The sequence below is a fragment of the Pseudomonas sp. DP-17 genome, from assembly GCF_022380625.1.
Taxonomy (GTDB): Bacteria; Pseudomonadota; Gammaproteobacteria; order Pseudomonadales; family Pseudomonadaceae; genus Pseudomonas; species Pseudomonas nitroreducens_A.
This window is the reverse complement of record NZ_JAKSXG010000016.1, coordinates 1-56,327: the sequence shown is the minus strand read 5'-3', so window position 1 is coordinate 56,327 and position 56,327 is coordinate 1. Positions and strand designations below refer to the sequence as shown.

The 56,327-nt window shown below is 64.2% G+C and carries 54 protein-coding genes, 1 other RNA gene and 1 riboswitch (1 of these 56 running past the window's edge); of the genes, 41 read left to right on the top strand and 14 right to left on the bottom strand.

Annotation, left to right across the window (positions count from 1 at the left end; all coding sequences use genetic code 11):
- From MJ122_RS25500 to MJ122_RS25485, 4 genes are all read left to right on the top strand, one after another.
- A protein-coding gene (locus tag MJ122_RS25500; protein WP_138521295.1) for a cytochrome bc complex cytochrome b subunit crosses the window boundary here: on the top strand, nt 1–96 show its final stretch. It extends 1,116 nt beyond the left edge of the window; 96 of the gene's 1,212 nt are visible here — the last part of the coding sequence; the start codon falls outside the window, past its left edge; it ends in the stop codon at nt 94–96.
- A complete protein-coding gene (locus MJ122_RS25495; RefSeq protein ID WP_239746512.1) occupies nt 96–878 on the top strand; it encodes a cytochrome c1 in 783 nt (260 codons plus the stop codon). The genes MJ122_RS25500 and MJ122_RS25495 overlap by 1 nt, the downstream gene beginning before the upstream one ends.
- A 93-nt stretch (nt 879–971) precedes the next feature.
- On the top strand, nt 972–1,589 hold the full coding sequence (locus MJ122_RS25490; RefSeq protein WP_239746511.1) for a glutathione S-transferase N-terminal domain-containing protein: 618 nt from the start codon (nt 972–974) through the stop codon (nt 1,587–1,589).
- An 11-nt stretch (nt 1,590–1,600) separates the two neighbouring features.
- Complete coding sequence (locus MJ122_RS25485) at nt 1,601–2,005, top strand: ClpXP protease specificity-enhancing factor (protein ID WP_207883732.1); 405 nt, start codon at nt 1,601–1,603, stop codon at nt 2,003–2,005.
- 53 nt (nt 2,006–2,058) lie between these two features.
- On the opposite strand, the gene MJ122_RS25480 is transcribed toward MJ122_RS25485, so the two are convergent.
- The 4 genes from MJ122_RS25480 to MJ122_RS25465 are packed head-to-tail and all read right to left on the bottom strand — an operon-like array spanning nt 2,059 to nt 5,444.
- A complete protein-coding gene (locus MJ122_RS25480; protein ID WP_239746509.1) occupies nt 2,059–2,637 on the bottom strand; it encodes a BON domain-containing protein in 579 nt (192 codons plus the stop codon).
- Entirely contained in the window at nt 2,634–3,227 is a 594-nt protein-coding gene (locus MJ122_RS25475; RefSeq protein WP_017518113.1) for a phosphoheptose isomerase, read from the bottom strand. Before MJ122_RS25475 ends, MJ122_RS25480 begins: the two co-directional genes overlap by 4 nt.
- 28 nt (nt 3,228–3,255) lie before the next feature.
- On the bottom strand, nt 3,256–3,633 hold the full coding sequence (locus MJ122_RS25470) for a YraN family protein (RefSeq protein WP_239746507.1): 378 nt from the start codon (nt 3,631–3,633) through the stop codon (nt 3,256–3,258).
- Nucleotides 3,630–5,444, bottom strand: coding sequence for a penicillin-binding protein activator (locus MJ122_RS25465; RefSeq protein ID WP_239746504.1), 1,815 nt, complete (start codon nt 5,442–5,444; stop codon nt 3,630–3,632). Before MJ122_RS25465 ends, MJ122_RS25470 begins: the two co-directional genes overlap by 4 nt.
- A gap of 126 nt (nt 5,445–5,570) precedes the next feature.
- Here MJ122_RS25465 and rsmI point away from each other — a divergent pair, with 126 nt between their 5' ends.
- The 18 genes from rsmI to lpxC all read left to right on the top strand — a co-directional run bounded on the left by rsmI (nt 5,571) and on the right by lpxC (nt 24,881).
- Nucleotides 5,571–6,419, top strand: a complete 849-nt coding sequence (gene rsmI, locus MJ122_RS25460; protein WP_239746639.1) for a 16S rRNA (cytidine(1402)-2'-O)-methyltransferase — start codon at nt 5,571–5,573, stop codon at nt 6,417–6,419.
- Nucleotides 6,420–6,459: 40 nt separating this feature from the next.
- An RNA gene (gene rnpB / locus MJ122_RS25455) (RNase P RNA component class A) lies at nt 6,460–6,816 on the top strand.
- A 307-nt stretch (nt 6,817–7,123) separates the two neighbouring features.
- The gene (gene mraZ / locus MJ122_RS25450; RefSeq protein WP_026078936.1) at nt 7,124–7,579 is read left to right on the top strand and encodes a division/cell wall cluster transcriptional repressor MraZ; all 456 of its coding nucleotides are present in this window, start codon (nt 7,124–7,126) and stop codon (nt 7,577–7,579) included.
- An 8-nt stretch (nt 7,580–7,587) separates the two neighbouring features.
- Entirely contained in the window at nt 7,588–8,529 is a 942-nt protein-coding gene (gene rsmH / locus MJ122_RS25445) for a 16S rRNA (cytosine(1402)-N(4))-methyltransferase RsmH (RefSeq protein ID WP_026078935.1), read from the top strand.
- Nucleotides 8,526–8,819 (top strand): cell division protein FtsL, encoded by a 294-nt coding sequence (gene ftsL / locus MJ122_RS25440; RefSeq protein WP_017518107.1) that lies wholly within the window; start codon nt 8,526–8,528, stop codon nt 8,817–8,819. Before rsmH ends, ftsL begins: the two co-directional genes overlap by 4 nt.
- Complete coding sequence (locus tag MJ122_RS25435; RefSeq protein ID WP_088421242.1) at nt 8,816–10,567, top strand: penicillin-binding protein 2; 1,752 nt, start codon at nt 8,816–8,818, stop codon at nt 10,565–10,567. Before ftsL ends, MJ122_RS25435 begins: the two co-directional genes overlap by 4 nt.
- Nucleotides 10,567–12,030: a UDP-N-acetylmuramoyl-L-alanyl-D-glutamate--2,6-diaminopimelate ligase gene (locus tag MJ122_RS25430; RefSeq protein WP_239746502.1), complete on the top strand. Its 1,464-nt coding sequence runs from the start codon at nt 10,567–10,569 to the stop codon at nt 12,028–12,030. Before MJ122_RS25435 ends, MJ122_RS25430 begins: the two co-directional genes overlap by 1 nt.
- A complete protein-coding gene (gene murF, locus MJ122_RS25425; RefSeq protein ID WP_239746500.1) occupies nt 12,023–13,387 on the top strand; it encodes a UDP-N-acetylmuramoyl-tripeptide--D-alanyl-D-alanine ligase in 1,365 nt (454 codons plus the stop codon). Before MJ122_RS25430 ends, murF begins: the two co-directional genes overlap by 8 nt.
- Nucleotides 13,388–14,470 (top strand): phospho-N-acetylmuramoyl-pentapeptide-transferase, encoded by a 1,083-nt coding sequence (gene mraY / locus MJ122_RS25420; RefSeq protein ID WP_017518103.1) that lies wholly within the window; start codon nt 13,388–13,390, stop codon nt 14,468–14,470. It begins immediately after the preceding gene.
- Nucleotides 14,471–14,483: 13 nt separating this feature from the next.
- Nucleotides 14,484–15,830 (top strand): UDP-N-acetylmuramoyl-L-alanine--D-glutamate ligase, encoded by a 1,347-nt coding sequence (gene murD, locus MJ122_RS25415; protein WP_017518102.1) that lies wholly within the window; start codon nt 14,484–14,486, stop codon nt 15,828–15,830.
- The gene (gene ftsW / locus MJ122_RS25410; protein ID WP_017518101.1) at nt 15,830–17,029 is read left to right on the top strand and encodes a putative lipid II flippase FtsW; all 1,200 of its coding nucleotides are present in this window, start codon (nt 15,830–15,832) and stop codon (nt 17,027–17,029) included. Before murD ends, ftsW begins: the two co-directional genes overlap by 1 nt.
- Nucleotides 17,019–18,092, top strand: coding sequence for an undecaprenyldiphospho-muramoylpentapeptide beta-N-acetylglucosaminyltransferase (murG, locus tag MJ122_RS25405; protein WP_239746498.1), 1,074 nt, complete (start codon nt 17,019–17,021; stop codon nt 18,090–18,092). The genes ftsW and murG overlap by 11 nt, the downstream gene beginning before the upstream one ends.
- Nucleotides 18,085–19,539: a UDP-N-acetylmuramate--L-alanine ligase gene (gene murC / locus MJ122_RS25400; RefSeq protein ID WP_088421247.1), complete on the top strand. Its 1,455-nt coding sequence runs from the start codon at nt 18,085–18,087 to the stop codon at nt 19,537–19,539. The genes murG and murC overlap by 8 nt, the downstream gene beginning before the upstream one ends.
- Nucleotides 19,536–20,483, top strand: a complete 948-nt coding sequence (locus tag MJ122_RS25395) for a D-alanine--D-alanine ligase (RefSeq protein WP_088421248.1) — start codon at nt 19,536–19,538, stop codon at nt 20,481–20,483. The genes murC and MJ122_RS25395 overlap by 4 nt, the downstream gene beginning before the upstream one ends.
- Nucleotides 20,484–20,486: 3 nt before the next feature.
- Nucleotides 20,487–21,350 carry a cell division protein FtsQ/DivIB gene (locus tag MJ122_RS25390; RefSeq protein WP_017518097.1) on the top strand — a complete coding sequence of 288 codons (864 nt, stop codon included), beginning with the start codon at nt 20,487–20,489 and terminating at the stop codon, nt 21,348–21,350.
- 21 nt (nt 21,351–21,371) lie between these two features.
- On the top strand, nt 21,372–22,619 hold the full coding sequence (gene ftsA, locus MJ122_RS25385) for a cell division protein FtsA (RefSeq protein ID WP_017518096.1): 1,248 nt from the start codon (nt 21,372–21,374) through the stop codon (nt 22,617–22,619).
- A gap of 53 nt (nt 22,620–22,672) precedes the next feature.
- A complete protein-coding gene (ftsZ, locus tag MJ122_RS25380) occupies nt 22,673–23,857 on the top strand; it encodes a cell division protein FtsZ (protein ID WP_017518095.1) in 1,185 nt (394 codons plus the stop codon).
- A gap of 112 nt (nt 23,858–23,969) precedes the next feature.
- A complete protein-coding gene (lpxC, locus tag MJ122_RS25375; RefSeq protein WP_015475884.1) occupies nt 23,970–24,881 on the top strand; it encodes a UDP-3-O-acyl-N-acetylglucosamine deacetylase in 912 nt (303 codons plus the stop codon).
- A 68-nt stretch (nt 24,882–24,949) separates the two neighbouring features.
- Here lpxC and MJ122_RS25370 read toward each other — a convergent pair whose 3' ends face one another.
- Nucleotides 24,950–25,417: a DUF721 domain-containing protein gene (locus tag MJ122_RS25370; RefSeq protein WP_088421250.1), complete on the bottom strand. Its 468-nt coding sequence runs from the start codon at nt 25,415–25,417 to the stop codon at nt 24,950–24,952.
- 290 nt (nt 25,418–25,707) lie between these two features.
- On the opposite strand from MJ122_RS25370, the gene secA reads away from it, so the two are divergent.
- The 4 genes from secA to MJ122_RS25350 all read left to right on the top strand — a co-directional run bounded on the left by secA (nt 25,708) and on the right by MJ122_RS25350 (nt 31,584).
- Complete coding sequence (gene secA / locus MJ122_RS25365; protein ID WP_239746496.1) at nt 25,708–28,458, top strand: preprotein translocase subunit SecA; 2,751 nt, start codon at nt 25,708–25,710, stop codon at nt 28,456–28,458.
- 108 nt (nt 28,459–28,566) lie between these two features.
- Nucleotides 28,567–29,784 carry a bifunctional glutamate N-acetyltransferase/amino-acid acetyltransferase ArgJ gene (gene argJ / locus MJ122_RS25360; RefSeq protein ID WP_088421252.1) on the top strand — a complete coding sequence of 406 codons (1,218 nt, stop codon included), beginning with the start codon at nt 28,567–28,569 and terminating at the stop codon, nt 29,782–29,784.
- A gap of 148 nt (nt 29,785–29,932) precedes the next feature.
- Nucleotides 29,933–30,562 (top strand): glutathione S-transferase family protein, encoded by a 630-nt coding sequence (locus MJ122_RS25355; RefSeq protein WP_088421253.1) that lies wholly within the window; start codon nt 29,933–29,935, stop codon nt 30,560–30,562.
- Nucleotides 30,563–30,633: 71 nt separating this feature from the next.
- The gene (locus MJ122_RS25350; RefSeq protein ID WP_239746494.1) at nt 30,634–31,584 is read left to right on the top strand and encodes a Nudix family hydrolase; all 951 of its coding nucleotides are present in this window, start codon (nt 30,634–30,636) and stop codon (nt 31,582–31,584) included.
- A 139-nt stretch (nt 31,585–31,723) separates the two neighbouring features.
- On the opposite strand, the gene MJ122_RS25345 is transcribed toward MJ122_RS25350, so the two are convergent.
- The 4 genes from MJ122_RS25345 to MJ122_RS25330 are packed head-to-tail and all read right to left on the bottom strand — an operon-like array spanning nt 31,724 to nt 36,326.
- Nucleotides 31,724–32,296: a cob(I)yrinic acid a,c-diamide adenosyltransferase gene (locus MJ122_RS25345; protein WP_088421255.1), complete on the bottom strand. Its 573-nt coding sequence runs from the start codon at nt 32,294–32,296 to the stop codon at nt 31,724–31,726.
- A 3-nt stretch (nt 32,297–32,299) separates the two neighbouring features.
- Nucleotides 32,300–34,351: an ATP-binding protein gene (locus tag MJ122_RS25340; RefSeq protein ID WP_017518088.1), complete on the bottom strand. Its 2,052-nt coding sequence runs from the start codon at nt 34,349–34,351 to the stop codon at nt 32,300–32,302.
- A gap of 60 nt (nt 34,352–34,411) precedes the next feature.
- Entirely contained in the window at nt 34,412–35,323 is a 912-nt protein-coding gene (locus tag MJ122_RS25335) for a putative 2-dehydropantoate 2-reductase (protein ID WP_239746492.1), read from the bottom strand.
- A gap of 37 nt (nt 35,324–35,360) precedes the next feature.
- Entirely contained in the window at nt 35,361–36,326 is a 966-nt protein-coding gene (locus MJ122_RS25330; RefSeq protein ID WP_088421257.1) for a response regulator, read from the bottom strand.
- A gap of 160 nt (nt 36,327–36,486) precedes the next feature.
- Here MJ122_RS25330 and MJ122_RS25325 point away from each other — a divergent pair, with 160 nt between their 5' ends.
- Both MJ122_RS25325 and MJ122_RS25320 read left to right on the top strand, forming a co-directional pair.
- Entirely contained in the window at nt 36,487–36,966 is a 480-nt protein-coding gene (locus MJ122_RS25325; protein ID WP_017518085.1) for a YajQ family cyclic di-GMP-binding protein, read from the top strand.
- Between the two features lie 127 nt (nt 36,967–37,093).
- The gene (locus MJ122_RS25320) at nt 37,094–37,939 is read left to right on the top strand and encodes a mechanosensitive ion channel family protein (RefSeq protein WP_026078932.1); all 846 of its coding nucleotides are present in this window, start codon (nt 37,094–37,096) and stop codon (nt 37,937–37,939) included.
- 71 nt (nt 37,940–38,010) lie between these two features.
- Here the strand turns inward: MJ122_RS25320 and MJ122_RS25315 are convergent, their stop codons facing one another.
- A complete protein-coding gene (locus tag MJ122_RS25315) occupies nt 38,011–39,819 on the bottom strand; it encodes an AmpG family muropeptide MFS transporter (protein ID WP_239746490.1) in 1,809 nt (602 codons plus the stop codon).
- 42 nt (nt 39,820–39,861) lie between these two features.
- Complete coding sequence (locus tag MJ122_RS25310) at nt 39,862–40,236, bottom strand: MGMT family protein (protein ID WP_239746488.1); 375 nt, start codon at nt 40,234–40,236, stop codon at nt 39,862–39,864.
- A gap of 193 nt (nt 40,237–40,429) precedes the next feature.
- On the opposite strand from MJ122_RS25310, the gene MJ122_RS25305 reads away from it, so the two are divergent.
- On the top strand, nt 40,430–41,431 hold the full coding sequence (locus tag MJ122_RS25305; RefSeq protein WP_088421261.1) for a DUF481 domain-containing protein: 1,002 nt from the start codon (nt 40,430–40,432) through the stop codon (nt 41,429–41,431).
- A gap of 58 nt (nt 41,432–41,489) precedes the next feature.
- Here the strand turns inward: MJ122_RS25305 and MJ122_RS25300 are convergent, their stop codons facing one another.
- A complete protein-coding gene (locus MJ122_RS25300; protein WP_017518080.1) occupies nt 41,490–42,248 on the bottom strand; it encodes an SDR family oxidoreductase in 759 nt (252 codons plus the stop codon).
- Nucleotides 42,249–42,354: 106 nt separating this feature from the next.
- On the opposite strand from MJ122_RS25300, the gene MJ122_RS25295 reads away from it, so the two are divergent.
- From MJ122_RS25295 to MJ122_RS25240, 12 genes are all read left to right on the top strand, one after another.
- Nucleotides 42,355–43,092 (top strand): HugZ family protein, encoded by a 738-nt coding sequence (locus MJ122_RS25295; protein WP_088421262.1) that lies wholly within the window; start codon nt 42,355–42,357, stop codon nt 43,090–43,092.
- Between the two features lie 86 nt (nt 43,093–43,178).
- Nucleotides 43,179–43,646, top strand: a complete 468-nt coding sequence (locus MJ122_RS25290; protein WP_088421263.1) for an FxsA family protein — start codon at nt 43,179–43,181, stop codon at nt 43,644–43,646.
- A 238-nt stretch (nt 43,647–43,884) separates the two neighbouring features.
- Nucleotides 43,885–44,178, top strand: a complete 294-nt coding sequence (locus MJ122_RS25285; protein WP_009617968.1) for a co-chaperone GroES — start codon at nt 43,885–43,887, stop codon at nt 44,176–44,178.
- A gap of 49 nt (nt 44,179–44,227) precedes the next feature.
- Nucleotides 44,228–45,868: a chaperonin GroEL gene (gene groL / locus MJ122_RS25280; protein WP_017518077.1), complete on the top strand. Its 1,641-nt coding sequence runs from the start codon at nt 44,228–44,230 to the stop codon at nt 45,866–45,868.
- A gap of 73 nt (nt 45,869–45,941) precedes the next feature.
- A riboswitch (Fluoride riboswitch) is annotated at nt 45,942–46,004 on the top strand.
- Between the two features lie 65 nt (nt 46,005–46,069).
- On the top strand, nt 46,070–46,453 hold the full coding sequence (gene crcB, locus MJ122_RS25275; RefSeq protein ID WP_088421265.1) for a fluoride efflux transporter CrcB: 384 nt from the start codon (nt 46,070–46,072) through the stop codon (nt 46,451–46,453).
- Between the two features lie 134 nt (nt 46,454–46,587).
- Nucleotides 46,588–47,271, top strand: coding sequence for a response regulator transcription factor (locus MJ122_RS25270; protein ID WP_017518075.1), 684 nt, complete (start codon nt 46,588–46,590; stop codon nt 47,269–47,271).
- Nucleotides 47,261–48,535 carry a HAMP domain-containing sensor histidine kinase gene (locus tag MJ122_RS25265; protein ID WP_239746486.1) on the top strand — a complete coding sequence of 425 codons (1,275 nt, stop codon included), beginning with the start codon at nt 47,261–47,263 and terminating at the stop codon, nt 48,533–48,535. Before MJ122_RS25270 ends, MJ122_RS25265 begins: the two co-directional genes overlap by 11 nt.
- An 81-nt stretch (nt 48,536–48,616) precedes the next feature.
- Nucleotides 48,617–49,288 (top strand): class I SAM-dependent methyltransferase, encoded by a 672-nt coding sequence (locus MJ122_RS25260; protein WP_088421267.1) that lies wholly within the window; start codon nt 48,617–48,619, stop codon nt 49,286–49,288.
- Between the two features lie 3 nt (nt 49,289–49,291).
- On the top strand, nt 49,292–49,996 hold the full coding sequence (locus MJ122_RS25255) for a lipopolysaccharide kinase InaA family protein (RefSeq protein WP_017518072.1): 705 nt from the start codon (nt 49,292–49,294) through the stop codon (nt 49,994–49,996).
- The gene (locus MJ122_RS25250; RefSeq protein WP_088421268.1) at nt 49,993–50,217 is read left to right on the top strand and encodes a hypothetical protein; all 225 of its coding nucleotides are present in this window, start codon (nt 49,993–49,995) and stop codon (nt 50,215–50,217) included. Before MJ122_RS25255 ends, MJ122_RS25250 begins: the two co-directional genes overlap by 4 nt.
- Nucleotides 50,218–50,306: 89 nt before the next feature.
- Nucleotides 50,307–51,506 (top strand): nicotinate phosphoribosyltransferase, encoded by a 1,200-nt coding sequence (gene pncB, locus MJ122_RS25245; RefSeq protein ID WP_239746484.1) that lies wholly within the window; start codon nt 50,307–50,309, stop codon nt 51,504–51,506.
- Between the two features lie 78 nt (nt 51,507–51,584).
- Nucleotides 51,585–53,069 carry a helicase HerA-like domain-containing protein gene (locus tag MJ122_RS25240; protein WP_239746482.1) on the top strand — a complete coding sequence of 495 codons (1,485 nt, stop codon included), beginning with the start codon at nt 51,585–51,587 and terminating at the stop codon, nt 53,067–53,069.
- A 108-nt stretch (nt 53,070–53,177) separates the two neighbouring features.
- Here MJ122_RS25240 and MJ122_RS25235 read toward each other — a convergent pair whose 3' ends face one another.
- On the bottom strand, nt 53,178–55,067 hold the full coding sequence (locus MJ122_RS25235; protein ID WP_239746480.1) for a methyl-accepting chemotaxis protein: 1,890 nt from the start codon (nt 55,065–55,067) through the stop codon (nt 53,178–53,180).
- A 384-nt stretch (nt 55,068–55,451) separates the two neighbouring features.
- The coding region (locus MJ122_RS25230; protein WP_239746479.1) for a methyl-accepting chemotaxis protein at nt 55,452–56,327 on the bottom strand (876 nt) is incomplete at its 5' end.

The window sequence follows — 56,327 nt, the reverse complement described above, 5'->3', positions numbered from 1 at the left end:
CTGTGCACCATTCTGTATTTCGCCTTCTTCATCCTGATGCCGTTCTACACCCGGATGGAGAAAACCAAACCGGTTCCGGAAAGGGTGACTGGCTGATGAAAAAGCAATTCGCTGCATTTGTTCTGGCTCTGCTGCCTGTCTTCGGTTTCGCCGCCGAAGGCCATGGCCCTGCTCTGGACAAGGTCGATATCGACCTGACCGACAAGGCCGCCATGCAGGATGGCGCACGTACCTTTGCCAACTACTGCATGGGCTGTCACAGCGCCAAGTTCCAGCGTTATGAGCGTGTCGGCCGTGATCTGGGTATTCCGGAAGATCTGATGATGAGCCATCTGGTGTTCACCGGTGCGAAGATCGGCGACCACATGGACATCGGCATGAAACCGGCTGACGCCAAGGTATGGTTCGGTGCTGCTCCGCCGGACCTCACCCTGGTGGCGCGTGTTCGTGGCGCCGACTGGCTGTACACCTACCTGCGTTCGTTCTACGAAGATCCCAAGCGTCCGTGGGGTGTGAACAACAAGGTCTTCCCGAACGTCGGCATGCCGAACGTGCTGGTCAGCCTGCAAGGCCGCCAGGTCATCGGTTGCAAGCAGGTTCAGGTCGTCGAGGATGGCAAGAAGCAGTACGATCCGCTGACCGGTACCCCGCTGACCCACGAAGCCTGCGACCAGCTGACCATCGTGCCGAAGTCCGGCCAGCTGACCGAAGCCCAGTTCGACGAGAAGGTGAAGAACCTGGTGACCTTCCTGGCTTATTCGGCTGACCCGAACAAGCTGGATTCTCACCGTATCGGCACCTACGTCCTGCTGTTCCTGGCCTTCTTCTTCGTATTCGCCTACCTGCTCAAGCGTGAATACTGGAAGGACGTGCACTAAGCACCACCTGTCGTAGTAACAAGCGCGCGCCCTACGGGGCGCGCGTGCGTTTTTCTACCTCCCACAAGAAGATCCTGCGAGGAGGCGCGCGGCATGGCCGCAATCAATAAGCTCACCTGCTTCTCCGACCCTTCCTGCCACTACAGCCATCGCGTGCGCCTGGTGCTGGCCGAGAAGAGCGTCGTCGCCGATATCATCGACGTCCCCGCCGGCAGCATCCCGGCCAAACTCGCCGAAGTGAACCCCTATGGCAGCCTGCCGACCCTGGTGGATCGCGATCTTTCGCTCTACGAGTCGACAGTGGTCATGGAGTACCTCGATGAGCGTTATCCACACCCGCCGCTGCTGCCGGTCTACCCGGTGGCCCGCGCCAACAGCCGCTTGCTGATGCATCGCATCCAGCGGGACTGGTGCGCTCTGGTGGATCGCATTCTCGACTCGCGGCAGAAGGACGCCGAGCGTGCCTTGGCGAGAAAGGAATTGCGTGAGAGCCTGACGGGAGTATCGCCGCTGTTCTCCGACAAGCCCTTCTTCCTCAGCGAGGAGCTCAGTCTGGTGGACTGCTGCCTGTTGCCGATCCTCTGGCGGCTGCCGGTCCTGGGCATCGAGTTGCCGCGCCCGGCCAAGCCTCTGCTGGATTACATGGAGCGGCAGTTTGCGCGGGAAACTTTCCGTGCGAGCCTGTCCTCTATCGAACGTGATATGCGCTAAGGAGCCTGATGATGAACTCCAGTCGTCCCTACCTCGTGCGAGCCCTCTATGAGTGGATCGTCGATAACGGCTGCACCCCGCATATCCTGGTCAATTCCGAGTATCCGGGCGTGCGTGTGCCGCCGGGCTATGCCAGCGACGGCCAGATCGTGCTCAACGTATCGCCCACCGCGGTTCGCCATCTGCAGATGGACAACGAAGCCGTCAGCTTCGAAGGCCGCTTCGGCGGTGTTGCCCAGAGCCTGTACATCCCGTCCCAGGCGGTGATGGCCATCTACGCTCGGGAAAACGGCCAGGGCATGGTCTTCGACCTGGAGCCGCCGGTGCCGACCGATGATGAGGACTTGCCGGACGATGGCCCGTCCGACGAGCCGCCGCGCCCCAGTGGCCGGCCAAGTCTCAAGGTGGTGAAGTAATAAAAAAGGCGACCCGAGGGTCGCCTTTTTCATGCCTGCAATAAATGGCTCGCTCAGTCGATGTACTCGAACAGGCGGACGATCTTCTGCACGCCATCCACGCCCTGTACCACCTGGGTGGCCAGGTCGCCTTCGCGGCGGGTGACCAGGCCCAGCATGTAGACGATGCCGTTCTCGGTCAGGACCTTGATGCGAGTGGAGGGGACATTCGCGTCAGCGAGCATCTGGCTCTTGATCTTGGTGGTCAGCCAGGTGTCGTTGCTGCGCGCGGCCAGGGAGGAGGGCTGCAGGATCTGCAGCTCGTTGTGCACGGTCTTGACCTTCTGCACTTCCTTGGCGGCCTGCTCGGCCTTGTTCTTCAGGTCGGCACGTGGGGTCTGGCCGGCCAGCAGTACCACGCCGTTGTAGCTGATCACCACAATGTGGGAATTGCGGTCGAGGTCCGGATCGGCCTTGGCGACGTTGACCGCCACCTTGGTTTCGATCAGCGAGTCGTCGATCTTGCTGCCAAGGGTGCGGGTGCCCTTGTCATCGTCGATCGGCTTGTCGCGGGTGGCGCTGACGAAGCTGCTGCAGCCACCCAGTGCCATGGTCACGGCCAATGCGGCTGCGATCAGAGGGGTACGGGTCATTCTTCACTCCCGAACAGTTGACGGTCGATGAGGTCGCACAGGCAATGGATGACCAGCAGGTGGACTTCCTGAATGCGTGCGGTGACCTTGGCCGGGACGCGGATCTCCACGTCCTCGGGCAGCAGCAACGATGCCATGTTGCCGCCGTCGCGGCCGGTCAGAGCTACGACAACCATTTCGCGATCATGTGCGGCCTGGATCGCCTGAATGACGTTCGCCGAGTTGCCGCTGGTGGAAATCGCCAGAAGTACGTCGCCCGGTTGGCCGAGGGCGCGGATCTGCTTGGAGAAGACTTCGTTGTAGCTGTAGTCGTTGGCGATCGAGGTGATGGTGGAGCTGTCGGTGGTCAGGGCCACTGCCGGCAGGCTCGGGCGCTCGCGCTCGAAGCGGTTCAGCAGTTCGGAGGAGAAGTGCTGCGCATCGCCGGCCGAGCCGCCGTTGCCGCAGGAGAGGATCTTGCCCTCGTTCAGCAGGGCATTGACCATGACCATGCTGGCCTGCTCGATATGCGGGATGAGCACCTCGGTGGCCTGTTGCTTGGTCTCGATGCTGGCATGGAAGAGCTGGCGGATACGGGATTGCATGTCCATCAGGTGTGACCTTTCGTCGGGCGTCTGATCAGGTGTCAAAAGCGTTGGGAATCCAATTCAAACGCCCTGCGGAGCCTGGGGTGCGAGCATCGATAGCGACGATGTCGAACCGGCAGGGGTGGTTGTTCCAGCGGGCGTTCTGTTGCAGGAAGAGTTCGGCGGAGATCGTCAGGCGCTCACGCTTGCGCCAGTCCACGCTTTCCAGTGCTCCTCCCCAGGCGGAGTGCCGGCGGGAGCGAACTTCGACGAATACTACTGTATCGCCGTCCAGCGTGACCAGATCGAGCTCGCCTCGGCGGCACGTCCAGTTCTGCGCCAGGAGGCGCAATCCATGCTGTTCCAGGTGGGCCAGGGCGGCGGCTTCGGCCTGCCGCCCGGCCTTCTGGGTAGGGCTGTTGCCGATCAAATACCGCTGTTCTCCAGCGGTTGGACCTGGCCATTCTTGAACTCGGCCCAGGGCAGGCGGCGTTCTACGCGTTGGCCGGCGCTGACGCTCAGGGTACCGGTCAGGCCGTCCACCTGCATGCTCGGCACGGCCTTGAGTTCCGGCAGGCGCGGGGCCAACTGGTAGGCGTCGGCGCCCATGGCGTACAGGCGGCCAAGGCTGCCGTTGGCGGCCGGCCATTGGGCGCTGACCTGCTGGCGCAAGGCGTTGTTCGGGTTCAGTAGCCACGGGGTTTCGCAGAAACGAATACCGTTCAGGTCCTGGTCCTGTGCCGGGTTGTTCACGCCGGTGTACAGGTTGGAGGTGGCGTAGACCGGCAGGTCGCCGGCGTACTGGAAGGCCAGGGTCGGCTTGATCTGGCGGGCCTGCTGCGGGGTGGCGGCGAGGAAGATGAAGTCGATGTCCTGGCGACGCGAGGGCTGGGTGTCGACGCTGCTGTCGAGTACGCCCTGCAGGCGCTTGGCGCGGCCTTCGCTCTGGCGCAGTTGCAGCAGGTCGGCGATCTGGCGGGCCAGTTCTACCGGCTGGTCGACATGTTCGGCGGCGATCAGGGTGCCGCCGGCGGCTTGCCAGTTGCGGGTAAAGGAGGCGAGTACGCGGTCGCCCCACTCGCCACGTGGCACCAGGGCCACGGCGCGGCGCATGCCATCGTTCCAGGCGCGGTTGGCGACTTCGCGTGCTTCATCCTCGGCAGACAGGCCGAACTGGAACAGCTGGGCCGGAGCTTCCTGGTTGCCGTCGGCGTAGTTCAGGGCCAGGGTGGTGATCGGCAGTTGTGGCTGGCTGCTCATCTGCTTGACCAGGTTCTTCTCCAGCGGGCCTACGACCAGTTGCACGCCGTCGGCCTGGGCCTGGCGATAGAACTCATCCAGCGAGCGCAACTGGCTGCTGTCGTAGAGCTTGATCGCCGGCTGCGCCTGGCCGCTCTGCTGTGCCTGGTAGTGGGCGGCCAGGAAGCCGTCCTGCAGGGCGCGGGCGACGGAGGCGAGCTGGCCTTGTTGCGGCAGCAGCAAGCCGATCTTGTTCAGTGGCTGGGCGGCCAGGGACTTCAGTTTGGTCAGGGCGTCCGGCAGTTGCTTGGCGGCCGGGTGATCCGGGTTCTGCGCGACCCAGTTGTCGATGTTCGACTGCTGTTCCTTCAGGCTCGAGGAGGCCTTGGTGATGCGCGCCAGTTCCAGCCAGCCGTTCAAGTCGCCTTCATTGCTGCTGGCCTGCATCTGATCCAGGGGCAGGCTGGAAACCAGTTTCCAGATTTCCTCGTGGTTGGCCTTGCTGGCCTCGGCGTTGAGCAGTGGATCGATGAACACCCGCTCGCGGGCGGCGCTCAGGGCCTGGCCGTCGGCAGCCAGGGCCAGCGACTTGACCATGCCGGCGCGAGCCTGCAGATCCACTGGCATTTCGCCCAGGCGCTGGAAGCTGGGGTTGTCGAACGCCTTCAGGGCCGCCTTCGCCTTGTTGCGAGCCAGTTCCAGCTGGGCGCGGAGGGTGCTGGCGAAGACCTGCTGGGCGGGCTTCAGGCTGTCCATCGGGATTTGATCGAGGATCTGCGTGGAGCGCCCGATATCTTTCTGCTTGTAGGCCAGATCGGCGGCGGAGAGGCGCAGGACAGCGGCTTCATCCGGCTTGGCGGTGGAGGCCTGCTGCAGCAACTGTTCGATGCTGGCGTCCGGCGTGCGCGGCAGTTCGCCGAGATTGGACGACGGGGAGGACGCACAGGCGGCGAGCATGCCGGCCAGGAACAGAGCGGATAGCGGGCGCAGGCGAGCGATCATATCGGGCTTCTCGTGACGCATTCAAAGAGCTGCCGATTGTACCCAAGCGACGAGGGTGAAGCGATGGCGGGTGGCGGAATCGGGATACAATGCGGCTTTTTCAGATACTTCCGGCGAGGTTGGCGCGTGACCCTTGGCACTCTGTATGTAGTGGCTACTCCCATCGGAAACCTGGACGACATCAGTGCTCGGGCGCTCAAGGTGCTGGCCGATGTATCGCTTATCGCCGCCGAAGACACTCGGCACTCGGTGCGCCTGCTGCAGCATTTCGGCATCCAGACGCCGCTGGCGGCGTGCCATGAGCACAATGAGCGAGAGCAGGGTGGTCGTTTTCTGATCAAGCTTCTGGCTGGCGAAGACGTTGCGCTGATCTCCGATGCGGGGACGCCGCTGATTTCCGACCCCGGTTACCATCTCGTGCGCCAGGCGCGCGCGGCGGGTGTCCCGGTGGTGCCCGTGCCGGGAGCCTGTGCGCTGATCGCGGCGCTGTCTGCGGCGGGGCTGCCTTCGGATCGCTTCGTTTTCGAGGGCTTCCTCCCGGCCAAGGCGGCTGGGCGGCGCGGTCGCCTTGAGGCGTTGCTGGATGAGCCGCGCACACTGATCTTCTATGAGGCGCCGCACCGCGTGCTGGAATGCATCGAGGACATGGCGGCGATCTTCGGCGACGAACGGCCCGCTTTGCTGGCGCGTGAATTGACCAAGACTTTCGAAACCCTCAAGGGGCTGCCGCTGGGCGATTTGCGCGAATTCGTGGCGGCCGACAGCAACCAGCAGCGCGGCGAGTGCGTGCTGTTGGTGGCGGGCAAGCCGGCGCCGGAAGGCGATGAAGCGGTGGATGCGCAAACGCTGCGGGTGCTCGATCTGCTGCTGGCGGAACTGCCGGTCAAGCGCGCCGCTGCGCTCGCCGCGGAGATCACCGGGGCCCGCAAGAACCAGCTCTATCAGATCGCGCTGGAGCGCCAGGGCAAGACTTGAGCTTGTCCTGGGCGTCGTCAGCCGCTAACCTTGCGAGCTGAGAGTCGATTGGACAGTCGCTGTTTCGTGGTGTTCCACCACGGGATGGAGGAAAGTCCGGGCTCCATAGGGCAGAGTGCCAGGTAACGCCTGGGAGGCGCGAGTCTACGGAAAGTGCCACAGAAAATAACCGCCTAAGCGCGCAAGCGCCGGTAAGGGTGAAAAGGTGCGGTAAGAGCGCACCGCACGGCTGGCAACAGTTCGTGGCTAGGTAAACCCCACTCGGAGCAAGATCAAATAGGAACCCATTGGCGCGGCCCGCGTTGGGTTCGGGTAGATCGCTTGAGGCATGCAGTGATGTATGTCCCAGAGGAATGGCTGTCCTCGACAGAACCCGGCTTACAGATCGACTCTCACCACTTTTCCTCCACTTCTTCCCACATGACCATTTGTCGCTGACCGGAAGAAGTGGCGAACTTAAGAAATCACTTTAAGTATGAAAGCCCAGTGTTTTGAAAACACTGGGCTTTTCTCTTTTCTGGCGCGTCAAATTCCCTCCCTCCACCTCGCAAAAGCACGCTAAATCTCGGTCCTGTAAGGATTTTTCCTCTCTGGCTCGCCTTGACGGTGGGGAGCGCGGATTTCTATAGTGTGCGGAAGTGGTACGAAGTGGGTAAAAGTGGGATCAACAGGCATGGATAGCCAACCACAGGGGAAGCGCTGACGTGTTTCGCGGAGCTAACGCCGTAAGTCTTGACGCCAAGGGGCGCCTCGCGATGCCGAGTCGGTATCGTGACGAGCTCGTTTCGCGTTGCAATGGCCAGCTCATCGTCACCATCGATGCCGTCGACACCTGCCTCACCGTTTACCCCCTCCCTGAATGGGAACTCATTGAAGCCAAGCTGCGCGAGTTGCCCTCGCTGCGCGAGGAAACGCGGCGCCTGCAGCGTTTGCTGATTGGTAATGCCGTTGACCTGGAGCTCGATAGCGCCGGGCGTTTTCTCGTTCCGCCGCGCCTGCGCGAGTACGCCGGCCTGGACAAGAAAGCGATGCTGGTCGGCCAGCTGAACAAGTTCCAGTTGTGGGACGAAGACAAGTGGAATGCGCTTGCCGAGGCCGACCTCGCAGCCATCAAAGAACCCGGCGGCCTGCCGGACGAATTGCGCGACCTTATTCTGTGAGCCTGCCTGTGACCAGTACCTTCCAACACATCACCGTTCTGCTCGAGGAGGCCGTCGAAGCGCTGGCCCCCCTGGAGGGCGGCCGCTATGTGGACGGAACCTTCGGAAGGGGAGGGCACAGCCGGGCCTTGCTTGGCAGGCTCGGCCCGGGCGGTCAGCTGCTCGGGTTCGACAAGGATCCCCAGGCGATTGCGACGGGAAAAACACTGGCGGCCGAAGACGGCCGCTTCGTCATTGTGCAAAGGTCCTTCGCCGAGATGGGTGAAGAGTTCTCCGTGCGCGGCCTGCAGGGCAGCGTGAATGGCGTTCTGCTGGACCTGGGCGTGTCCTCGCCGCAGTTGGATGACCCCGAGCGAGGCTTCAGCTTTCTCAATGACGGCCCGCTGGACATGCGCATGAACCCGGACCAAGGCGTCAGTGCCGCGCAATGGATCGCCACCGCTGCGGAAGACGAGATCGCCCGCGTGTTCAAGGATTACGGCGAAGAGCGTTTTGCCAAGCGCATGGCCCGCGCGATCGTGCAGCGTCGGGCGGAAGCGCCCTTCGAGCGTACCGCCGATCTGGCCGCCGTGATCACCGAGGCCAACCCGGCCTGGGAGAAGGGCAAGAACCCGGCTACCCGCGCTTTCCAGGGGCTGCGCATCTTCATCAACAATGAGCTGGGTGATCTGGAGCGTGGCCTTGAGGCCGCGCTGGAAGGTCTGGCCGTGGGCGGCCGCCTCGTGGTGATCAGCTTCCACTCGCTGGAAGACCGCATCGTCAAACAATTCATGCGCAAGCAAGTGAAGGGCGAGGCGGACAACCTGCCGCGCAATCTGCCGATCCAGGTCAAACCCTTCGAGCCGCGTATGAAGCTGATCGGCAAGCCGGTCTACGCCTCCGAAGCCGAGCTCAAGGCCAACCCGCGCTCGCGCAGCGCGGTCATGCGCATCGCGGAGAAGCTCAGATGAGCCGTCTCTTCTCCAAGCGTCTGCCTGCCGGCAGCTTCTTCATGCTGTTGCTGTTCATTGGCGTGCTGCTGTCGGCCATTTCGGTCTCCTACAGTGCCTACTGGAACCGCCAATTGCTCAACTCGCTGTACACCGAGCTCAACGTGCGTGACAAGGCGCAGGCCGAATACGGTCGCCTGATTCTCGAACAGAGCACCTGGACGGCCCACAGCCGCATCGAGGCCCTGGCGACCGACCAGCTGAAGATGCGCGTGCCCGATCCGACCGAAATCATCATGGTGGCGCCATGAAAGACCTGGCCGGCGCTCGTTATCCCTGGCGCTTCCGCGTCGTCATCGCCCTGCTGCTGGCGATGGTGGCGGCGATTGCCTGGCGGATCGTCGACCTGCATGTCATCGATCACGATTTCCTCAAGGGGCAGGGCGATGCCCGCAGCGTGCGGCATATCACCATTCCCGCGCACCGTGGCCTGATCACCGACCGCAACGGCGAGCCGCTGGCTGTCAGCACGCCGGTCGCCACCCTCTGGGCCAACCCGAAGGAGCTGGTACTCGAGCGCGAGAAGTGGGGCTTCCTCGCCGATGCCCTGGGCCAGCCCAAGGCGGCATTGTCCGAGCGCCTGGAAGCGAACGCCGACAAGGAGTTCATCTACCTGGTCCGTGGCCTGACCCCGGAGCAAGGCGAGGCCGTGATGGCCCAGGTAAAGACCCATCGCATCCCCGGCGTCTATTCCGTCGAGGAGTTCCGCCGCTTCTACCCGTCCGGCGAAGTCGCCGCGCAGGTGGTGGGCTTTACCGACGTCGACGATCGTGGCCGTGAAGGCGTGGAGCTGGCCTTCGACAGCTGGCTGGCCGGCGTGCCGGGCAAGCGCCAGGTGCTCAAGGATCGTCGTGGGCACCTGATCCGCGACGTGCAGGTCACCCGCAACGCCAAGGCCGGCAAGACCCTGGCCCTGTCCATCGACCTGCGCCTGCAGTATCTCGCCAACCGTGAGCTGCGTAATGCGCTGGTGGAGAACGGCGCGAAGGCCGGCAGCCTGGTGATTCTCGACGTGAAGACTGGCGAAGTGCTGGCCATGGCCAACCAGCCGACCTACAACCCGAACAACCGTCGCAACCTGCAACCGGCGATGATGCGCAACCGTGCCATGATCGACGTGTTCGAGCCGGGTTCGACCATGAAGCCGTTCTCCATGAGCGCGGCGCTGGAAACCGGCCGCTGGAAGCCCACCGACAAGGTCGAGGTCTACCCCGGCACCCTGCAGATCGGCCGCTACACCATTCGTGACGTGTCCCGTACCGAAGGTCCGGTGCTGGACCTGACCGGCATCCTGATCCGCTCCAGTAACGTGGGCATGAGCAAGGTCGCTTTCGATATCGGCGGCGAAGCCATCTACAGCCTGATGCAGAAGGTCGGTCTCGGCCAGGACACCGGCCTGGGTTTCCCCGGCGAGCGTGTCGGCAACCTGCCTAATTACCGGGAATGGCGCAAGGCGGAGACCGCCACGCTGTCCTACGGCTACGGCCTGTCCGTCACCGCCATCCAGCTGGCTCACGCATACGCTGCGCTGGCCAACAATGGCCGCAGCGTTCCGCTGACCATGGTTCGTGCCGACCGCCAGCCGGATGCCACCCAGGTCATTCCCGAACCGGTCGCCAAGACCATGCAGGGCATGCTGCAGCAGGTGATCGAGGCGCCGAACGGCGTATTCCGCGCCCAGGTTCCGGGGTATCACGTTGCCGGCAAGTCCGGTACCGCGCGCAAGACCGCGACCGGCGCCAAGGGCTACGCGGAGAACTCCTATCGCTCCCTGTTTGCCGGCTTCGCGCCGATGAGCAATCCCCGTTATGTCGCCGTCGTGGTCATCGATGAGCCCAGCAAGGCCGGTTACTTCGGTGGCCTGGTCTCCGCGCCGGTGTTCAGCAAGGTGATGTCCGGCACGCTGCGCCTGATGAACGTGCCGCCGGATAACCTTCCGACGGCGACTCCGCAGCAACAAGCCGATGCTGCGCCCGCTGCCAAAGGAGGGCGTGGCTGATGCCGATGAGCCTGAATCAACTGCTGCCACAGGCCGAAAGCGGCGAACTGATCCGTGAACTCACCCTGGACAGTCGCACCGTCAAGCCCGGCGACCTGTTCCTCGCCGTGCCGGGAGGTCGCCAGGATGGCCGCGCGCACATCGCTGCCGCGCTCGCCCAGGGCGCCGCCGCCGTCGCTTATGAAGCGGAAGGCGCTGTCGACCTGCCGCCCAGCGATGTGCCGATGATCGCCATCAAGGGCCTCGCCAAACAGCTGTCCGCTATCGCCGGACGCTTCTATGGCGAGCCAAGCCGAGGCGTCGAGCTGGTCGGCGTGACCGGCACCAATGGCAAGACCAGCGTCAGCCAATTGGTTGCCCAGGCCCTCGACCTGCTCGGCGAGCGCTGCGGCATCGTCGGCACCCTCGGCACCGGTTTCTATGGCGCGCTGGAAAGCGGTCGCCACACCACGCCTGACCCGCTCGCCGTGCAGGCGACCCTCGCACGCCTGAAGCAGGCCGGTGCCAAGGCCGTGGCGATGGAAGTGTCTTCCCACGGCCTCGAGCAGGGCCGCGTCGCGGCGCTGGGCTTCGACGTGGCGGTCTTCACCAACCTCTCCCGTGACCACCTGGACTATCACGGCTCGATGCAAGCCTACGGCGCGGCCAAAGCCAAGCTGTTCGCCTGGCAAGGCCTGCGTTGCCGGGTGATCAACCTGGACGACGATTTTGGCCGCGAGCTGGCCGCCGAGTCCCACGAGTCCCGCTTGATGGGTTACAGCCTGAGCGACCCGTCGGCTTACATCTACTGCCGCGAAGCCACCTTCAGCGATGCCGGCGTGCAAGCGCAGATCGTCACCCCGCAGGGCGAAGGCCTGCTGCGCAGCTCGCTGCTGGGCAAGTTCAACCTGAGCAACCTGCTGGCCGTGGTCGCTGCGCTGCTGGGCCTGGACTACCCGCTGGGCGACGTACTCAAGGTGCTGCCGCAACTGGAAGGCCCGATCGGCCGCATGCAGCGCCTGGGCGGTGGTGAGAAGCCGCTGGTGGTCGTGGATTACGCCCACACCCCGGACGCGCTGGAAAAAGTGCTGCTCGCCTTGCGTCCTCACGTGCATGGCCAACTGTTGTGCCTGTTCGGCTGCGGCGGCGACCGTGACAGCGGCAAGCGCCCGATCATGGCGCAGATCGCCGAGCAGCATGCCGACCGCGTGCTGGTCACCGACGACAACCCGCGCACCGAGAAGAGCGAGGCGATCATCGCCGACATCCGGGCCGGTTTCGCCAAGCCTGACGCGGTCGAGTTCGTTCCCGGTCGCGGTGAGGCCATCGCCCGACTGATCGCCTCTGCCGGCAGGGACGACGTCGTGCTGCTGGCCGGCAAGGGGCACGAGGATTACCAGGAGATCGACGGTGTTCGCCACCCGTTCTCCGATCTGGAACAAGCCGCCAAGGCGCTGGCTGCCTGGGAGGTGAAGCGTGCTTAAGCCCCTTTCGCTCAACGAAGTCGCTGCTGCGCTGCAAGGCCGTGTGGTCGGCGACGACGTCAGCTTCGACGCCGTGAGCACCGACAGCCGTGCCATCGTCCCCGGCCAACTGTTCATTGCCCTGACCGGCCCGCGTTTCGACGGCCACGACTACCTGACCGACGTCGCCGCCAAGGGCGCGGTAGCGGCTCTGGTGGAACGTGAAGTCGCTGGCGCGCCGCTGCCGCAGCTGGTGGTGAAAGATACCCGCATCGCGCTGGGCCAGCTCGGGGCGTTGAACCGCGCCGCCTTCACCGGCCGCGTCGCCGCAGTGACCGGCTCCAGTGGCAAGACCACCGTGAAGGAGATGCTCGCCAGCATCCTGCGGACCCAGGGTGAAGTCCTGGCGACCCGCGGCAACCTGAACAACGATCTGGGTGCGCCGCTGACCCTGCTGCAGCTGGCCCCGGAGCACAAAAGCGCAGTCATCGAGCTGGGCGCCAACCGTGTCGGCGAGATCGCCTATACCGTCGCGCTGACCCGCCCCCAGGTCGCCATCATCACCAACGCCGGCACCGCCCATGTCGGCGAGTTCGGCGGGCAGGACAAGATCGTCCTGGCCAAGGGCGAGATTCTCGAGGGGCTGGCCGCCGACGGCGTGGCCATCCTCAACCGCGACGACAAGGCCTTCGATATCTGGCAGGCCCGCGCTTCCGGTCGCCGTGTTTCCAGCTTCGGCCTGCACGATGCGCGCGCCGATTTCCGCGCCAGTGATGTGAAGCGCGATGCCCGCGGTTGCCCGGGTTTCACCCTGCAGGGGCCGGCTGGCGAGGCAGCCGTTCAGCTGAATCTTCTGGGTGAGCACAACGTCACGAATGCGCTGGCCGCCGCCGCCGCCGCTCACGCCCTGGGCGTGCCGCTGGTCGGGATCGTCTCCGGCCTGCAGAACCTGCAGCCGGTCAAGGGGCGCGCCGTAGCTCAGCTGGCGACGAATGGCATGCGGGTGATCGACGACAGCTACAACGCCAATCCGGCTTCAATCTGCGCGGCGATTGATATACTCGCCGGCTTTTCCGGCCGGACCGTCCTGGTCCTCGGGGACATGGGCGAGCTGGGTGCCTGGGCGGAATCTTCCCACCGCGAAGTGGGAACCTATGCCATTGGCAAAGTCACTGCGCTCTATGCCGTCGGACCGTTGATGAGCCACGCCGTGCAGGCGTTCGGTTCCGCGGGCCGGCACTTCGCCGATCAGGCCAGCCTGATCAGTGCCCTGGCCGACGAAGCTTCGACAACCACCATTCTGATCAAGGGTTCCCGCAGCGCGGCGATGGACAAAGTCGTCGCGGCGCTCTGTGGTTCCTCCGAGGAGAGTCACTAAATGCTGCTGCTGCTCGCCGAGTACCTGCAACAGTTCTACAAGGGCTTCGGCGTCTTCCAGTACCTGACCCTGCGCGGCATCCTGAGCGTGCTGACCGCGCTCGCCCTGTCGCTCTGGCTGGGCCCGTGGATGATCCGCACCCTGCAGATCCGCCAGATCGGCCAGGCCGTGCGCAACGACGGCCCGCAATCGCACCTGTCCAAGAAAGGCACGCCGACCATGGGCGGCGCGCTGATCCTCACCGCCATCGCCATCAGTACCCTGCTGTGGTCCGACTGGTCGAACCGCTACGTCTGGGTCGTGCTGGCCGTGACCCTGCTGTTCGGCGCCATCGGCTGGGTGGACGACTACCGCAAGGTGATCGAGAAGAACTCCCGCGGCCTGCCGAGCCGCTGGAAGTACTTCTGGCAATCGGTGTTCGGCCTGGGCGCGGCGGTCTTCCTCTATATGACTGCCGAGACGCCGGTCGAGACCACCCTGATCGTGCCGATGCTGAAGAACGTCGAGATCCCCCTGGGCATCTTCTTCGTGGTGCTGACCTACTTCGTGATCGTCGGTTCGAGCAACGCGGTGAACCTGACCGACGGTCTCGACGGCCTGGCCATCATGCCCACCGTGATGGTCGGTGGCGCGCTGGGGATCTTCTGCTACCTGTCGGGCAACATCAAATTCGCCGAATACCTGTTCATCCCGAGCGTTCCGGGGGCGGGCGAGTTGATCATCTTCTGCGGTGCCATCGTCGGCGCGGGCCTGGGCTTCCTCTGGTTCAACACCTATCCGGCGCAGGTCTTCATGGGGGACGTCGGTGCGCTGGCGCTCGGCGCCGCGCTGGGGACCATCGCGGTGATCGTCCGCCAGGAGATCGTGCTGTTCATCATGGGCGGGGTGTTCGTCATGGAAACCCTGTCGGTGGTGATCCAGGTCGCCTCCTTCAAGCTGACCGGCAAGCGGGTGTTCCGCATGGCGCCGATCCACCACCACTTCGAACTCAAAGGCTGGCCGGAGCCGCGCGTGATCGTGCGCTTCTGGATCATCACGGTGATTCTCGTGCTGATCGGCCTGGCCACGTTGAAACTGCGTTGAGGACTGATCGAGCATGAGCCTGATCGCTTCCGACCAATTCCGCATCGTTGTCGGCCTCGGCAAGAGCGGCATGTCCCTGGTGCGCTACCTGGCGCGCCAGGGCGTGCCCTTTGCCGTGGCCGATACGCGCGCGAATCCGCCGGAGCTGGCGACCCTGCGCGAGCAGTATCCGCAGGTCGAGGTGCGCTGCGGCGACCTCGACGCCGATTTCCTCTGCCGCGCCCAGGAACTCTACGTGAGCCCCGGCCTGTCGCTGCGCGTTCCCGCACTGGTGGAAGCGGCCGCCCGTGGCGTGCGCATGTCCGGAGACGTGGACCTGTTCGCGCGTCACGCGAAGGCACCAATCGTTGCCATCACCGGTTCGAACGCCAAGAGCACTGTCACCACCCTGGTGGGGGATATGGCCAAGGCCGCTGGCAAGCGCGTCGCCGTTGGCGGCAACCTCGGCACTCCTGCGCTGGACCTGCTCGCCGATGACGTCGAGCTGTACGTGGTTGAGCTGTCCAGCTTCCAGCTGGAAACCTGCGAGCGCCTGAACGCCGAGGTCGCCACCTGCCTGAACGTCAGCGAAGACCACATGGACCGCTATGACGGCATGGCCGATTATCACCTGGCCAAGCACCGCATCTTCCGTGGCGCCAAGCAGGTCGTGGTGAACCGTGCCGACGCCCTGAGCCGTCCGCTGATCGCCGACAACGTGCCGTGCTGGACCTTCGGCATCAACAAGCCGGACTTCAAGGCGTTCGGCCTGATCGAAGAGGACGGCGAGAAGTGGCTGGCCTTCCAGTTCGACAAGCTGATGCCGGCCCGTGAGCTGAAGATCCGTGGTGCGCACAACCAGTCCAACGCCCTGGCCGCGCTGGCGCTGGGGCATGCCGTTGGCCTGCCGTTCGAGCCGATGCTGCAGACCCTGCGTGAGTTCGCCGGTCTTGCTCACCGCTGCCAGTGGGTGCGCGAGCGCAACGGCGTGAACTACTACGACGACTCCAAGGCCACCAACGTCGGCGCCGCCCTGGCTGCCATCGAGGGCCTGGGAGCGGACATCGACGGCAAGCTGGTGCTGATCGCCGGTGGCGACGGCAAGGGCGCTGACTTCCATGACCTGCGTGATCCGGTGGCGAAGCATTGCCGCGCCGTGGTGTTGCTGGGCCGTGACGCCGAGTTGGTGAGCGCCGCCCTTGGCAACGTGGTGCCCAAGGTCCGCGTGAATACTCTCGACGAAGCCGTCGAGCACGCCGCCGACCTGGCTCTGCCGGGAGACGCCGTGCTGCTGTCGCCGGCCTGCGCGAGCCTGGACATGTTCAGGAACTACGAGGAACGCGGACGCCTGTTCGCCAAGGCCGTGGAGGAGCTCGCCTGATGTTCTCCTTCCTGCGCCCCTATCCGTCCCCGCTGATCAGCCGCAACGGCATCGACATCGACTTCCCGCTGCTCGCGGGCTGTCTGGCGCTGCTCGGCCTCGGCCTGGTGATGGTCACTTCGGCATCTTCCGAAGTCGCCGCGGCGCAGTCCGGCAACCCGCTGTACTTCTCGGTCCGCCACCTGATCTACCTCGCCATCGGCTTCGTCGCCTGCGGTGTGACCATGATGGTGCCGATGGAAACCTGGCAGCGCTGGGGCTGGAAGCTGCTGGCCGTGGCCTTTGTGCTGCTGGTGATGGTGATCACCCCCGGCATCGGCCGCGAGGTGAACGGTTCCATGCGCTGGATCGGCTTCGGCCTCTTCAACATCCAGCCCTCGGAGATCGCCAAGGTCTTCGTGGTGATCTTCATGGCTGGCTACCTGGTTCGCCGCCAGGAGGAGGTACGCGAAAGCTGGCTGGGCTTCTTCAAGCCGTTCGTGGTGCTGCTGCCGATGGCCGGCCTGCTGCTGCGCGAGCCGGACTTCGGCGCCACCGTGGTGATGATGGGCGCGGCCGCCGCGATGCTGTTCCTCGGCGGTGTGGGCCTGTTCCGCTTCGGCCTGATGGTAGCGCTGGCGGTCGGCGCCGTGGTGCTGCTGATCCAGACCCAGCCTTACCGGATGGCGCGCCTGACCAACTTCACCGATCCCTGGGCCGACCAGTTCGGCGCGGGCTACCAGCTCAGCCAGGCGTTGATCGCCTTCGGCCGCGGTGGCTGGACCGGCATGGGCCTGGGCAACAGCATCCAGAAGCAGTTCTACCTGCCCGAGGCGCACACCGACTTCGTGTTCGCGGTCCTCGCCGAAGAGCTGGGCATCGTCGGCGCGATGGCCACCGTGGCCCTGTTCGTCTTCGTCAGCCTGCGCGCGCTGTACATCGGTATCTGGGCCGAGCAGTCGAAACAGTACTTCTCCGCCTACGTCGCCTACGGGCTGGCTTTCCTGTGGATCGGCCAGTTCCTGATCAACGTGGGTGTGAACGTCGGCCTGCTGCCGACCAAGGGCCTGACCCTGCCGTTCCTCAGCTACGGCGGCAGTTCCCTGGTGATCTGCTGTGCCCAGCTGGGGATGCTGCTGCGCATCGAATGGGAGCGCCGCACCGTGATGGGCAGCGAGGAATATGAATTCAGCGAAGAGGACTTTGCCGATGAAAGGTAACGTCCTGATCATGGCGGGCGGCACCGGCGGACACGTGTTCCCGGCCTTGGCCTGCGCCCGTGAGTTCCAGGCGCGCGGCTACAGCGTGCACTGGCTGGGCACCCCGCGCGGCATCGAAAACGATCTGGTACCCAAGGCCGGCCTGCCGCTGCACCTGATCAACGTCAGCGGCCTGCGTGGTAAGGGCCTGAAGTCCCTGCTGCGCGCGCCGTTCGATCTGCTCAAGTCGCTGTTCCAGGCCCTGAGCGTGGTGCGCCAGCTCAAGCCGGTCTGCGTGCTCGGCCTGGGTGGCTACGTCACCGGCCCGGGCGGCCTGGCTGCCAAGCTGTCCGGCGTGCCGCTGGTGATCCATGAGCAGAACGCTGTCGCCGGCACCGCCAACCGCAGCCTCGCGCCGCTGGCCAAGCGGGTCTGCGAAGCCTTCCCGGATACCTTCGACAGCAGTGCCAAGCGCCTGACCACTGGCAACCCGGTGCGCGTCGAGCTGTTCCTGGAAGAGGGTGCCCGCGCGCCGTTGAGCGGCCGCCGCGTCAACCTGCTGGTGCTGGGTGGAAGCCTGGGTGCCGAGCCGCTGAACAAGCTGCTGCCCGAAGCGCTCGCGCAGGTGCCGGCCGAGAGTCGCCCGGCCATTCGCCACCAGGCCGGTCGTCAGCATGACGAAGTGACTGCGGAGCGTTACCGCGCCGCCGGTGTCGAAGCGGACGTAGCTCCCTTCATCGCCGACATGGCTGCTGCCTACGCCTGGGCCGATTTGGTGATCTGCCGCGCCGGAGCGCTGACCGTGAGCGAGCTGACCGCCGCCGGCCTGCCGTCCTTCCTGGTGCCGCTGCCCCACGCGATCGACGACCACCAGACCAAGAATGCCGAATTCCTGGTGCGCGAGGGCGCGGCCCTCCTGCTGCCACAGAAATCTACCAGCGCCGCCGAACTGGCCGCGCAGTTGTCCGAGGTATTGATGCATCCCGATTCCCTGACCCGCATGGCCGCTCGCGCACGCAGCCTGGCCAAGCCCGAGGCTACCCGCACGGTAGTCGATGCCTGCCTGGAGGTGGCCCGTGGTTAAAGAACCCACCGGCGTCACCCGCACCATGCGGCGCATCCGCCGCATCCACTTCGTCGGCATCGGTGGCGTGGGCATGTGCGGTATCGCGGAAGTGCTGCTCAACCTCGGCTACGAAGTCTCCGGCTCCGACCTCAAGGCGTCGCCGGTCACCGAGCGCCTGAAGAACTTCGGCGCGGAAATCTTCATTGGCCACCGTGCGGAGAACTCCGACGGCGCCGACGTGCTGGTGGTTTCCAGCGCGGTGAACAAGTCGAACCCGGAAGTCGCCGCCGCGCTGGATCGCCGCGTGCCGGTCGTGCCGCGCGCCGAGATGCTCGCCGAGCTGATGCGCTACCGCCACGGCATCGCAGTGGCCGGTACCCACGGCAAGACCACCACCACCAGCCTGATCGCCTCGGTGTTCGCTGCCGGCGGCCTGGACCCGACCTTCGTCATTGGCGGCCGCCTGAACGCTGCCGGCACCAACGCGCAGCTGGGTACCAGCCGCTATCTGGTGGCCGAGGCCGACGAGAGTGACGCCAGCTTCCTGCACCTGCAGCCGATGGTCTCGGTGGTCACCAACATCGACGCCGACCACATGAGCACCTACGGCGGCGACTTCAACAAGCTCAAGCGCACCTTCGTCGACTTCCTGCACAACCTGCCGTTCTACGGTCTGGCGGTGGTCTGTGTGGACGACCCGGTGGTGCGCGAGATCCTGCCGCAGGTCGCCCGTCCGACCGTGACCTATGGCCTGAGCGAGGACGCCGACGTCCGCGCCATCAACATCCGCCAGGAAGGCATGCGTACCTACTTCACCGTGCTGCGTCCCGAGCGCGAGCCGCTGGACGTTTCGGTGAACATGCCCGGCCTGCACAACGTGCTGAACTCCCTGGCGACCATCGTCATCGCCACCGACGAAGGTATCTCCGACGAGGCCATTGTCCAGGGCCTGTCCGGCTTCCAGGGCGTCGGCCGACGCTTCCAGGTCTACGGCGACCTGCAGGTGGAAGGCGGCAGCGTGATGCTGGTCGACGACTACGGCCACCACCCGCGCGAAGTCGCGGCGGTGATCAAGGCCGTGCGCGGTGGCTGGCCGGAGCGTCGTCTGGTGATGGTGTATCAACCGCACCGCTTCAGCCGCACCCGCGACCTGTACGACGACTTCGTGCAGGTGCTGGGCGAGGCCAACGTGCTGATGCTGATGGAGGTCTACCCGGCCGGCGAAGAGCCGATCCCTGGCGCCGACAGCCGTCACCTTTGCCACAGCATCCGCCAGCGCGGCCAGCTCGACCCGATCTACCTGGAGCGTGGCGGTGACCTCGCTTCGCTGCTGAAGCCGCTGTTGCGTCCCGGCGACATCCTGCTCTGCCAGGGCGCCGGCGATATCGGTGGGCTGGCTCCGCAACTGATCAAGAATCCGATGTTCGGCGCCGCCGCTGCTGGCGCCGAGGGGAAGAAACAATGAGTGACGCCCTCAAATCCGCCCTCGAGCCCCGCGCCTTCGGTCGCGTCGCCGTGCTGTACGGCGGCAAGAGCGCCGAGCGCGAGGTGTCGCTGAAATCCGGCGCCATGGTTCTGCAGGCCTTGCAGGGCGCCGGTGTGGACGCCTTCGGCATCGACGTGGGCGATGACCTGCTGGAGCGTCTGACCCGCGAGAAGATCGACCGCGCCTTCATCATCCTCCACGGTCGTGGCGGTGAAGACGGCACCATGCAGGGGCTGCTGGAAATCGCCGGCATTCCCTACACCGGCAGCGGCGTGCTCGCCTCCGCGCTGGCGATGGACAAGCTGCGCACCAAGCGCGTGTGGCTGAGCCTGGGCCTGCCTACGCCGGACCACGCTGTCCTCGCCAGCGCGGACGATTGCCGTGCCGCTGCGGCAAAGCTCGGTTTCCCGCTGATCGTCAAGCCGGCCAGCGAGGGTTCGAGCATCGGCATGGCCAAGGTGAACAGCATTGAAGAGCTGATCGCGGCCTGGGCTGCTGCTGCGAAATTCGATCCACAAGTGCTCGTCGAGCAGTGGATCAGCGGCCCTGAATACACCGTCGCGATCCTCCGTGGCCAGGTGCTGCCGCCCATTCGCCTGGGCACGCCGCACACCTTCTACGACTATGACGCGAAGTACCTGGCCAACGATACCCAGTACCAGATTCCCTGCGGCCTCGATGCCGACAAGGAACAGGAACTCAAGGACCTGACCGCTCGCGCCTGCGATGCCCTCGGCATCCAGGGGTGGGGTCGGACCGACGTGATGCAGGACGCCCAGGGGCGCTTCTGGCTGTTGGAAGTGAACACGGCACCGGGCATGACCGACCATAGCCTCGTGCCCATGGCCGCGCGCGCGGCCGGCCTGGATTTCCAGCAACTGGTGCTGGCGATCCTCGCCGACAGCGTCGAGGCAAGGGGGTAAGTCATGAACGGCGCGCAGCTTCGTCACCAGAATCCCGGAATCGGCCGTGCTCCCGCACGCAAGCCGGTGCCGCGCGGCGCCAGCCGTCTGGTGGCCAAGGAGCCGCTCAGCGCTCGCATGCCCAAGCCCAGCTTCGGCTTCCTGAAGGTGCTGCTGTGGCCCCTGGTGCTGGGCGTACTGGGCGGCGGTGCTTACTACGGCGCGCAATACGTGCTGCCCTATGCCGACCGCCCGATTGCCAAGGTCAGCGTAGAGGGCGACCTCAGCTACATCAGCCAGGCGGCGGTGCAGCAGCGGATCAGCCCCTATGTCTCGGCCAGCTTCTTCACCATCGATCTGGCCGGCATGCGCCAGGAGCTGGAACAGATGCCCTGGATCGCCCACGCCGAAGTGCGCCGCGTATGGCCCGACCAGGTGGTGGTTCGACTGGACGAGCAATTGCCCATCGCCCGCTGGGGTGACGAGGCCCTGCTGAACAACCAGGGGCAGGCTTTCGCGCCGCGTGAAGTGGCCAACTACGAGCACCTGCCGCGCCTGTCCGGCCCGCAGCGCGCCCAGCAGCAAGTGATGCAGCAGTACCAGATTCTCAGCCAGATGCTCCGCCCGCTGGGCTTCACTATCGCCAGCCTGGACATGAGTTCGCGCGGCGCCTGGACCCTGGGGACCGCGCAGGGAGTGGAGATCATGCTGGGCCGCGATCACGCGGTAGAACAGATTCGCCGGTTCGTGACCATCTACGACAAGGCGCTGAAAGACCAGATTACGAAAATCGCCCGCATCGACATGCGTTACCCCAACGGCCTGGCCGTGGCGTGGCGCGATCCGGTGCCGGAAGCGACGGTGGCACAGACCACCGCCGCGCAGTGAGTTGAGGAGACTTCAATAAACATGGCAAGCGTGCAGAGCGGCAAAATGGTCGTCGGCCTGGATATCGGCACCTCCAAGGTGGTGGCGCTGGTGGGCGAGGTGGCGGCCGATGGCAAGCTGGAAATCGTCGGCATCGGGACGCACCCGTCGCGCGGCCTGAAGAAAGGTGTGGTGGTGAACATCGAGTCCACCGTGCAATCGATCCAGCGCGCCATCGATGAAGCCCAGCAGATGGCTGGCTGCCGTATCCACTCGGCCTTCGTCGGCATCGCCGGCAACCATATCCGCAGCCTGAACTCCCACGGCATCGTGGCCATCCGCGACCGCGAAGTCAGCGGCGCGGACATCGAGCGCGTGCTGGACGCGGCCCAGGCCGTGGCCATCCCGGCCGACCAGCGTGTGCTGCACACCCTGGCCCAGGACTATGTGATCGATAACCAGGAAGGCGTGCGCGAGCCGCTGGGCATGTCCGGCGTACGCCTGGAAGCCAAGGTGCACGTCGTGACCTGCGCGGTGAACGCCGCGCAGAACATCGAGAAGTGCGTGCGCCGCTGCGGCCTGGAAGTCGATGACATCATCCTCGAGCAGCTGGCCTCGGCCTACTCCGTGCTCACCGAGGATGAAAAGGAACTGGGCGTGTGCCTGGTGGACATCGGCGGCGGCACCACCGATATCGCCATCTTCACCGAAGGCGCCATTCGCCATACGGCGGTGATCCCGATCGCTGGCGACCAGGTCACCAACGACATCGCCATGGCGTTGCGCACCCCGACTCAGTACGCTGAGGAAATCAAGATTCGCTACGCCTGTGCACTGGCCAAACTGGCCGGCCCCGGCGAAACCATCAAAGTGCCCAGCGTCGGCGATCGTCCGCCGCGGGAACTGTCGCGCCAAGCGCTTGCCGAAGTGGTCGAGCCTCGTTACGACGAGCTCTTCACCCTGGTTCAGGCAGAGCTGCGTCGCAGTGGCTATGAGGACCTGATTCCGGCCGGGATCGTCCTGACCGGTGGCACCTCCAAGATGGAAGGCGCCGTCGAGCTGGCCGAAGAAATCTTCCACATGCCGGTGCGCCTGGGCGTACCGCATAGCGTCAAGGGACTGGCCGACGTCGTGCGCAATCCAATCTATTCCACCGGTGTGGGGCTGCTCCTGTACGGACTGCAAAAGCAGTCCGACGGCATCTCCCTGTCCGGCAGCAGTTTCAGCAGCGACGAACCCAAGACACCGGTACTGGAAAAGCTTAAACGCTGGGTCCAGGGCAATTTCTGATTTACCACCGCGGTAAACGTAGGCAACACAACTAGAAAGGAAGGAGAGGGGAAATGTTTGAACTGGTAGATAACGTCCCGCAAACAGCAGTCATCAAGGTTATCGGCGTAGGTGGCGGCGGCGGCAACGCCGTGAACCACATGGCCAAGAACAACGTTGATGGCGTCGAATTCATTTGCGCCAACACCGATGCGCAGGCGCTGAAGAACATCGCCGCGCGCACCGTTCTGCAGCTCGGCCCGGGTGTGACCAAGGGCCTGGGCGCTGGCGCCAACCCTGAAGTGGGCCGCCAGGCCGCCATCGAGGACCGCGAGCGTATCGCCGAAGTCCTGGAAGGCGCCGACATGGTCTTCATCACCACCGGCATGGGGGGCGGTACCGGCACCGGTGCTGCGCCGATCATTGCCGAGGTTGCCAAGGAAATGGGCATCCTCACCGTGGCCGTGGTCACCCGTCCGTTCCCGTTCGAAGGCCGCAAGCGCATGCAGATCGCCGACGAAGGCATTCGCTCGCTGGCAGAAAGCGTTGACTCGCTGATCACCATCCCGAACGAAAAACTGCTGACCATCCTGGGCAAGGATGCGAGCCTGCTGGCCGCCTTCGCCAAGGCTGACGATGTGCTGGCCGGTGCCGTCCGCGGCATCTCCGACATCATCAAGCGCCCGGGCATGATCAACGTCGACTTCGCCGACGTGAAAACCGTCATGAGCGAAATGGGCATGGCCATGATGGGCACCGGCTGCGCCAGCGGCCCGAACCGCGCTCGCGAGGCTACCGAAGCCGCGATCCGCAACCCGCTGCTGGAAGACGTCAACCTGCAGGGCGCCCGCGGCATCCTGGTCAACATCACCGCCGGTCCGGACCTGTCCCTGGGCGAGTACTCCGACGTGGGCAACATCATCGAGCAGTTCGCTTCCGAGCACGCCACCGTGAAAGTGGGCACCGTGATCGATCCGGACATGCGCGACGAGCTGCACGTCACCGTGGTCGCCACCGGTCTGGGCGCTCGCCTGGAGAAGCCGGTCAAGGTCGTCGACAACACCGTTCAGACCCAGGCCGTCAGCACCCAGGCTCCGGTTCAGCGCGAGCAGCAGTCGGTGAACTACCGTGACCTGGACCGTCCGACCGTCATGCGCAACCAGAACCACGGCGGCGCTGCCACCGCGGCCAAGCTGAATCCGCAGGACGATCTGGACTACCTGGACATCCCGGCCTTCCTGCGTCGTCAGGCCGATTGAGTCGATTTATCAGGAGTATCAATGTGATTGGTGTTCAGCAAAGGGCGGTTCTGCTATCATCGCCGCCCATTGTTGACAACAGTTCGCAACTTGCGCGAAAGCGGCCAAAGCCATGATCAGACAACGCACCTTGAAGAACATCATCCGGGCGACCGGTGTCGGCCTGCACTCCGGGGAGAAGGTTTACCTGACCCTGAAGCCGGCTCCCGTCGATACTGGCATCGTGTTCTGCCGGGCTGACCTCGACCCTGTGGTGGAAATTCCCGCCCGGGCCTCGAACGTCGGCGAAACCACCATGTCGACCACCCTGATCAAGGGTGACGTCAAAGTGGATACCGTGGAGCATCTGCTTTCGGCCATGGCCGGCCTGGGTATCGACAACGCCTATGTCGAACTGTCCGCGTCGGAAGTACCGATCATGGACGGCAGCGCAGGTCCTTTCGTATTCCTGATCCAATCCGCTGGCCTGCAAGAGCAGGAAGCGGCCAAGAAGTTCATCCGCATCAAGCGCGAAGTAACGGTGGAAGAGGGCGACAAACGCGCCACCTTCGTTCCGTTCGACGGCTTCAAGGTGAGCTTCGAGATCGATTTCGATCACCCGGTCTTCCGTGGTCGCACCCAGAAAGCCGTGGTGGATTTCTCCAGCACTTCCTTCGTCAAGGAAGTCAGCCGCGCCCGTACCTTCGGGTTCATGCGCGACATCGAGATGCTGCGTTCCCAGAACCTGGCTCTGGGTGGCAGCGTGGAGAACGCCATCGTGGTCGACGAGTATCGAGTGCTCAACGAAGACGGTCTTCGTTATGAGGACGAGTTCGTCAAGCACAAGATCCTGGACGCCATTGGTGACCTGTACCTGCTGGGTAACAGCCTTATCGGCGAGTTCATCGGCTACAAGTCCGGTCACGCCCTGAACAACCGTCTCCTGCGTACCCTCATCGCAGACAAGGACGCTTGGGAAGTGGTGACCTTCGAGGACGCCAAGACCGCGCCGATCTCCTATATGCGACCCGCTGCGGCCGTATAAGGAAACCTCCTCCTTTCAGCTACAACTTCAAAGGCCACCCTCGGGTGGCCTTTTTTTTGTCTTCGCTTTTATTCCTGGTCTGCTTCCGGTGGTTTGCGACTGCGGCTGGCGAGGCGTTCGAGAGCGGCTTTGAGCTGCGGATTGCTGATGCCTTCGGCCGCTTCATGCAGGGTGGCCGAGGCGGATTCGCTGATGCGGTTGGTGTTCACGCGGACAGGCGCCTGGATTGCTGGTTGCACCTTGAACAGGATGCGCGTGAGTCCGGCGAACTCCTCGAACGTGGCCAGTTGCCGCAGCAGGCGGTTCTGCTGGTAACGCAGGCGCGTGGCCCAGTGCCCGTCGGTGACCACCAGCAGCAGGCTGCCTTCACGCCAGGAGGCGACGCGGCAGAAAGGGCGCGCGGCGGGCTGCAATTGCGAATCGAGCAGTTCCTGCAGGCGCGAGAGGCGCTGCGCCTGGACGAACAGCGAGTGCAGCGGCTTGGCTTCGCGCAGCAACTTGGTCATCGCCTTGGCGGGCAGGGGGCGGAAGGCCATGAGGAGCAACCGGGAGTGAATAAAGAAAGATGGTAACAGATGCGCTCAGGACCAGATGCCACCGTCCGCCCTTGAAGTTGCATGGCTGCGTCACCATATCACCCACTCGGATGCAAAGTTGTCCGCCCATGCATTGCCCCCAAGCTCGCAGAATGCGAAGCTTCGGAGGATGACTCCGGCACTTTTTTCCCGGAAGTTTCCGGGTAGAATGCCCGCTTCATTGCCGTTCCGCGCCGCGGCCAGCCAGTCGGGCAGCCCTCCAATTCTCCAGTTCGGATGACCCAGTCGATATGTTTGCGCCTTTGTTGAAAAAACTCTTTGGAAGCAAGAACGAGCGCGAAGTGAAGCGCATGGCCAAGCAGGTCCAGGCCATCAATGCACTCGAGCCCCAGATGGTCCCGCTTTCCGATGAGCAACTGAAGGCCAAGACCGAAGAGTTCAAGGCACGTGTCGCCAAGGGCGAGAGCCTCGACCAGATCCTGCCCGAAGCCTTCGCCGTTGCCCGCGAGGCCGGCAAGCGCGTCATGGGCATGCGTCACTTCGACGTCCAGCTCATCGGCGGCATGACCCTGCACGAAGGCAAGATCGCCGAGATGCGTACCGGTGAGGGCAAGACCCTCGTGGGTACCCTGGCCGTCTACCTGAACGCCCTGTCCGGCAAAGGTGTGCACGTGGTCACCGTGAACGACTACCTGGCCCGCCGCGACGCCAACTGGATGCGACCGCTGTATGAATTCCTCGGCCTGACCGTTGGCATCGTCAGCCCGTTCCAGCCGCCGGAAGAGAAGCGCGCGGCCTATGCCGCCGACATCACCTACGGCACCAACAACGAATTCGGCTTCGACTACCTGCGCGACAACATGGCGTTCAGCCTGGAAGACAAGTTCCAGCGCGAACTGAACTTCGCCGTGGTCGACGAAGTGGACTCCATCCTCATCGACGAGGCGCGGACTCCGCTGATCATTTCCGGCCAGGCCGAAGACAGCTCCGAGCTGTACATCAAGATCAACAAGTTGATCCCGCGCCTGAAGCGTCACGTCGAGGAAGTCGAAGGCCAGGTGACCCAGCAGGGCCACTACAGCATCGACGAGAAGACCCGTCAGGTCGAACTCAACGAGCAGGGTCATGCCTACGTTGAAGAGCTGCTGACCCAGAACGGCCTGCTGGCCGAGGGCGAGAGCCTCTACTCGGCGCACAACCTGAGCCTGCTGACCCACGTCTACGCCGCGCTGCGCGCCCACACCCTGTTCCACCGCAACGTGGAATACATCGTCCAGGGCGACCAGGTCCTGCTGATCGACGAACACACTGGCCGTACCATGCCGGGCCGTCGCCTCTCCGAGGGCCTGCACCAGGCCATCGAGGCCAAGGAAAACCTGCCGATCCAGGCCGAGAGCCAGACCCTGGCCTCGACCACCTTCCAGAACTACTTCCGCCTCTACACCAAGCTGGCCGGCATGACCGGCACCGCCGACACCGAGGCCTTCGAGTTCCGCCAGACCTACGGCCTGGACGTGGTGGTGATCCCGACCCACCGCCCGGTTGCCCGTAAGGACTTCAACGACCTGGTCTACCTGACCCAGGACGAGAAATACGCCGCCATCATTACCGACGTGCAGCAGTGCCAGGCGCTGGGCCGTCCGATCCTCGTGGGTACCGCCTCGGTCGAAACCTCCGAATACGTCTCGCAGCTGCTGCAGAACGCCGGCATCGAGCACAAGGTTCTGAACGCCAAGTACCACGAGAAGGAAGCCGAGATCATCGCCCAGGCCGGTCGTCCGGGCTCGGTCACCATCGCCACCAACATGGCCGGTCGTGGTACCGACATCCTGCTGGGCGGCAACTGGGAAGTGGAAGTCGCCGCGCTGGAGAACCCCACCGACGAACAGGTGGCGCAGATCAAGGCCGACTGGCAGAAGCGTCACCAGCAGGTCATCGAGGCAGGCGGCCTGCACGTGATCGCCTCCGAGCGTCACGAGTCCCGCCGTATCGACAACCAGCTGCGTGGCCGTGCCGGCCGTCAGGGCGACCCGGGCTCCAGCCGTTTCTACTTGTCCCTCGAAGACCACCTGATGCGCATCTTCGCCTCCGACCGGGTGAAGAACTTCATGAAGGCCTTGGGGATGCAGCCGGGCGAGGCGATCGAGCACCGCATGGTGACCAATGCCATCGAAAAGGCCCAGCGCAAGGTCGAAGGCCGCAACTTCGATATTCGTAAGCAACTGCTGGAGTTCGACGACGTCGCCAACGAGCAGCGCAAGGTGATCTACCACATGCGCAACACCCTGCTCGCGGCCGACAACATCGGCGAGACCATCACCGAGTTCCGTGAAGAGACCCTGAACAACACCGTCAGCGAGCACATTCCGCCGCAGTCGCTACCCGAGCAGTGGGACGTTGCCGGTCTGGAAGCTGCGCTGTACAGCGATTTCGGCCTCAAACTGCCGATCCAGCAGTGGCTGGACGACGACGAGAAGCTCTACGAAGAAACCCTGCGCGAGAAAATCCTCGCCGAGCTGGTCGCTGCCTACAACGAGAAGGAGGAGCTCGCCGGCGAAGAAGCCCTGCGCACCTTCGAGAAGCAGATGCTGCTGCGCGTGCTGGACGACCTGTGGAAGGACCACCTGTCCACCATGGATCACCTGCGTCATGGCATTCACCTGCGCGGCTACGCGCAGAAGAATCCGAAGCAGGAATACAAGCGCGAGTCCTTCAACCTGTTCCAGGAACTGCTGAACTCCATCAAGCGCGACACCATCCGCGTGCTGTCCTTCGTTCAGGTTCGCCGCGAAGACCCGGCCGAAGAAGAAGCCCGCCTGCGCCGCGAAGCCGAGGAAATGGCCAAGCGCATGCAGTTCCAGCATGCCGCTGCGCCGTCCATGGACCAGGTGACCGGCGAGCCCGAGGAAGAGGGTGAAGTACCGGCTGACAACGTGGTGCCGATGGAGCCCATCCGCAACGAACCGAAGATCGGCCGCAACGAGCCGTGCCCCTGCGGTTCGGGCAAGAAGTACAAGCACTGCCACGGTCAGGTGGAATAACTCTTCCCGACCCTGATACCAACGCCGCGACCGGCCCAGCCGCTCGCGGCGTTTTTCTCATTTGATCCACTGATTAGATGATTCACTGACTAGATAGGAGCGCGCCACATGGCTGTTGGTCTCGGCCCCATGTCCACCCTGCACCCGGTCCCCGGTTTCGAACTCGGCATCGCCTCCGCCGGCATCAAGCGACCCGGCCGCAAGGACATCGTGGTGATGCGCTGCGCCGAAGGCTCCACCGTAGCCGGAGTGTTCACCACCAACGCCTTCTGCGCCGCCCCGGTGATCCTGGCGCGCAAGCGCTTCCTGGGTCCGGTGCGCTACCTGCTGACCAACACCGGCAACGCCAATGCCGGCACCGGCGAGCCGGGCCTGGCCAATGCCTCCCGCACCTGCGCCAAGCTGGCCGAGTTGGCTGGCGTTCCGGAAAGCGCCGTGCTGCCGTACTCCACCGGGGTGATCGGCGAGCCGCTGCCGGTCGAGAAGATCGAAGCCGCACTGCCCGCCGCGCTGGCCAACCTGTCGGTGGATAACTGGGCCGACGCAGCCGCCGGCATCATGACCACCGACACGCTGCCCAAGGGCGCCAGCCGCCAGTTCCAGCACGACGGCGTAACCATCACCGTCACCGGCATCAGCAAGGGCGCCGGCATGATCAAACCGAACATGGCCACCATGCTCGGTTATATCGCCACCGACGCCAAGGTTGCCCAGGGCGTGCTGCAGGACCTGCTGCGCGATGCATCGAACAAGTCCTTCAACCGCATCACCATCGACGGGGACACCTCCACCAACGACTGCTGCATGCTGGTGGCCACCGGCCAGGCTGCGCTGCCGGAAATCACCGCCGCCTCCGGCGCGCTGTTCGCCGCGCTGAAGCAGGCCGTGCTGGATGTATCCATGGAGCTGGCGCAGGCCATCGTGCGTGACGGCGAAGGCGCCACCAAATTCGTCACCGTGCAGGTGAACGGCGGCGCGACGCACCAGGAGTGCCTGGATGTCGGGTACGCCGTCTCCCACTCGCCGCTGATCAAGACCGCGCTGTTCGCCTCCGACCCGAACTGGGGCCGTATCCTCGCCGCCGTCGGCCGTGCCGGCGTGCCTGACCTGGACGTGAGCTTGATCGACGTATTCCTGGATGACGTTGCCATCGCCAGCCGTGGTTGCCGCGCCGCCAGCTACACCGAGGACCAGGGGGCGAAGGTCATGGCCCAGGAGGAGATCACCATCCGCATCGATCTCGGCCGCGGCACCTGCAGCGAGACCATCTGGACCACCGACCTGTCCCACGAGTACGTGAAGATCAACGCTGAATACCGCACCTGATCCACGCGAAGACGCAGAGGCCCGCCCAGGCCCTGCGTCTCGTTCCGCTCGCATTCCCGATTTTCATCGATGGATGAAAATCGGGAATTTGTTTTCATGGCTGCCGCGCTCTAAGGTCTCCTGACTGACCCTCAAGAGCATCACGTCCATGTCCCTTACCCTGATCATCGGCAGCAAGAATCTCTCCTCCTGGTCCCTGCGCGGCTGGCTGGCCATGCAACTTACCGGCGCCGAGTTCGAGGAAATCCTCATTCCCCTGGGTGGCCTGGACACCGCGCGGCGTATCCGCGAGCACTCGCCCAGCGGCAAGGTGCCGGCGCTCAAGTGCGAGCACGGGCTGATCTGGGATTCCCTGGCAATTGCCGAATACCTCGCCGAGCGCTTCCCCGAAGCGCACCTCTGGCCGCGTGGCGAAGCGGCGCGAGCGCTGGCCCGTTCAGTCTGCGCCGAGATGCACAGCGGCTTCATGGCGCTGCGCTCGCATATGCCAATGGACATCCAGCGCAACCAGCCGTTGGCCGAAGTGCCCGAAGCGGTGGAGGCGGACATCGCCCGCATCGTCGAGCTCTGGGCGCTGTGCCGCGGTCGGTTCGGTCAGGACGGCCCGTTCCTGTTCGGCCACGCGAGCATCGCCGATGCCTTCTATGCACCCATTGCCACGCGCTTGCGCAGTTACTGCGTGACGCTGCCCATCGAGGCCCAGAACTACGTGGATGCGATCTACGCCTGGCCGGCCTTCCGCCCCTGGCTGGACGCGGCGATGGTCGAACGCGCCTGAATCCGGCCGTCAATGACGGTAGAATGCCCGTCTGCGCGGGCCCTGCCTGAATCGGATTGAGGAGTAGCACTGTGAAACGAGTACATGTCGCCGCCGCCGTGATTCGCGGACTCGATGGCCGGGTGCTGATCGCCCGCCGTCCGGACGACAAGCACCAGGGCGGTCTCTGGGAGTTTCCCGGTGGCAAGGTGGAAGAGGGCGAAGCGGTGCAGGTCGCCCTGGCCCGCGAGCTGAAGGAAGAACTCGGCATCGACGTCGAGCAGGCGCGCCCGCTGATCCGCGTGCAGCACGACTACAGCGACAAGCATGTACTGCTGGATGTGTGGGAAGTCTCCGCCTTCTCCGGCGCGCCCCATGGCGCCGAGGGCCAGCCGCTGGCCTGGGTCTCCCCGCGCGACCTGCCGGATTACGACTTTCCTGCCGCCAACGAGCCCATCGTGCAGGCCGCGCGCCTGCCTGATCGCTACCTGATCACGCCCGATGGGCTGGAAATCCCGCAACTGGTGCAGGGCGTTCGTGCGGCTGTCGCCAGTGGCATCCGCCTGGTCCAGCTGCGCGCGCCGAACATGTACAGCCCCGAGTACCGCGACCTCGCTGTCGACGTACAAGGCCTGTGCGCCGGCAAGGCGCAGCTGATGCTCAAGGGCCCGCTGGAATGGCTGGGCGATTTCCCGGCGGCCGGCTGGCACCTGACTTCCGAGCAACTGCGCAAGTACGCGCCCAATGGCCGGCCGTTCCCCCGCGAGCGCCTGCTGGCGGCTTCCTGCCATAGCGCCGAGGAACTGGAGCTGGCGGCGCGCATGGGGGTGGACTTCGTCACCCTGTCGCCGGTGCAGCCCACCGAGAGCCATCCGGGGGAACCGGCGCTGGGCTGGGAGACGGCGGCAGAGCTGATCGATGGCTTCAACCAGCCGGTGTTCCTGCTCGGCGGCGTCGGCTCGCAGGATGTCGAGCGTGCCTGGCAGGCCGGTGCGCAGGGCGTGGCGGGTATTCGGGCGTTCTGGCCGAAAAACGAAGGCTGACAGGCATTTTGCGTGGGGCGGCGATGGGGATCGCGTCGCTCCACGCCATCCTGCGAAATACTGCAGCGTGCTAGCTGTATGAGCGGGCCATGCCGCGATCGCGCGCAGGGAGCGCTCCTACGAGTCGATTCTCGATCGATCAGGCGGGCTTTTCCGCGGCTTGCCAGAGAATCTCTTCCACACCCTGGCGGCGGGCGATGAAGCGCGCGGCGACGAACAGCAGGTCGGACAGGCGATTCAGGTAGCGCAGGCCCGCGCCTTCCAGCGGCTCCTCGGCATTGAGCTGTTGGCAGCGGCGCTCGGCGTTGCGCGCCTGCGCGCGGCACAGATGGGCGAGGGCTACCAGACGCGAGCCACCGGGCAGGATGAAGTTCTTCAGCGGCCCGAGCTCATCGTTCCAGCGGTCGATCACCTGCTCCAGACGCTCCACTTCGGCATCGTTCAGCGCGCGGTATTCCGGCATCGCCAGCTCACCGCCCAGGTCGAACAGGCGGTGCTGGATCGGCGCCAACACACCCATCACTTCTTCCAGCGCACTGCTGCGCGCTTCGTGCAGCCCGGCGAGCAGCAGGCCGAGGTGGCTGTTCAGTTCGTCCACCGCGCCCATGGCTTCCACCCGCGGATGATGCTTGGGTACCCGGCGTCCGTCGGCCAGGCCGGTTTCTCCGGCATCGCCGGTGCGGGTGTAGATCTTCGACAGGCGATTGCCCATGGCTCAATGCTCCTTGTCGCCTTGCGCCAGTAGCGGCAAGGGCGGGGAAACTTCGGTGGTCAGCGGCAGGCGCAGGGTGAAGCAGGTGCCTTGGCCCAGCTCGGACTGTACCTCCATCTGCCCCTTGTGGTTGTTGGTGACGATGAAGTACGAGACCGACAGGCCCAGGCCCGTACCCTGGCCGACTTCCTTGGTGGTGAAGAAAGGCTCGAAGATGCGTTTGCGCACCTTCTCCGGCATGCCGCAGCCGTTGTCCTCCACCTGGATTTCCGCCCACGGCGGATTAAGCCGGGTGCGCAGGATGATGCGGCCGAATTCGCCTTCTTCTTCGTCGTCGCGCAGGTGGATGGCCTGGGCGGCGTTCTTCAACAGGTTGAGCAGGACCTGTTCGATTTCGTTGGCGATCACCGGTACCGGCCCCAGGCGCTGGTCATACTCGTGGACGATCTGCAGCGACTTGAAGTCGAAGCCGCCGGTGAGGTCGAAGTCGTTGCCGGCGATCTCCACGGCCTGTTCCAGCAGTGCCGGCAACTCGCAGGCGGCCATCTGGCGATGGCTGCGGCGGCTGAAGGAGAGCATGTGGGTGACGATCTTCGCTGCGCGGGAGCCGGCGTACTGAATGCCGTCCATCAGCTTGGGAATCTCCCGCGCCTCCAGGTAATGGTTGAGGTCGTCCAGGCGCACGCCCACCTCAGCGGCCACCTCGAGGTTCTTCGGCAGATCCGGCGACAGGCGCCGGCGGATGTTCTGCACGTTGTGCAGGATCGCGCCCAGCGGGTTGTTGATCTCATGGGCCATGCCGGCGGCGAGGCCGCCGACGGAGAGCATCTTCTCCGACTGCACCATCATCTCTTCCATCCCCAGGCGGTCGGTGATGTCGTCGATACGGATCACCGCGCCACGGCCGGTGCCGCCCATCAGCGGGTAGAAGGTCAGGGCATAGTGGCGCGGGGCGTCGGTGAGGGCCCAGGTAACCCGTTCGACGCGTTCGACCTTGTGCTGCTCGGCGGCGCGGGTGAGCTGCGGCAGGAAGGGCTTGAGCGAGGGGAAGGCGAGGAACACCGGCTGGTTCACCGCGTCGTCCAGGCTGGTACCGGAAAGCTGGCTGGCTTCCTGGTTCCACTGGGTGACGTAGAGTTGCTCGTCCACCGCGATCAGCGCCGAGGGCATGGAGTCGATGATGCTGTTGAGGTAGTGCTGGAAACCGGTGAGCTTCTTCTCGATCTTGCCGCGCACCTGGACTTCCAGCTCCAGCTTGCGGTTCGAGCGACGGGTTTCCTCGGCCAGCGACTGGGCCTGCTCGACGGCCTCCTGGGCATCGTCGCGGGCGCGCTTCAGCTGCTGCTCGCGGGCCTCGATACGGGTCAGCATGGTGTTGAACGCGTCGGCGAGGCGACCGATCTCGTCGGCATTGCCGCGCTCGGCGCGCAGGGCGTAGTTCTCCTCGCGGGTGACCTGGCGCGACAGCTCCTCCAGGCTGCGGATCGGGCGCGTGATCAGGCGGCGGATCTGCTGGGCGATGAGCAGCCAGAGCAGCACCGAAACGGAGAGGATTACCAGGCTGGCCGTCAGCGTACCGGTGTAGAAGGCGCCGGGCAGCTCGCTACTGGCCACCAGTAACAGGTAGCCACTGTTGCGGCCGGCCTGGGGCAGCTCGAACAGTGCGTTGAGGCGATATTCGTGCTGGCGCCAGCGCTCCAGGTGGTCCAGGCGCTCGGGCAGGGCCACCGGGCCGTTGCTCGGCGTCTGCGCGATGCGCTCGCCATTGCTGTCATAGAGCGCGGCGGCGCGCAGCGGCTGGTAGTCGTCGAGCTGGCGCAGCAGTACCTGGGCCTGGGTCGGCGAGGACAGCGCCGGCTCGCTGAGCGCCGGGTTGGCGATCAGCCTGCCGATGGTCTGCAGGGCCTGGGGTGCGACGCTGTCCTGGGAAATCCAGTAGGCCGCGCTGATGAAGGCCAGGTTGGCCACCAGCATCACGGTCGCCAGCAGCACCAGCAGGGCGGCGAGGATCTTCTGGCCGACCGGCAGGTCTTCCAGGCGCTGGCGCAGGTTCATGGGAGAAGGCATGGGCGCGTCAAAGAGAAAAACAGGGGAAGCGGCCAGGGTAGCCCGCCATCAGTTGTCGGGCAATCCGCGCGCCACCAGGTCGCTGCGCAGGCGCCCATGCAGGGCGCGCAGCAGCGGCAGAGCCAGGTGCAGGCGATCCCCCTCGCGACAGGCGTGGCCAAGCAGATAGGCAATCTCGCTGCGCCGTCCCTTGGCGACGTCCTGGTACATCGAGGAGAAGTTTGCCGCGGTGGCGGCAATCACCCGCTCCACGTCGCTTTGCAGCTCCCTGGCGGCGACGGGATAGCCAACGGCATGCAGCAACTGGCCCAGCTCGTCGCAAAGCCCGGCGACTTCGCTGGAATGGCCAGCCAACTCGCCGTTGCGGCACTGATGCAGCACGGTGAGCGGATTGATGGCGCAGTTCAGCGCGAGCTTGCGCCACAGACGTTCGAGGATGTCGGTGCTCCATTGCACGGGAATCCCGGCCTGACGCAGGTCGGACAGCCAGTCGGGTTCGGCACCACCTTGTTCGTCGCCCAGCCAGGTCTGGCCCTGGCCGGCGAAGACCACGCGGAAGTCGGCCTCGCGAAATGCGCCTTCGGTGCTGGATGCGTACAGGCAGCGGGCGCGCGGCAGGTGGGAGCTGACCGCCTGCTGGCTGCCCAGGCCGTTCTGCAACAGGACGAGCTCGGCGCCGGGGGCCAGCCGTGCGGCCACGCTGGCGGCGGCGGATTCGGCGTCATAGGCCTTGCAGGCGAGCAGCAGGCGCTGGATCGGGGCGCCTTGGGCGGCAGTCTCCGCCGGGATGGGGTAAAGGCTCTCGCGGCCGTTTTCCACCAGGGTGACGCCACCCAGAGCGCGGTAGGCGTTGAGGCGCTTGCGGTCGCGCAGCAGCAGGCGTACCGGCAGGCCGGCGCGGAAAAGGCGGGCGGCCCACAGGCAACCGAGGCTGCCGGCGCCGAGTACGGTCCAGGTCATGGGAAGAACTTCGCGGGTCGAGGGCTTACCGCGAAGTTTAGCGCAGGCCGGTCAACCGGCTGGCGTTGATTCGCCCACTGGCGAAGGCATCGGGCAGCAGCGCACGGCCTTGCTGCATCACTTGTTCAACCTCCAGGGGCAGCGCCTTGGCGTCGACGCCGACCAGGCTGATGCCGGCCTTGAGGGTGATGAAGCCTTCGCTGGTCTTGAACGCCTTGAGGTTCAAGCCTTCATGCAGGCGGCGGAAGCTGCTGGGCGAGCATTCCTGCAGGTCTTCGAGCAGGGTGATCAGGGCGAAGTGCTGGCTGTCGAGGCGCGCCAGGACGTCCAGCGGACGCACCAGTTGCTGCAGTCGGCGGGCGACGCCATGCAGCAGTTCGTTCTGGAACGGCTGGCCGTGCCTGTGCCCCAGTTCGGCCAGCTCCGGCAGGCCGATCAGCATGTAGCACACCGCGCCGCCACGAGACTCCACCTGGCGGATGCTGTCGGCCATCTTCTGCTTGAGGTAGCGCTGGTTGCCCAGGCCGGTGGCGCTGTCCACCAGGTTGCGCTCTTCCAGGCTGGTGATGTTCTCGGTGAGCAGGCGGTTTTCCATCAGCAGGCGCTGCAGGGTGTTGCTCAGGCGGTCCGCGGCCAGCACGCGCGGCACCAGTTGCTCGTTCATCGAGGACTTGCTGACGAAGTCGTCCACGCCTCGGTCGAAGGCCTCGGCCAGGGCGTTGTCGCCCTCCTTGCCGGTGAGCAGGATGATGTAGGTGTAGTGGTCGCCGCTCTCGTCGAGCTGGCGCACCCGGGCGGTGAGCTCCAGGCCGTCCATCTCGGGCATCAGCCAGTCGGCGAGGAGGACGCTCACCGGCTCCTTTTCCAGCAGGTCGAGCGCTTCGCTGGCACTGCTGGCGAAGCGCACGTTCTGGTAGCCGGCCTGGCTCAGCGCGCGGCCGATCATGGCACTGGAGAACTTGGCGTCGTCGACCACCAGGATGCTGAGATGGTTGGTTGGCATGAAAAGGAATGTCTCGCAAACGGGTGGGAAATGCCGACTCTCACTGTCAGAGGCCGGGCGCGGTCTTGTCTGTCAGTTATAATGACCGCGCATTTTTATCGTCAAGCCAGGCTCGATGCTGACTGTGAACCGCATCGCGCCGTCCATCTGGAGAGATGTCATGCCTTCGTTCGACGTGGTGTCCGAACTGGACAAACACGAACTGACCAACGCCCTGGATAACGCTGCCAAGGAACTGGACCGCCGTTTCGACCTGAAGGGCAAGTGCAGCTTCGAGGCCAAGGACAAGTCCATCACCCTGACCGCCGAGGCGGATTTCATGCTCGAGCAGATGCTCGACATTCTTCGCTCCAGCCTGGTCAAGCGCAAGATCGACGCGCAGTGCATGGAGGTCAAGGACTCCTTCGCCTCTGGCAAGGTGGTCAAGCAGGAAGTCGACTTCCGCGAGGGCATCGACAAGGATCTGGCGAAGAAGATCGTCGCCCTGATCAAGGACAAGAAGCTCAAGGTTCAGGCCGCCATCCAGGGCGAGCAGGTGCGCGTCACCGGCAAGAAGCGCGACGACCTGCAGGAAGCCATCGCGCTGCTGCGTGGCGAGTCCCTGGGCATGCCGCTGCAGTTCAACAACTTCCGCGACTGACCCCTTCAGCGGAACCTCGTCGCCCGGGCGACGTCGCAATTAAGAGTCGCTCGGCGAACACCCGACCGCCATGGCTTGCCATGGCGGTTTTGTTTTTAGCAATGGCAATAGACAAGGGGCCTCATCCATGGATATGAATTACGAGCACATCGTCAACAGTGCGGAGGCCTGGGCGCCTGTCGTCCTGGCTTACCTGGGCAACGCCGTGCTGGCGCTGTTGACCCTGCTGATCGGCTGGTGGGTGATCAACCTGCTGACCCGCCGCGTGGGCGGCGTCCTGTCGACCAAGCACGTGGACAAGGCGCTGCAGGGCTTCATCGGCAGCATGGTGAACATCATCCTGAAGATCCTGCTGATGGTCAGCGTGGCTTCGATGATCGGCATCCAGACCACCAGCTTCGTCGCAGCCATCGGTGCCGCCGGCCTGGCCATCGGCCTTGCGCTGCAGGGCAGCCTGTCGAACTTCGCCGGCGGCGTGCTGATTCTGCTCTTCCGCCCGTTCAAGATCGGCGACTGGATCGAGGCCCAGGGCGTGTCCGGCACCGTGGACAACATCATGATCTTCCATACCGTGCTGCGCACCGGTGACAACCGTACGGTGATCGTGCCCAACGGTGCACTGTCCAACGGCATCATCACCAATACCTCCACTCAGACGACCCGTCAGGTGACCTTCGACGTGAAGCTGGCCTTCGACGCCGACCTGGATGGCGCCCGCGCGATTCTCAAGGAGCTCGCCGAGGATTCGCGTGTGCTCAAATCCCCTGCGCCAGTGGTGGTGGTCGCGGGCCTGGGTGAAAACTCGGTGACTCTGTCGCTGCGCCTGTGGACTGCCAATTCCGACTACTGGGCAGTCACCTTCATGCTCAACGAGCAGGTGCGCCTGCGTCTGCGCGACGCCGGCATCGACCTGGCGCCGAACAAGGTGGTGCGTGTGGTCAAGGGCGAAGAGGGCTCGGTGCTCACCGATTGATCAGACCAACCGCCATGAAAAAGGCCGGCAATTGCCGGCCTTTTTCATGAGCGCTGTTTCACTGGCAAGGCTCAGTGACGTTCGGCGCTCGGGTGCTGCGCTGGCGTTTGCGCAGGAGGTTCGGCGGCGCCATTGGTCATGTCGTTCTTGCGTTGCAGCCACAGCCAGCCGATCAGCAGCAGCGTGGGCACGCCGAGCAGGGCGGTGAAGAAGAAGAACCGCTCGTAGCCCATGCCCTCGACCATGGTGCCGGAATAGCCACCGATGAAGCGCGGCAGCAGAAGCATGGTGGAGCTGAGCATGGCGTACTGGGTCGCGGAGAACTTCAGGTTGGTCAGGCTCGACAGGTAGGCGACGAAGGCCGAGGTGGCGAGGCCGCCGCTGAAGTTGTCGAGCATGATGGTCACCACCAGCATGGTGACGTGCGGCTCCAGCACCTTGAGCAGGGCGAACACGTTCTGGCCCATCAGGTGCGGATCGTCGATTGCCCCCATTTGCGCCAGCATGGCGAACAGCAGGTTGGTCGCGGCCGAGGCCGCGCCGCCGATGAAAAGGATTGGCAGGATGCTGAAGCGGGCGATCAGCACGCCGCCGGCCGCGGCGCCGACCAGCGTCATGATCACGCCGAACAGCTTGCTGACGGTGGCGATGGTGTCCTTGGTGAAGCCCATGTCGATATAGAACACGCTGGCCATGGTGCCCATGACGGTATCGGACATGCGGTACGTAGAGATCAGCCCGAGCAGCAGCAGCGCCTGCCAGCGATAGCGGCGGACAAACTCGGTAATCGGCGTCAGCACCGGCGCCATCAGCAGGCGACCAGGCGCCGAGATACAGCTCAGGGCGATCAGCAGGTACAGGATCGCCAGCCACCACTTGCCGGCCTCGGTCATGTTGATGAACGCGGTGCCGGTTACCAGCAGGATGATCAACACGATCACCGACACGGCCTGGTGGACGAAGTCGAACTGCGGCAGGCCGCGGCCATGCACGGCCAGCAGCAGCGGGCGGCGTACTTTCGACAGCAGCTCGCGTACCGGGCGGATCTGTCGGCGGCCGTGGGGTGTCATGCAGACGCCGATGAAGATTGCGTACAGCGCAGCGCGTGGCCACGCCTGGGCGGTCAGCGCAGTCAGCATGGCCGGCACGGAAATCAGCAGTACCAGCAGGGTCAGCACCGAGAGCAGTTGGTGGTTGAAGGCGAAGGCCGAACTGCCAGCCTGCGGCTGCACGTTCACCGGCGGCTCTTTCATCAGCAGCGTGGTGATCAGCCCGGGCAGGATGGCCAGGGCGCACACCGCGTAAGTCAGCGCCCAGGCCGACTGGCTGTAGTGCAGAGCGCTGGAGCCGGCCCATTCGGCGAGGAACAGCACCCCGGCGGTAGCGAACAGCACGGCGACCCGGTAGCCGGTCATATAGCAGGCAGCCAGCGCGGCCTGACGGGTGTTTTCGGCGATTTCCAGGCGGTAGGCGTCGATGGCGATGTCCTGGGTGGCGGAGGCGAAAGCCACCACCATGGCCAGGGCGATCAGCCAGTTCAGGTGCGATTGCGGGTTGCACAGGGCCATGCCGAGCAGGCCGATGGCGATCAGCCCCTGGGAAAACACCAGCCAGGAGCGGCGGCGGCCCAGGCGACCGATGAAGGGCAGGCGCCACTGGTCGAGCATGGGCGACCACACCCACTTGAAGGCGTACACCAGCCCGATCCAGCTGGCGAATCCAATGGTTTCCCGAGCGACGCCTGCTTCACGCAACCACACCGAGAGGGTGGAGAGCACCAGCATATAAGGCAGGCCGGCGGCGAAACCCAGCAGCAAAAGCGCGAGGCTGGCGGGAGACTTGTAGGCAATCCATGCCTCTCGCCAGGAGTGCTCTTTCATGGGGGGTGTTTTCCAGCAGGACGAAAAATTACGCGAACTCTACTAGGACTGCTCGCCGCTAGGCCAGCCGTGCCGACGTATGTCCACCCGATCGTTATGGATTCTGACACCCTCCGCACGCAATCGTGCGCGCTGCTCGTTACCCGAGACAGTGCCCAGCGGCAGGCTGATGCGCCCGCCCGCGGCGATCACCCGGTGCCAGGGCAGACGGGTGTCTGCGGGTAATTGTCCGAGGATACGTCCGACAAGCCGCGCGGAACGGCCCAGGCCAGCCAGGCGGGCGACATTGCCATAGGTGATGACGCAGCCTTCGGGCACTTGCGCGATGACCAGGAAAATTGCCTCGCGCCGTACCTCCAGGCTTTCCACTCCGAGGTCGGTCATTGGTGCGCTGGCAGTGGGGTTGGGCTTGGGCATCGAAGGTACCGCGATAGAGGGGCTGACGCTCAGGATATCGGCTGGCGGCGAGCTGACAAGTTGGGTTCTTTGTAAGACCCATCTGTCAGTCATTGTGAACTCCCTGCACGTGGGTCTGTCAGTCGTTGCTCTAGTGTCGGGTATCTGGATAATGCCCGGCTTTTTGCCCATTCAATCCAGTTGAATTCGACTCATGTTTTCCAGAAACCTGCTCTGTGTCGCCCTTGCATCCTGCTCCTTGTCCGCCTTCGCCGATACCGTCTGGTTGAAGAATGGTGACCGACTCACCGGCACCATCAAGTTGTATGACGGCGGCAAGCTCCTGCTCGCGACCGATTACGGCGGAGAAATCACGCTGAAGTCGGACAAGATCAAGACGCTGGAGACCGATCAGAATCTGCTGGTGAAGTACGACGAGGAGACCGGTGAGCACTCCAAGGGGCTGAAGGCGTCCGAACAGGGGAAGGTGACACTGGTCAATGGTCAGCCCCGTACGGTGGAGCTGGCGCAGATCCAGCAGATGATGCCGCCCAAGCCGATCCTCGAGGACTGGGTATGGACCGGCAACGTCGATTTTTCCCTGGATCACAAACAGGCGGAAAACGACGTCGAAGACTACGACATCGACTTCAAGACCAACGCCCGCCACGGTCGCTGGCGCCATAACCTTCAGGGCGAATACAACCGCGAAAAGAAGGATGACGCGGTCAGCACCAACAACTACTCGGCGCAGTACGCCCTGGACCGCTTCCTCGACGAGCACTGGTTCTGGCAGGGGCAGGCCCAGTACAAGCGCGACTGGATCGAAGACCTGCAGAAGAAACGCACCATCGGTACCGGTCCGGGCTACCAGTTCTGGGACAACGAATTGGGCGCGTTCTCCCTGGCCACGCTGGTCAACCGCAACGACTACGAATTCGTCGACGACGAAAAATCGCACTTCTACAGCACCAGCCTGAAGTGGGACTACAACCGCTACCTGCTGGCCAAGCAGTTCGAGCTGTTCACCAACGGCGAAGTCAGCAAGCCACTGGAGTCCAACGTGGACTACGAGCTGGAGAGCGAGGCGGGCATCCGCTACAAGCTGACCTCCTGGGCGTCCCTCAGCCTGAAAGCCGAGTGGGACAAGCTCAGCGGCAACGACGGCGACGTCAACGAGCGTCGCTACACCGTCGGCCTGGGCGTCGGCTGGTAACGCCGCCGCCACACAAAAAAGCCCCGCACATGGCGGGGCTTTTCTTTTGACGCGAAGCTTACAGGCGCAGGCCGCCGTCCAGCTCCAGCACGCGGCCGGTGTAGTAGTCGTTCTCGAGGATGTAGGCCACCGAGTGGGCGATTTCCAGCGGCTTGCCCAGGCGCTTGAGCGGGATGCCCGACGTCATCTTCTCCAGGGCCTCGGGCTTCATGCTGGCGACCATGTCGGTCTCGATGAAGCCTGGCGCCACGCCTGCCACGCGGATGCCGTAGCGTGCCAGTTCCTTCGCCCACACCACGGTATCGGCGGCGACGCCGGCCTTCGCCGCGGAATAGTTGGCCTGGCCCATGTTGCCAGCGCGGGAGATGGAGGAAATGTTGACGATCGCACCTTCGTTCTTCAGCTCGATCATCTTCGCCGCCACTTCACGGGTGCACAGGAACACGCCGGTCAGGTTGACGTCGATCACCGCCTGCCACTGAGCCAGGCTCATCTTGCTCAGCTCGCCGTCCTTGACCTTGATGGTCAGGCCGTCGCGCAGGATGCCGGCATTGTTGACCAGTCCATTGATGGCGCCGAAGTCGCTGGCGACCTGGGCCACCATATGGGTAACCTGTTCTTCATTGGCGACGTTGCAGATATAGGCGCGGGCGTCACCGCCGGCGGCCTTGCAGGCAGTCACGGCTTCGTCCAGTTTTTCGGCATTGAGGTCAACCAGCGCGACGCGCGCGCCCTTGCCGGCGAGGTACTCGCCCATGGCGCGGCCCAGGCCCTGGCAGCCACCGGTGATGATGATGACCTTGTCTTTCAATTGCATCGGAACAACCCCACGAACAGTTTCTGGTGAAAGGCCCCGCCGGCAGCTGTGAACAGAGTCATCCTGCCCGTCCGTTTACGACGGTTTCTTTGCGAGGAGTCAAAAGTTGAGCGTGAAAGCTGCCAAGCATGCCCGAGAACTGCTGCTCAAGGAATACCGCGGCGTCCTCTCCACCCACTCGAAGAAGTGGCCGGGGTTCCCCTTTGGCTCCGTCGTGCCCTACTGCCTGGATGAGGCAGGGCGTCCGCTGATCCTGATCAGCCGAATCGCCCAGCACACCCATAACCTGCAGATGGATGGCAAATGCTCGCTGCTCATCGGCGAGCGCGGCATCGACGACATCCAGGCCGCCGGACGCCTGACCTTGCTGGCCGAAGCGCTGCTGATCGAGGACGTCGACGCCATCGCGGGCGCCGCCGAGCGTTATTACCGCTATTTCCCCGGCTCGCAGGATTATCACATCGTCCACGACTTCGATTTCTGGGTGCTGGAGCCGGTGCAATGGCGCTTCATCGGCGGCTTCGGCGACATCCACTGGCTGGGTGCCAACAGCGTGCCGCTGGCCAATCCCTTCGTCGGCGAGGCGGAGAAGAGCATGGTCGAGCACATGAACAGCGATCACGCCAACGCCATCGAACACTATGTCGAGCTGGCCGGGCTGCCCGCCGGTAAGGACCCGCAACTGGCTGGAATTGATACCGAAGGTTTCCACCTGCGCATCGGTCAGGGCCTGCACTGGCTGCCTTTCCCCGCGCCCTGCAGCAATCCCGGCGCGGTGCGCCAGGCACTGGTGCAGTTGGCCAGGGCGGATGTCTGGCCGGGCGATGAAGTGATCCAGGCCTAGCAGCCCTCGGCGTTTCCCTTGAAAAGGACGCGGGGCGTCACCACCTAGCTTTCTACCCGGGCAACGACCCCGCCAAGGATTCATCGATGCGAGTTCCCCTGTTTCTGATTCTTCTGTTCCCGCTGATCGAGCTGGCCGTAATGATCAAGGTCGGCAGCGTGATCGGTGTGGGCTGGACCCTGCTGCTTATCATCGCGGGCGCCTTCATCGGTGCCGCAGTACTGCGTGTAGCCGGTGTCGCCACTGCGCTGCGTGCCCGCGAACGGCTCAATCGCGGCGAGCTGCCCGAGCAGGAAATGCTCGAGGGTCTGGTTATCGCCCTCGGCGGTGGCCTGCTGATGCTGCCGGGCTTCATCAGCGACTTCGTCGGTCTGCTCTGCCTGATCCCCTTCACCCGCCGCCTGATGCTGGGCCGTGTGCGCCAGCGTATGCAGGAGCAGGCCGAGCGCCGCCGCGCCTTTGCCGACGATCCGGCCGCCCAGCACCGCAGCGGCCCCAGCGTGATTGAAGGCGAATACCAGCGCCGCGAGGAAGACCGCGACCGTCTGCGTTGAGATCGGTGCGGTTTCGATCGCCCATGGCTCCGACCTTTCTGCAAAAATTTTTCCGTCACACCCTTGAAATGCCTTGTAGCGACCTTATGTACCGGTCACCGCAAGGTCCCTGTCAGTACGACAGGCTGCTCTTTTCGCGATTCGCCTGTCGGGTCGCAAACCGGCACCGCCGGATTCAATAAAACCTGCCGGGCATCGATCCGGCCGTTGGAAATCACAGTTTGGGAGAGTTACGACTATGAAGCTTCGTCCTCTGCATGACCGCGTCGTCATCCGTCGCAGCGAGGAAGAGACCAAGACCGCAGGCGGCATCGTGCTGCCCGGTTCCGCCGCCGAGAAGCCGAACCGCGGTGAAGTGGTTGCTGTTGGTGCCGGCCGTGTCCTGGACAACGGCGAAGTTCGCGCCCTGGCCGTGAAAGTGGGTGACAAGGTGGTCTTCGGCCCGTACTCGGGCAGCAACGCCATCAAGGTCGACGGTGAAGAACTGCTGGTGATGGGCGAGTCCGAGATCCTCGCTGTCCTGGAAGACTGATTCCCGCGTCCTATCCAACCCACTGAATTCGATTTAGAGGAAACAGAACATGGCTGCTAAAGAAGTTAAGTTCGGCGATTCCGCCCGCAAGAAAATGCTGGTCGGCGTAAACGTCCTGGCCGACGCCGTCAAAGCCACCCTGGGCCCGAAAGGCCGTAACGTCATCCTGGACAAGAGCTTCGGCGCTCCGACCATCACCAAGGACGGCGTTTCCGTTGCCAAGGAAATCGAACTCAAGGACAAGTTCGAGAACATGGGCGCCCAGCTGGTGAAAGACGTTGCCTCCAAGGCCAACGACGCTGCCGGTGACGGCACCACCACCGCTACCGTTCTGGCTCAGGCCATCGTCAACGAAGGCCTGAAGGCCGTCGCTGCCGGCATGAACCCGATGGACCTCAAGCGCGGCATCGACAAGGCCACCGTGGCCATCGTTGCCCAGCTGAAGGACCTGGCCAAGCCGTGCGCCGACACCAAGGCCATCGCCCAGGTCGGCACCATCTCCGCCAACTCCGACGACTCCATCGGCAACATCATTGCCGAAGCCATGGAAAAAGTCGGTAAAGAAGGCGTGATCACCGTTGAAGAAGGCTCGGGCCTGGAAAACGAACTGTCCGTCGTAGAAGGCATGCAGTTCGATCGCGGCTACCTGTCCCCCTACTTCATCAACAAGCCGGACACCATGGTGGCCGAGCTCGACGGCCCGCTGCTGCTGCTGGTCGACAAGAAGATCTCCAACATCCGCGAAATGCTGCCGGTCCTGGAAGCCGTTGCCAAAGCCGGCCGTCCGCTGCTGATCGTGGCTGAAGACGTCGAAGGCGAAGCCCTGGCTACCCTGGTCGTCAACAACATGCGTGGCATCGTCAAGGTCGCGGCCGTCAAGGCTCCGGGCTTCGGCGACCGCCGCAAGGCCATGCTGCAGGACATCGCCATCCTGACCGGCGGCACCGTCATCTCCGAAGAAGTCGGCCTGAGCCTGGAAGGCGCCACCCTGGAGCACCTGGGCAACGCCAAGCGCGTCGTCCTGAGCAAGGAAAACACCACCATCATCGATGGCGCTGGCGCTCAAGCCGACATCGAAGCTCGCGTCCTGCAGATCCGCAAGCAGGTCGAAGAGACTTCCTCCGACTACGACCGTGAGAAGCTGCAAGAGCGTCTGGCCAAGCTGGCTGGCGGTGTTGCCGTGATCAAGGTTGGCGCTGCCACCGAAGTCGAGATGAAAGAGAAGAAAGCCCGCGTTGAAGACGCCCTGCACGCTACTCGCGCTGCAGTGGAAGAAGGCGTGGTTCCTGGCGGCGGCGTCGCTCTGGTTCGTGCTCTGCAAGCCATCGAAGGCCTGAAGGGCGACAACGAAGACCAGAACGTCGGTATCGCTCTGCTGCGTCGCGCCGTTGAAGCTCCGCTGCGCCAGATCGTTGCCAACTCCGGCGACGAACCGAGCGTCGTGGTCGACAAGGTCAAGCAGGGTTCGGGCAACTTCGGCTACAACGCTGCTACCGGCGTGTACGGCGACATGATCGAGATGGGTATCCTCGATCCGGCCAAAGTCACCCGTTCGGCTCTGCAAGCTGCTGCTTCCATCGGCGGCCTGATGGTCACCACCGAGGCCATGGTTGCCGAAGTGGTTGATGACAAGGCTGCTCCGGCCATGCCGGACATGGGCGGCATGGGCGGCATGGGCGGCATGATGTAAGCCACCCGGCACCTGCTGTAAGAAAAAGCCCCGCCTAGGCGGGGCTTTTTCATGGGCATCGGATATGCCACCATGCTCCACAGGAGATGGCATTCCTCCTTCAACCGCCCTCGTGGCTGATGATGCCTACGCATAGACCTGGAAAGGCGCGTAGGCGCTCGCCTGCAGCCTGTCCAAACTTCTCACTTCCAGGACAGGACCATGTGGAAATCCATTCTCGCCGTTTCCCTCGGCGCTGCTCTCGGCGCACTGCTGCGCTGGGTGCTCGGGCTCAAGCTCAATACTCTCCTGCCTTCCATGCCGCCCGGCACGGTGGTTGCCAACCTGGTCGGCGGCTACATCATCGGCGCGGCCATCGCCTTCTTCGCCAACTCCCCCGGCCTGGCGCCAGAATGGCGGTTACTGATCATCACTGGCTTCTGCGGTGGCCTCACTACCTTCTCGACCTTTTCCGCGGAAGTCGTCGTGCTGCTGCAGCAAGGTCGCCTCGCCTGGGCGATGGGTACCGTCGCCACGCACCTGGCCGGCTCCCTGTTGATGACGCTGGCCGGGCTCTGGTCGGTTCAGGCGCTGATGGGACGATAGGACTGGGCAAGGACCGAAGCCCGGCGCGATGCAGTGACGAGGGATTCAGCGGAAGAGTGTGAAAATTCCGTCAAAGGCGCTTAAGTTCCATTTAAGCTGGTTACGCTAGGATGCATCGCGTTCGAGGAGAACCTATGCGCATTTTGCTGGTTGAAGACAATCGGGACATCCTGGCCAACATGGCCGACTACCTGGGGCTGAAGGGTTACACGGTGGATTGTGCCCAGGACGGCCTGTCCGGATTGCACCTGGCGGCCACTTCCCATTACGACCTGATCGTGCTGGATGTGATGCTCCCGGGCCTGGACGGCTTCACCCTGTGCCGCCGCCTGCGCGAAGACGCGCGTCGCGACACCCCGGTAATCATGCTCACCGCCCGCGACCAACTGGACGACCGCCTGCAGGGCTTCCGTTCCGGCGCCGACGATTATCTGCTCAAACCCTTTGCCCTTTCCGAGCTGGCCGCGCGCATCGAAGCAGTGCTGCGCCGCAGCCAGGGCGGTGGCCGCCGTGAGCTGCAGGTCGCCGACCTGAGCTACAACCTCGACACCCTTGAAGTGAACCGCGCCGGCAAGCCGCTCAAGCTCAACCCGATCGGCCTCAAACTGCTGGCGGTACTGATGCAGAAGAGCCCCCACGTGGTGCGCCGGGACGTGCTCGAGGAAGCCGTATGGGGCGACGACTGCCCCGACAGCGACAGCCTGCGCAGCCATGTTCACCAGTTGCGCCAGGTGATCGACAAGCCCTTTGGTTCCTCCCTGCTGCACACCGTGCATGGCGTCGGCTACAAGCTGGCGGAGGAAGCGCATGGAGTATAAGCAGAGCCTTTCCCGACGGATTGTCTTTGCCTTCGTACTCATGACCGCCGCCGTTGGCGGCCTGTTCTCGGTGGGAATCGTCGGCGTCGTCCATATCGTCGAGGAGCGCCTGATTTCCCGCGACCTGGGTGGCGAGCTGGATCGCATCATCAATGAGGACCTGGGGAACGGCCAGGCACCCAAGCTCGACCCAGGCATGCGTTTCTTCATCAGCGATGGCGTCGGTGTCTATGCCATGCCGCCGGCGCTGCGCCGTCTGGATACTGGTTTCCATGAGGTTTTCGACGGTGAGCTGTCGTTCCATGCGCTGACGCGTGATATCGACGGCCGCCGTTTCGTCCTGCTGCAGGACCAGAGCGACTTCGAGGCGCGCGAGCAGATCCTCTATGCCGCGGTCGTCACGGGCTATGTCCTCAGCCTGACGCTCTCCGGGCTGCTGGGCTGGCTGCTGTCGCGCAAGGTCATGGAGCCCGTGTCGCGCCTGGCGCGGCAGGTCCGTCATCGTGACCAGTTGCTCGACCTGGCGCCGCCGATGTCGCCTGACTACGCCAATGATGAAGTGGGCGAACTGGCGGCAGCATTCGATTACGCCATGGGTCGGCTGCACGATGTGCTGACCCGGGAAAAGCTTTTTACCAGCGATGTCAGCCATGAATTGCGGACGCCGCTGATGGTGATCGCCACCAGTTGCGAGTTGCTGGCGGAAGAACCGGGCCTCAGCCCTCGGGCGCAAGCCCAGTTGGCGCGCATGAACAGCGCATGTGAGGAAATGCGCGATCTGGTGCAGACCTTCCTGATGCTGGCGCGCGCCCAGCGCAAGGACATGGCGATCGTCTCCCAGGCAGGGTTGCGGCAGATTGGTGACGAACTCGTGGCGCAGTGGCGTGGCCCCATTGAAGCGAAAGGTCTGACACTGGAGTACGACGCGAGCCAGGAAATGCCCGGGCAGTTCAATGCGCCATTCTTGCGCTCAGTGATGAGCAATTTATTGCGCAATGCCATGCATTACACCGAAAGCGGCAGCATCCGCTTACAACTTGGACCCAACGGATTCTGGGTCGAGGACACCGGTGCAGGCATCCCGGAAGAACAGCGCGAGGCCGTCTTCCAGCCGTTCGTTCGCGGCCAGAACCCGCGTGGCGAGGGGCTTGGGCTGGGGCTGTCGCTGGTCAAGCGGATCTGCGCTTCCGAGGGCTGGGATGTCACGCTGCGCCCAGCTGAACCACACGGTTGCCGCTTCGAAGTTCGCCTAGCCGTCGTTTGACAAAATCTTCACAAGTGCATGACCCGGCTGTGACAGGCTGGTTCGTATCGTTCGCCCTGAATTCGGGAAGGTAATAATCCGATGACTGAAAAATCCGTCGACCTGGAGTTCTCCCAGAAGTATGACCGCCAGCACGCAGAGCGTTATCTGCGTAAACACCAGGCCGGTCTGTCCCGGAAACTTTCCCACTGGCGCGATGTCCAGATAGGCCGCCAGGCACTGAAGCTTGCTGGCCAGCCCAACCTGGTACTCGACCTGCCGTGCGGCGCCGGTCGCTTCTGGCCGATGCTGGCTGAGAAGGAGAACCGGGTGATCATCGGCGCGGACAATTCGCCCGACATGATTGCCGTTGCCTGCGCCGGGCAGCCGAATGAGGTTGTAAAACGCGTCCGACCTTTGCAGACTTCCGCGTTTGCCATTGATCTGCCCGACAATGCCGTCGACAGCATCTTCTCGATGCGCCTGATGCACCACATCGGCGAATCTGATGACCGTCTGACGATGTTGCGCGAATTTCATCGCGTAACCCGCGACTCGGTGATCCTGTCGCTCTGGGTCGATGGCAATTTCAAATCCTGGAAACGCGCACGCGCCGAGTCGACTCGCAAGAAACATGCTTACCAGAACCGCTTCGTGATTCCCGCCAAGACCATCGAGGCGGAGTTCCGCCAGGCTGGTTTCAAGGTCCAGGATCACATTGATTTCGTCCCGCTCCTACACATGTGGCGGGTCTATATTCTGCGTAAGGAGTGATGGATGGCCGTAGATCTGGCTTCGCTGCAGCAAATTTCCGGTGAGAACGCCATCGACCGTTGGCTCCAGGTGCCCGGCAAATGGGTCGAGGAACCCAACCGTCGGCGCGGTGGCGAAAGCGGCGTGCAGCGAGTCCTGACCTCCGACGGCCGGATGCTCTATCGCAAGCAGCAGATGGGTCACATCTACCGTGACCTGCTGCATCCCTTCGGTTACCCCACCGCCATTCGCGAGCGTAACGCGCTCAAGGCCGCCGAGGCGCTGGGCGTGCGGGTTCCCACCCTGGTCTACGCCGGTTGCCGCAAGGTCGATGGCGAATGGCAGGCCCTGCTGGTCACTGAGTCTCTGGACGGTTTCAGCAGCCTGGAAGACTGTTATGCCCGCGGCGACCAGGAAAAATGGGGTGAAGCGCTGCATCAAAGAATTCTGCAACATTACGGTAGTACCCTTGCCAAGCTTAACGCCGGCCGTTGGCAGCACGGCTGCCTCTACCTCAAGCACGTGTTCGTGAAGGTGGACGGCGACAAGATCGAAGTGGCCCTCATCGACATGGAAAAAGCCCGCCAGCGTTTCAGCGCTCAGCGTGCTGCCCGTCACGATCTTCGCCAAGTGAAGCGCCGCTCGTCGTGGACAGAGGCGCAATGGCAGGCCTTTGTCTATGGTTACCAAGCGGCGTTTGGCAGCGCCATCAAAGGGTTGCAGACATGAAGTTAGAAATTACGCGAGGTTTGCTCCTCGTCGGCGCGCTCGGGGTAGCAACCCTGGCGGCGGCGGCCTGGCATGAGCCGGGCCCTTCGGTCATTTCCGGAAAAGGCGGCCTGGACAGCTGTCCCATGCCGCCCAACCTGCGCGCCAAGCAACAGGACGTCCGTCCGGATGACGACCTGCTGCTTTTCCTGTTCGGGATGTCGCAGAGCAAAGCACGCTGATTTCTGATTCCAGACAAAACCCCGCCTCGGCGGGGTTTTTTGTGGGCCACGGGTTTAGACTGCCGATTCAAGCCTGCAATGAGATGAGCATGAGCGACAGCGCATTTTCCCGGCGGATCGTGCAGAACCTGCTGGATACCGACTTCTACAAGCTGAGCATGATGCAGGCGGTGCTGCACAACTATCCCAACACCGAGGTGGAATGGGAGTTCCGCTGCCGTAACGAGGAGGACCTGCGCGCCTACCTGGACCCGCTGCGTGAGCAGATCGAGCGTCTGGCAGAGCTTTCCTTCTCGCCCCAGGATCTGGCTTTCCTCGAACGCATCCCGTTTTTCAAACCCGACTTCATCCGCTTTCTCGGCCTGTTCCGCTTCAATCCTTGCTACGTGCAACTGGGCGTGGAGAACGAAGAGCTGTTCCTGCGCCTGAAAGGCCCGTGGCTGCACGTGATCCTCTTCGAGGTGCCGCTGCTGGCGACCATCAGCGAAGTGCGCAACCGGCATCGCCATCCGCGCACGACGCTGACGATGGTCCGCGAGCGCTTGCAGGAAAAGTTCGACTGGCTGCGCCAGGAAGCCAGCGCTGAAGAACTGGCCGGTTTCAAGATGGCCGACTTCGGCACCCGCCGGCGTTTCTCCTATCCGGTGCAGGAAGTAGTGGTACGCGACCTGCGCGATGGTTTCCCCGGCCAGTTCGTTGGCACCAGCAACGTGCACCTGGCGCGTGAGCTGGGAGTGAAGCCGCTCGGTACCATGGCCCACGAGTGGCTGATGGCGCACCAGCAGCTCGGTCCGCGCCTGATCGACAGCCAGGCCGCCGCACTGGACGCCTGGGTGCGCGAATACCGCGGCCAGTTGGGCATCGCGCTGACCGATTGCATCACCATGGATGCCTTCCTCGCGGACTTCGACCTGTACTTCGCCAAGCTTTTCGATGGCCTGCGCCACGACTCGGGCGACCCGCTGGAGTGGGCGGAAAAGGCCATCCGGCATTATGAGCACCTGGGCATCGATCCGCTGACCAAGACTCTGGTGTTCTCCGACGGTCTCAACCTGCCGCGTGCCCTGGAAATCTACCGGGCGCTGCGCGAGCGCATCGACGTCAGCTTCGGCATCGGAACCCATTTCACCTGTGATGTGCCGGGCGTGGAGCCGATGAACATCGTGTTGAAAATGACCGCCTGCAACGGGCACTCGGTGGCGAAGATCTCCGACGCGCCGGGCAAGACCCAGTGCAAGGACGAGAACTTCCTGCGTTACCTCAAGCACGTCTTCAAAGTACCGGGCTAGCCGATTGCACAGCGCAGCGGGACCGGCCACTCTTGCTCAAGCAGCCAACGCGACACGCCCATTGAAGGGGAACAACGGATGTCAGCCACGAACGAACTCATCATCGGCGCAGGGCCCGACGGGCAGCCCGTCGGCCAGTCCTGGAAACTCGCCAACCGCCACGGGCTGATCGCCGGTGCCACCGGCACCGGCAAGACAGTGACGCTGCAACACCTCGCCGAATCCTTCAGCGATGCCGGCATCGCAGTATTCGCCGCCGACATCAAGGGCGACCTGTGCGGCATTGCCGCCGCTGGCAACCCGCAGGGCAAGGTGGCCGAGCGCATCGCCAGCATGCCGTGGCTGAACCACAAGCCCCAGGCCTACCCGGTGAGCATCTGGGACGTAGCCGGGAAGACCGGCCATCCGCTGCGCACCACGCTGTCGGAGATGGGCCCGTTGCTGCTGGCCAACCTGCTGGAGCTGACCGAGAGCCAGCAGGCGGCGCTGTTCGCCGCGTTCAAGGTGGCCGACCGCGAAGGCCTGTTGTTGCTCGACCTGAAAGACCTCAAGGCGCTGCTCAACCATTTCAAGGAAAATCCGGACATCCTCGGCGAGGACCGTGCCTTGTTCACCGGCGCCTCGTCCCAGGCGCTGCTGCGGCGCCTGGCCCTGCTGGAGCAGCAGGGCGCCGAGGACTTCTTCGGCGAGCCGGCGCTGCAACTGGAAGACCTGCTGCGCCCCGAAGCCGACGGCCGCGGCCGCATCCACCTGCTGGACGCCAGCAAGCTGGTGCACGACGCTCCCAAGGTCTACGCCACTTTCCTGCTCTGGCTGCTGGCCGAGCTGTTCGAGCAATTGCCCGAGCGCGGCGATGCCGACAAACCGATCCTCGCGCTGTTCTTCGACGAGGCGCACCTGCTCTTCAACGGCACGCCCAAGGCCCTGCAGGATCGCCTGGAGCAGGTGGTGCGGCTGATTCGCTCCAAGGGCGTTGGCGTCTATTTCGTCACGCAGTCGCCCGGCGATCTGCCGGACGACGTGCTGGCGCAGCTGGGCTTGCGCGTCCAGCACGGCCTGCGCGCCTTTACCGCCAAGGAGCAGAAGTCCTTGCGTGCGGTGGCGGATGGCTTCCGGCCCAACCCGGCGTTCGACACCCTGAAGGTGCTCACCGAACTGGGCATTGGCGAGGCGCTGGTCGGCACGCTGGAAGAGAAGGGCACGCCGGCGATGGTCCAGCGCGTGGCTGTCGCGCCGCCGCAGTCGCGCATCGGCCCGCTGACCGACGCCGAGCGTGCAGATGTCATCCGTCGTTCGCCTTTGGCCGGTCGCTACGACCAGCCGATCGACCGCGAGTCCGCCTACGAGAAGCTGACTGGTCGCGCTGACGACAAGATGGCGCCCACCGAGCAGAAGGACGCGAAGGGCAGCGGTACCGATTTTGGCGGGATTGCCGGCGAGATACTGGGATCACTGGCCAGCCAGGTCAGCAAGACCGTGGTACGCCAGGCGGCGAACCAGATCGGCCGGCAGTTGGTGCGCGGGCTGATGGGGGCACTGCTGGGCGGGAGCAAGCGGCGGTAACGACGGAGTCATCCTGTAGGAGCGGGCCCTGCCCGCGATCGGCTGCATGGTGCGCCCCTGCGGACATGAAAAAGGCGCCTCACGGCGCCTTTTTCATGTCCGCTGGAATCAGATGCGGAAGCTGTCCACCAGGTGGCGCAGGCGGCCGGCCTGGTTCTCCAGGTCGGCGCAGGCGCGCAGCGTGGCCTGCAGGTTTTCCACGCCCTCCTGGTTGAGGGTGTTGATCTCGGTGATGTCCATGTTCAGCGAGTCGACCACGGCGGTCTGCTCCTCGGTGGCGGTGGCGACCGACTGGTTCATCGAGTCGATCTCGCCGATGCGGTGGGTGACGCTGGCCAGGCGCTCGCCGGCGCGGTTGGCGATCTCCACGCTCTCCAGGCTGTAGCGCTGGCTCTCGGTCATGGTGTCCACGGCCTCGCGGGCGCCGACCTGCAGCTCCTCGATCATCTTCTGGATTTCCTGCGCCGACTCCTGGGCGCGGTGCGCCAGGTTGCGCACCTCGTCCGCCACCACGGCGAAGCCGCGGCCGGCTTCACCGGCGCGGGCGGCCTCGATGGCGGCGTTCAGGGCCAGCAGGTTGGTCTGCTCGGAGATGCCCTTGATCACTTCGAGGATCTGCCCAATGTTCACCGTTCGGCTGTTCAGCGCTTCGATGTTGGCGCAGGCCGAGCTGATCTTGTCCGACAGCAGGTTCATCGCGCTGATGGTCTGCTCGACCACCTGGCGGCCATCGCCGGCCTGGTGCGAGGCATCGGTGGCGTGGTGCGAGGCGTCGGCGGCGTTGCGGGCGATTTCCTGGGCGGCGGCGCCCAGTTCGTTGATCGCTGCGGCCACGCTGTTGGTGCGGTTGGCCTGCTCGTCGGAGTTGCTCATCGAGGAGTTGGAGGCGTTCACCACCAGCTGCGAGACATCATGCAGCTGGCGTGCGGTGGAGGCCACCTCGCGGATGGACTCGTGGATACGCTCGACGAAGCGGTTGAAGGCATTGCCCAGTACGCCGAACTCGTCGTTACTGGCGACCTTCAGGCGCTTGGTCAGATCGCCCTCGCCCTGGGCGATATCTTCCATGGCGCGGCCCATGGTGGTCAGCGGCTGCATCAGCACGCGGATCAGCATGCCCAGCAGGAACAGGATGGCGACGATGGCAATCGCGGCGGCGACTATCGCGGAAGCGCGAAACTTGCTCAGCATCGAATAGGCCGCGGCCTTGTCGATGGAGAGGCCGATGTACCAGTTCACCGAAGGCAGGCCCTTCACCTGGGTGAAGCTGAGGATGCGCGTCTGGCCGTTGAGCTCGGCCTCGCTGAAGCCGCCGCCGATTTTCGGCGTGTTCTGCGGGTAAACGTCCGCCAGCGTCTTCATGATCAGGTTCTTGTCCGGGTGGACGAGGATCTTGCCGTCGCCGCTGACCAGGAAGGCGTAGCCCATGCCGCTGAAGTCCAGCGAGTTGATGATCTGCACCAGAGTCTGCAGGCCGAGGTCGCCGCCGACAACGCCCAGGGTCTTGCCGCCGGCGCGCGCCGGCGTGGCCACGGTCATGATCAGTTGCTGCGTGGCGGCGTCGATGTAGGGCTCGGTCAAAGTGGTGCCGCCGGCCGCGACGGCATCCTTGTACCAGGGGCGGGTGCGCGGGTCGTAACCGTCAGGCATGGCGCTGTTGGGGCGCATGGTGAAGGTGCCGTCTTCCTGGCCCAGGTAGGTGAAGTTGAAGGTCTTGCGCAGGGTGTCCTGCTCCAGCAGGCCCGTCAGGTGCTCGGGAGTGCTGTCGCGAGCGAGGGTCTGGGCGGTGCTTTCGATCAGCAGCAGCCTGCCGCTCAGCCAGTTCTGGATGTTGCTGGCGGTCACGTCACCCATTTCCCGCAGGTAATCCTCGAGGTCCTCGCGGATCGCGTTGCGCTGCAGGTAGTCGTTGTAGAGGGTGAAGAGGGCGAATGCCGAGAAAACCACAAGCGATGCGGCCAGGAGAATCTTATGGCTGAATTTCAGGCTCTTGATCATGCTGCGTCGAATCCGGAAGTAGGGGGATGCCTGAATGGCGTTGGTCCGGGCGACAGATCCGGTGTCGCCGCAGAACGTCCGTTCCCGTGGTGTGAAACGGACGGCGCCGGCGCGGCGGATAACCGTGCGGGCGTGGCCGGAACTCCCTTGTGCCGGCGGTGACGACAGGCCCGGTTTGTTGGTTGGTATCAAAGGCCTTCACCCTTGATTTCGGCGTGCCCGAGGGAAGCTTGAATGAGTCGGACGAACGGTAGGGGTGGCTCTGCGGCGGGTGGTTCAGCGGTGATACAGCTGGTGGCTTGCCTCTGTGCAGGCGGTGTCTGCTGGTGAGTGGCTCGCGAACAAAAAAGGCGCCGAAGGCGCCTTTTTCATCTGTGCTCAATATCAGATGCGGAAGCTGTCCACCAGGTGGCGCAGGCGGCCGGCCTGGTTCTCCAGGTCGGCGCAGGCGCGGAGCGTGGCTTGCAGGTTCTCCACGCCCTCCTGGTTGAGGGTGTTGATCTCGGTGATGTCCATGTTCAGCGAGTCGACCACGGCGGTCTGCTCCTCGGTGGCGGTGGCGACCGACTGGTTCATCGAGTCGATCTCGCCGATGCGGTGGGTGACGCTGGCCAGGCGCTCGCCGGCGCGGTTGGCGATCTCCACGCTCTCCAGGCTGTAGCGCTGGCTCTCGGTCATGGTGTCCACGGCCTCGCGGGCGCCGACCTGCAGCTCCTCGATCATCTTCTGGATTTCCTGCGCCGACTCCTGGGCGCGGTGCGCCAGGTTGCGCACCTCGTCCGCCACCACGGCGAAGCCGCGGCCGGCTTCACCGGCGCGGGCGGCCTCGATGGCGGCGTTCAGGGCCAGCAGGTTGGTCTGCTCGGAGATGCCCTTGATCACTTCGAGGATCTGCCCAATGTTCACCGTTCGGCTGTTCAGCGCTTCGATGTTGGCGCAGGCCGAGCTGATCTTGTCCGACAGCAGGTTCATCGCGCTGATGGTCTGCTCGACCACCTGGCGGCCATCGCCGGCCTGGTGCGAGGCATCGGTGGCGTGGTGCGAGGCGTCGGCGGCGTTGCGGGCGATTTCCTGGGCGGCGGCGCCCAGTTCGTTGATCGCTGCGGCCACGCTGTTGGTGCGGTTGGCCTGCTCGTCGGAGTTGCTCATCGAGGAGTTGGAGGCGTTCACCACCAGCTGCGAGACATCATGCAGCTGGCGTGCGGTGGAGGCCACCTCGCGGATGGACTCGTGGATACGCTCGACGAAGCGGTTGAAGGC

Coding starts and splice junctions, on each gene's coding strand:
- MJ122_RS25315 (WP_239746490.1), bottom strand. CDS start 39,819: ATGAAAGAGCACTCCTGGCGAGAGGCATGGATTGCCTACAAGTCTCCC.
- murD (WP_017518102.1), top strand. CDS start 14,484: ATGAGCCTGATCGCTTCCGACCAATTCCGCATCGTTGTCGGCCTCGGC.
- MJ122_RS25270 (WP_017518075.1), top strand. CDS start 46,588: ATGCGCATTTTGCTGGTTGAAGACAATCGGGACATCCTGGCCAACATG.
- MJ122_RS25485 (WP_207883732.1), top strand. CDS start 1,601: ATGAACTCCAGTCGTCCCTACCTCGTGCGAGCCCTCTATGAGTGGATC.
- mraY (WP_017518103.1), top strand. CDS start 13,388: ATGCTGCTGCTGCTCGCCGAGTACCTGCAACAGTTCTACAAGGGCTTC.
- MJ122_RS25235 (WP_239746480.1), bottom strand. CDS start 55,067: ATGATCAAGAGCCTGAAATTCAGCCATAAGATTCTCCTGGCCGCATCG.
- MJ122_RS25300 (WP_017518080.1), bottom strand. CDS start 42,248: ATGCAATTGAAAGACAAGGTCATCATCATCACCGGTGGCTGCCAGGGC.
- MJ122_RS25335 (WP_239746492.1), bottom strand. CDS start 35,323: ATGACCTGGACCGTACTCGGCGCCGGCAGCCTCGGTTGCCTGTGGGCC.
- MJ122_RS25495 (WP_239746512.1), top strand. CDS start 96: ATGAAAAAGCAATTCGCTGCATTTGTTCTGGCTCTGCTGCCTGTCTTC.
- ftsZ (WP_017518095.1), top strand. CDS start 22,673: ATGTTTGAACTGGTAGATAACGTCCCGCAAACAGCAGTCATCAAGGTT.
- MJ122_RS25260 (WP_088421267.1), top strand. CDS start 48,617: ATGACTGAAAAATCCGTCGACCTGGAGTTCTCCCAGAAGTATGACCGC.
- MJ122_RS25240 (WP_239746482.1), top strand. CDS start 51,585: ATGTCAGCCACGAACGAACTCATCATCGGCGCAGGGCCCGACGGGCAG.
- MJ122_RS25285 (WP_009617968.1), top strand. CDS start 43,885: ATGAAGCTTCGTCCTCTGCATGACCGCGTCGTCATCCGTCGCAGCGAG.
- MJ122_RS25475 (WP_017518113.1), bottom strand. CDS start 3,227: ATGGACATGCAATCCCGTATCCGCCAGCTCTTCCATGCCAGCATCGAG.
- groL (WP_017518077.1), top strand. CDS start 44,228: ATGGCTGCTAAAGAAGTTAAGTTCGGCGATTCCGCCCGCAAGAAAATG.
- secA (WP_239746496.1), top strand. CDS start 25,708: ATGTTTGCGCCTTTGTTGAAAAAACTCTTTGGAAGCAAGAACGAGCGC.
- MJ122_RS25250 (WP_088421268.1), top strand. CDS start 49,993: ATGAAGTTAGAAATTACGCGAGGTTTGCTCCTCGTCGGCGCGCTCGGG.
- MJ122_RS25320 (WP_026078932.1), top strand. CDS start 37,094: ATGGATATGAATTACGAGCACATCGTCAACAGTGCGGAGGCCTGGGCG.
- MJ122_RS25290 (WP_088421263.1), top strand. CDS start 43,179: ATGCGAGTTCCCCTGTTTCTGATTCTTCTGTTCCCGCTGATCGAGCTG.
- MJ122_RS25490 (WP_239746511.1), top strand. CDS start 972: ATGGCCGCAATCAATAAGCTCACCTGCTTCTCCGACCCTTCCTGCCAC.
- MJ122_RS25395 (WP_088421248.1), top strand. CDS start 19,536: ATGAGTGACGCCCTCAAATCCGCCCTCGAGCCCCGCGCCTTCGGTCGC.
- MJ122_RS25370 (WP_088421250.1), bottom strand. CDS start 25,417: ATGGCCTTCCGCCCCCTGCCCGCCAAGGCGATGACCAAGTTGCTGCGC.
- argJ (WP_088421252.1), top strand. CDS start 28,567: ATGGCTGTTGGTCTCGGCCCCATGTCCACCCTGCACCCGGTCCCCGGT.
- MJ122_RS25390 (WP_017518097.1), top strand. CDS start 20,487: ATGAACGGCGCGCAGCTTCGTCACCAGAATCCCGGAATCGGCCGTGCT.
- ftsL (WP_017518107.1), top strand. CDS start 8,526: ATGAGCCGTCTCTTCTCCAAGCGTCTGCCTGCCGGCAGCTTCTTCATG.
- crcB (WP_088421265.1), top strand. CDS start 46,070: ATGTGGAAATCCATTCTCGCCGTTTCCCTCGGCGCTGCTCTCGGCGCA.
- MJ122_RS25355 (WP_088421253.1), top strand. CDS start 29,933: ATGTCCCTTACCCTGATCATCGGCAGCAAGAATCTCTCCTCCTGGTCC.
- MJ122_RS25255 (WP_017518072.1), top strand. CDS start 49,292: ATGGCCGTAGATCTGGCTTCGCTGCAGCAAATTTCCGGTGAGAACGCC.
- MJ122_RS25340 (WP_017518088.1), bottom strand. CDS start 34,351: ATGAACCTGCGCCAGCGCCTGGAAGACCTGCCGGTCGGCCAGAAGATC.
- MJ122_RS25430 (WP_239746502.1), top strand. CDS start 10,567: ATGCCGATGAGCCTGAATCAACTGCTGCCACAGGCCGAAAGCGGCGAA.
- pncB (WP_239746484.1), top strand. CDS start 50,307: ATGAGCGACAGCGCATTTTCCCGGCGGATCGTGCAGAACCTGCTGGAT.
- ftsW (WP_017518101.1), top strand. CDS start 15,830: ATGTTCTCCTTCCTGCGCCCCTATCCGTCCCCGCTGATCAGCCGCAAC.
- MJ122_RS25305 (WP_088421261.1), top strand. CDS start 40,430: ATGTTTTCCAGAAACCTGCTCTGTGTCGCCCTTGCATCCTGCTCCTTG.
- MJ122_RS25480 (WP_239746509.1), bottom strand. CDS start 2,637: ATGACCCGTACCCCTCTGATCGCAGCCGCATTGGCCGTGACCATGGCA.
- lpxC (WP_015475884.1), top strand. CDS start 23,970: ATGATCAGACAACGCACCTTGAAGAACATCATCCGGGCGACCGGTGTC.
- MJ122_RS25345 (WP_088421255.1), bottom strand. CDS start 32,296: ATGGGCAATCGCCTGTCGAAGATCTACACCCGCACCGGCGATGCCGGA.
- murG (WP_239746498.1), top strand. CDS start 17,019: ATGAAAGGTAACGTCCTGATCATGGCGGGCGGCACCGGCGGACACGTG.
- MJ122_RS25330 (WP_088421257.1), bottom strand. CDS start 36,326: ATGCCAACCAACCATCTCAGCATCCTGGTGGTCGACGACGCCAAGTTC.
- MJ122_RS25435 (WP_088421242.1), top strand. CDS start 8,816: ATGAAAGACCTGGCCGGCGCTCGTTATCCCTGGCGCTTCCGCGTCGTC.
- MJ122_RS25265 (WP_239746486.1), top strand. CDS start 47,261: ATGGAGTATAAGCAGAGCCTTTCCCGACGGATTGTCTTTGCCTTCGTA.
- MJ122_RS25310 (WP_239746488.1), bottom strand. CDS start 40,236: ATGCCCAAGCCCAACCCCACTGCCAGCGCACCAATGACCGACCTCGGA.
- ftsA (WP_017518096.1), top strand. CDS start 21,372: ATGGCAAGCGTGCAGAGCGGCAAAATGGTCGTCGGCCTGGATATCGGC.
- MJ122_RS25465 (WP_239746504.1), bottom strand. CDS start 5,444: ATGATCGCTCGCCTGCGCCCGCTATCCGCTCTGTTCCTGGCCGGCATG.
- MJ122_RS25325 (WP_017518085.1), top strand. CDS start 36,487: ATGCCTTCGTTCGACGTGGTGTCCGAACTGGACAAACACGAACTGACC.